We start from the raw sequence: 55795 nt of genomic DNA, 5'->3' as shown, positions 1-55795 counted from the left end.
CCGGGTCGAGTGAAGTGACGACGCCGACCGTGCCGTTGAAGACGCCGTTCTCGCCCTTCTCGTAGTTGTTGCGGATCTGGGTGACCTTGTCGCCGACCCGGAAGACCCGGCCGCCGAACCGCTTCTCCGCCAGGTCGGGGCGGCCGGGCGTGATCGCCTGCTGGAGCAGTCCGTTGAGGTTGCCCGCGCCCGCCGGCCCCCGGTGCATGGGCGCGAGCACCTGGACGTCCCGGCGCGGGTCGAGCCCGAACTTGGCCGGAATCCGCCGTGCCGCCACGTCCACGGTGAGCCGGCCGGCCTCCTCCGTGTCGTCCTCGACGAAGAGGAAGAAGTCCTTCATGCCGTCCGTGAGCGGATGCTTCCCGGAGTTGATCCGGTGCGCGTTGGTCACCACGCCCGACTGCTGGGCCTGGCGGAAGACGCGGGTGAGGCGTACGGCGGGGATCGGTCCGCCCTCGGCCAGCAGGTCCCGCAGCACCTCGCCGGCGCCGACGCTGGGGAGCTGGTCCACGTCTCCGACGAAGAGGAGGTGGGCTCCCGGGGGCACGGCCTTCACCAGCTTGTTGGCGAGGAGGAGGTCGAGCATGGAGGCCTCGTCGACCACGACCAGGTCCGCGTCCAGGGGGCGGTCCTTGTCGTAGGCCGCGTCGCCGCCGGGCTTGAGTTCCAGCAGGCGGTGGACGGTCGATGCCTCGGCGCCGGTGAGTTCCGCGAGGCGCTTGGCGGCCCGCCCGGTCGGGGCGGCCAGGACGACCTTGGCCTTACGGGCCTTGGCCAGCTCCACGATGGACCTGACGGTGAACGACTTGCCGCAGCCGGGGCCGCCGGTGAGCACGGCGACCTTCTTCGTCAGCGCGAGCCGGACGGCGGCCTCCTGCTCGGGGGCCAGCTCCACGCCCGTACGCCCCTTCAACCAGCCCAGCGCCTTGTCCCAGGCCACGTCGTGGAAGGCGGGCATCCGGTCCGCGTCCGTGCGCAGCAGGCGGCGGAGTTGGGCGGCGAGGGAGAGTTCGGCGCGGTGGAAGGGGACGAGGTAGACGGCGGTGACGGGCTCCGCGTCGCCGTCGGGGCCGGGGACCTTCTCCCGTACGACACCGGGGTCGCCCGACTCCTCGTCCGGCAGGGCGAGTTCGGCGAGGCACTCGATGACAAGACCGGTGTCGACCTGGAGCAGCTTCACCGCGTCGGCGATCAGGCGTTCCTCGGGGAGATAGCAGTTGCCCTGGTCGGTGGCCTGCGAAAGGGCGTACTGGAGGCCTGCCTTGACGCGCTCCGGGCTGTCGTGCGGAATGCCGACCGACTGGGCGATCCGGTCGGCGGTGAGGAAGCCGATGCCCCAGACGTCGGAGGCGAGGCGGTACGGCTGGTTCTTGACGACGGAGATGGAGGCGTCGCCGTACTTCTTGTAGATGCGGACCGCGATCGAGGTGGACACCTCCACCGACTGGAGGAAGAGCATGACCTCCTTGATCGCCTTCTGTTCCTCCCAGGCGTCGGCGATCTTCTTGGTGCGCTTGGGGCCGAGCCCCGGGACCTCGATCAGCCGCTTGGGCTCCTCCTCGATGATCCGGAGGGTGTCGACGCCGAAGTGCTGGGTGATGCGGTCGGCGAAGACGGGTCCGATGCCCTTGACGAGGCCCGAGCCGAGATAGCGGCGGATGCCCTGGATGGTGGCGGGGAGGACCGTCGTGTAGTTCTCCACGGTGAACTGCTTGCCGTACTGCGGATGCGAGCCCCAACGGCCCTCCATGCGCAGGGACTCACCGGCCTGGGCACCGAGCAGCGAGCCGACGACCGTGAGGAGGTCACCGCCACCCCGACCGGTGTCGACACGGGCGACCGTGTAGCCGTTCTCCTCGTTGGCGTACGTGATCCGCTCCAGGACCCCTTCGAGGACCGCCAGATTCGACATGGTCCGACGCTACAGCCGGGGTCTGACAGGGGGATTCCGGGTGTGGGCAGCCGCCCGTTTTGCGACTCATTCCGATATGTGCCTTCGCGAACTACCTTCGGGGCTTATTGGCTCCTCACCTGGCCAAAAGGCCGTTCCTGACGGCTTTTTCACAGCTCTTTGCCAACTTGCCTTCGTAACATCGCAATCTGATCCTGGAGTCGGCCGACGGAACCGGGCCGAGCCGGAAGCGACGATCACTCGTCATCGACGAAGGAGCGAGCAGTGGTGGAGAGGCGTACGTTCATCGCCGGGGCCGCGGCGGCCGGAACGCTGGCCGCGGTCGGCTGTGCGGTCTACAGCGCGACGGCCGACGCGGACGAGACCCGGCAGAAGACGAGCCACGTCCGCAGCGCCACCGCGATCACCCAGGTCTTCGGCGACGGTCAGAAGCTCGTCGCGGTGGCGGTCGAGTACGACCGCGTCATCGACACCTCGTCCCTGTCGACCTCGACGTTCGACGTCTCCGACCGCAAGGTCACGAAGGTCTACGCGAACACGAAGGCCGCACTCGCCGAGAAGGGCCGGGACGGCCGCTACGTCATCGTCGAGCTGTCCCCCGACGACAAGGCGGCGGCGCTCTGGGTGACGCAGCAGGGCTCCGGCACCGGCCCGAGCGACTCCGCCAGTGCGTCGAGTTCCAAGAGTTCCACCAGCAGCGCGTCGAGCCCGTCCGCGAGTGCTTCGAGCAGCGGCGGTGACGGGGTCGGCGTGGGCGGGCCGAAGGTCGGCGACAGCACCCCGGGCGGAACCATCGTCGCGGCGAAGGCCACGCTGACCCAGAAGGGCACCGTCACCACCGCCGACAGGACCCGCTACGCGGCCGACAGCACGACGCTGACCACCAGCAAGGTGATCAACCTGATCGTCGACGACTTCAAGCAGTTCTCGTACCACGATCCCGCGACCGGCCAGACCCTGAAGTACAACCTGTTCGTCCCGAAGGGCTACGACCCGGGCAAGCGCTACCCGCTGGTGCTGTTCATGCACGACGCGAGCGTGGTCAACGTCGCGACCGAAGGGCCCCTGGTGCAGGGGCTCGGCGCGGTGTGCTGGGCCAGTGACGCGGACCAGGCCCGGCACGAGTCGTTCGTCCTGGCGCCCGAGTACGGCTCGGTCGTGGTCGACGACACCTACAAGCCGTCGCCCCTGTTCGACGCCACCGCGAACCTCGTCAAGGCGGTGGCGAAGAAGTACAGCATCGACTCCAAGCGGCTCTACGCCACCGGTCAGTCGATGGGCGCGATGATGACGGTGGGCCTGAACATCAAGTACCCGGATCTGTTCGCCGCGTCCTTCGTTGTCGCCGGACAGTGGCCGTCCAGCCAGGCCAAGCCGCTCGCCGAGAAGAAGCTGTGGATCGTCGTCTCCCAGGACGACGACAAGTCCTACTCCGGCGAGAACGCCATCACCAAGGTCATCAAGGCCGAGGGCACGAAGGTCGGCACCGCGGTGTGGGACGGCCAGTCCACCGCCGCGCAGTTCGCCGCGGACGTGCGCGGCCTGGAGAAGCAGAAGGCTCCGGTCAACTACGCCTCCTTCCAGGCCGGTACGACCGTGAAGTCCGGCTCCGGGACGAGCGCGCACATGGGCACCTGGCACATCGCGTACACGATCCCGGGCATCCGCGACTGGATCATGCGCCAGTCCGGCTGAGAGTCCGCCCCCTCGTGCTGTGGGACGGGGCCGGTGCCGCTCAGCGGCGGGCGTGGAAGATGCCCCAGGCGAGGAGGCCGTTCTCGCAGGCGTCGAGCCACAGGGGCAGGTTCGCGCGGAGTCGGGCCAGGTACTCCTCGCCGATGGCGTCGGTGGTGGTGAGTTCGTCGCCGTGGTCGCGTACTTCGGCGGTGAGGCGGGCGTAGTGCGGGATCAGGTGCTCGCTCAGGTCCTCGAAGCCGACGCGTTCCAGGCCGAGTCGGGTCAACTGGGTGCGGACGAAGTCGGGGGTGGCGAGGTCGGTGACGTGGAGCCGTTCGCACACCGGGCGCAGGGCCTCCTGGTGGGTGTCGTCGGCCGCCATCACGTCGGTGAGGACCAGCGCGCCGCCGGGAGCCAGGACGCGGACCGCCTCCGCGAGCATGTGCGCCCGGTCGCCGGCGTGGACGAGGGCCTCCTGGGTCCAGACGACGTCGAACCGGCCGTCCGGCGCGGGGACTTCGTTGAACGATCCGGCGACGACGTCGATGAGTCCGTCGAGGCCCTGAAGGGCGTTGAGTTCGCGGTGCCGCCGGTTCTGTACCTCGCTGATATTGAGCGCGACGACCCGGCAGCCGTAGGTGGCGGCGAGGTGGCGGGCCGCGCCGCCGTAGCCCGAGCCGAGGTCGAGGACCGTACGACCCGGCCCCAGCAGGTCGGCCACCCGGGCCGCCACCTCGGCATCGGTCCGCCGGGTCGCCCGGGCGACCGGTTCGTCCGGGTGCTCGTAGATGCCCGTATGGATGTCCTCGCCCCACACGGAGCGGTAGAAGCCGTCGACGTCGGCGGAGTCGTAGTAGGCGCGGGCCGTGTCCGCCGCGTGCGCGGGCGTTTCGTCGTACATGGCGGGAGTCTCCGCGCGGCCCGGGCGGCGTAAACGCCTTGCGCTTCTCCGCGCGGGGGACGTGACCCCGCCATGCCCCCCGGTCACGATTGGATTTCGGCCACCGCCCACCACTTGCCTCATCCTCATGTAATCGATTCCAATCCTCCGTACACAAGGTCGTGTAATCGATTCCACGAGGAGGTGGACCGGCGATGGCAAGCATCAAGGACGTCGCTGCCCGGGCGGGTGTCTCCGTCGCCACGGTGTCGCGCGTCCTGAACGACCATCCGTCGGTCAGTGACGACGCACGCACGCGCGTGCTGGCCGCCGTCGAGGCGCTGGGCTACCGCCCGAACGCCGTCGCCCGCTCGCTGCGCACCGACCAGACCCGCACCCTCGGGCTGGTCATCAGCGATGTGATGAACCCCTACTTCACCGAGCTGGCCCGCTCCGTCGAGGAGGAGGCCCGCGCGCTCGGCTACAGCGTCATCATCGGGAACGCCGACGAGCGGCCCGAGTTGCAGGACCACCACGTGCGGACGCTGCTGGACCGTCGTATCGACGGACTGCTCGTGTCCCCCACCGACGGCGGCTCCCCCGGGATGCTGGACGCGGCCCGCGCGGGGACGCCGATGGTGTTCGTGGACCGGTGGATCCCGGGCGTGGACGTGCCCGTCGTGCGGGCGGACGGGCGGGCCGCCATCCGGGACCTCGTCGCGCATCTGCACGGGCTCGGGCATCGCAGGCTCGCCATCATCGGGGGCCCCGCCGCCACCACGACCGGCAGCGAGCGCGTCGCCGCCTTCCGGGACGCGCTCGCCGAGTACGGGATCCCGCTCCCCGACGCCTACATCGGGCAGGGCGACTTCCAGGCCGAGAGCGGACGGCGGGTCACCGAGGGCTTCCTCGATCTGCCCGAGCCGCCCGAGGTCGTGTTCGCCGCCGACAACCTGATGGCGCTGGGTGCCCTGGACGCCGTACGCGCGCGTGGGCTGCGGGTTCCCGAGGACCTCGCGCTCGCCGCGTTCGACGACATCCGCTGGTTCGTGCACACCGATCCGCCGATCACCGCGATCGCCCAGCCCACGGGCGAGTTGGGGCGGGCCGCCGTGCGCGCCCTGGTCGACCTGATCGAGGGGCGGGCCCCGCGGTCCGTCACCCTTCCCGCCCGGCTCGTCGTGCGCCGCTCGTGCGGCGAGCCGGTATCCCCTGTGCAAAGGAGCACGTCGTGAGCGACCCGGACGAGTTGCTGCGCATCGAAGGCATACGGAAAACCTTCCCCGGTGTGGTCGCGCTGGACGGCGTCGACTTCGATCTGCGCCGGGGCGAGGTCCATGTGCTGCTCGGTGAGAACGGCGCCGGCAAGAGCACCCTCATCAAGATGCTCTCCGGCGCCTACCGCCCCGACGGCGGCCGCATCCTGGCCGGTGGCGAGGAGGTGCGCATCCACAGTGCGCAGGACTCCGCGCACCTCGGGATCGCCACCATCTACCAGGAGTTCAACCTCGTTCCCGATCTGACGGTCGCCGAGAACATCTTCCTGGGACGGCAGCCGCGCCGCCTCGGGATGATCGACCGGAAGCGGATGGAGGCCGAGGCCGCCGTCCTCCTGGAGCGCGTCGGCGTGAACGTGTCGCCACGCGCGCGTGTCCGTGAACTCGGTATCGCACGCCTCCAGATGGTCGAGATCGCGAAGGCGCTCAGCCTGAACGCACGCGTGCTGATCATGGACGAGCCGACCGCCGTCCTCACCTCCGAGGAGGTCGAGAAGCTCTTCGTCATCGTGCGCCAACTGCGCGCGGACGGCGTCGGGATCGTCTTCATCACCCATCACCTCGACGAGATCGCCGCCCTCGGGGACCGGGTCACCGTCATCCGGGACGGGAAGAGCGTCGGGCAGGTGCCTGCCTCCACGCCCGAGGACGAGCTCGTACGGCTCATGGTGGGGCGGTCCATCGAGCAGCAGTACCCGCGTGAACGGGCCGACGCCGGCGCCGTGTTGCTCACCGTCGAGGGGCTCACCCGGGACGGGGTCTTCCACGACATCAGCTTCGAGGTGCGGGCCGGTGAGGTCGTCGGTATCGCCGGGCTGGTCGGCGCGGGCCGTACCGAGGTCGTACGGGCGGTCTTCGGGGCCGATCCGTACGACAAGGGGGCCGTGAAGGTCGCCGGCTCCGCACTGCGCGGGCATGACGTCAACGCGGCCATGGCGGCCGGGATCGGGCTGGTGCCCGAGGACCGCAAGGGTCAGGGGCTCGTGCTCGACCAGTCGGTGGCGGAGAACCTCGGGCTCGTCACCATGCGGGCCGCCACCCACGGCGGGCTCGTCGACCTCAAGGGGCAGCGCGAGCAAGCCGCCCGGATCGCCCGGCAGTTGGGCGTCCGGATGGCCGGACTCGGCCAGCAGGTACGGACGTTGTCCGGTGGCAACCAGCAGAAGGTCGTCATCGGCAAGTGGCTGCTCGCCGACACCAAGGTGCTGATCCTGGACGAGCCGACCCGTGGGATCGACGTCGGCGCCAAGGTCGAGATCTACCAGCTCGTCAACGAACTCACCGCCGCCGGTGCCGCCGTCCTCATGATCTCCAGCGATCTGCCCGAGGTCCTCGGCATGAGCGACCGGGTGCTGGTCATGGCACAGGGCCGGATCGCGGGCGAGTTGACGGCCGCCGAGGCGACGCAGGACTCCGTGATGGCACTCGCCGTCAGTACACCGAACCAGGCAACTACCGCTGTGGAGGGCCACCGTGGCCACTGACACGCTCAAGGGCACGACGGGCGCGAGTGGCGCCTCGGGAATCCGCCGACTGCTGCTGGACAACGGGGCGTTGACCGCGCTCATCGTCCTGGTCGTCGCCATGTCGGCGTTGTCCGGCGACTTCCTGACCACCGACAACCTCCTCAACGTCGGCGTCCAGGCGGCCGTGACCGCCATCCTCGCCTTCGGCGTCACCTTCGTGATCGTCTCGGCGGGCATCGACCTGTCGGTCGGTTCGGTGGCGGCCCTCTCGGCCACCGTGCTGGCCTGGAGCGCCACCCAGCACGGCGTCCCGGTCGTCCTCGCCGTGGTCCTCGCGATCGCCACGGGCATCGCGGCCGGCCTGGTCAACGGCTTCCTCATCGCCTACGGCAAACTGCCGCCGTTCATCGCGACGTTGGCGATGCTGTCGGTGGCGCGCGGGCTGTCGCTGGTGATCTCGCAGGGCTCCCCGATCGCCTTCCCCGACTCGGTCTCGCACCTCGGCGACACGCTCGGCGGCTGGCTGCCGGTGCCGGTCCTGGTGATGATCGTGATGGGGCTGATCGCGGCCTTCGTGCTCGGCCGGACCTACATCGGCCGTTCGATGTATGCGATCGGCGGCAACGAAGAGGCCGCGCGCCTCTCGGGGTTGCGCGTCTCCAAGCAGAAGCTCGCGATCTACGCCCTGTCCGGTGTCTTCGCCGCCGCCGCGGGGATCGTCCTCGCCTCCCGGCTCTCCTCGGCGCAGCCGCAGGCCGCCGACGGCTACGAGCTGGACGCGATCGCCGCGGTCGTCATCGGCGGCGCCTCCCTCGCGGGCGGCACCGGCAAGGCGTCCGGCACCCTGATCGGCGCGCTGATCCTGGCGGTGCTGCGCAACGGCCTCAACCTCCTTTCGGTGTCGGCCTTCTGGCAGCAGGTCGTCATCGGTGTCGTCATCGCGCTGGCCGTCCTGCTGGACACCGTGCGGCGCAAGGCGGGCGCGACTCCCGTCTCCGGCGCCTCCGGTGGCGGCAGGGGCAAGCAGGCGACGACGTACGCGCTGGCGGCCGTGGTCACCGTGGCGATCGTGGGCGCGACCTCCTTCCTGCACAACGACTCCTCTACGGCCGGCAAGCCCAAGGTCGGGCTGTCCCTCTCCACGCTCAACAACCCGTTCTTCGTGCAGATCCGGTCGGGCGCGCAGGCCGAGGCGAAGAAGCTGGGCCTGGACCTGACGGTCACCGACGCCCAGAACGACGCCTCCCAACAGGCCAACCAGCTCCAGAACTTCACCAGTTCCGGCTACGGCGCGATCATCGTCAACCCGGTGGACTCGGACGCGGCGAGCAACTCCGTGAAGGCCGCCGACAAGGCGAAGATCCCGGTGATCGCCGTGGACCGGGGCGTCAACAAGGCGGCCGTGGACACGCTGGTCGCCTCCGACAACATCGCCGGTGGTGAACTCGCCGCCAAGACGATCGCCGAGAAACTCGGCGGCACCGGCAAGATCGTCATCCTCCAGGGCCAGGCGGGTACTTCGGCCGCGCGGGAGCGGGCGGAGGGCTTCGCCAAGGGGCTGAAGGCCTACCCCGGCATCCAGGTCCTCGCCCAGCAGCCCGCCGACTTCGACCGCACCAAGGGCCTCGACGTGATGTCGAACCTGCTCCAGGCCCACCCCGACGTGCAAGGCGTCATCGCCGCGAACGACGAGATGGCCCTCGGCGCGATCAAGGCGCTCGGCTCCAAGGCCGGCAAGTCGGTCTCGGTCGTCGGTTTCGACGGCACTCCCGACGGCCTGACCGCCGTGAAGCAGGGCACCTTGTACGCGTCCGTGGCACAGCAGCCGAGCCAGTTGGGCAAAATCGCCGTGGACAACGCGTTGCGCGCGGCTCAGGGCAAGAAGGTGGAGTCGACGGTGAAGGTGCCGGTGAAGGTGGTCACGAAGGAGAACGTGGCCGGGTTCACCGGCTGACAGCGGCCAAGTCACCACTGTGGGGAGTCAATTGATGTACGACTACGACCTCCTGGTCGTGGGATCGGCCAACGCCGACCTCGTGATCGGCGTCGAGCGGCGGCCGGGCGCCGGCGAGACGGTGCTCGGTTCCGACCTGGCCGTCCACCCCGGCGGCAAGGGCGCCAACCAGGCGGTCGCCGCCGCCCGGCTCGGCGCCCGTACGGTCCTGCTGGCCCGGGTCGGTGACGACGCGTACGGCCGGCTGCTGCTCGACTCGCAGCGGGCGGCCGGTGTCGACACGGTGGGCGTGCTGGTCGGCGGGGCGCCCACCGGGGTCGCGCTGATCACGGTGGACCCGTCCGGGGACAACAGCATCGTGGTGTCGCCGGGGGCCAACGGAAAGCTGTTCCCCGTCGACATCCAGGCCGCCGCGTGTCTCTTCCACGCCTCCCGGGTGGTCTCCGTGCAATTGGAGATCCCGTTGGAGACGGTCATGGAGGTCGTACGGAGTCTGGCGCCCGGCAGCCGGTTCGTGCTGAACCCGTCGCCGCCCCGGCCGCTGCCGTCCGAAGTCCTGGCGGCCTGCGACCCGTTGATCGTCAACGAGCACGAGGCGAAGGTGATCCTCGGGGACGCGTGTGTGAGCGAGCGGCCCGAGGACTGGGCGCGGATCCTGCTGGCGAAGGGCCCGCGTTCGGTGGTCGTGACGCTCGGCGCGGAGGGCGCGTTGGTGGCCTCGCGGGAGGGGGTGACCCGGGTGCCGTCCGTGGAGGTGGACGCCGTGGACACCACGGGCGCGGGCGACGCGTTCACCGCGGCGCTGGCGTGGAAGCTGGGCGCGGGCTCGTCCCTGGCCGAGGCGGCGGCGTACGCGGCCCGGGTCGGGGCGGCGGCCGTCACCAGGAAGGGCGCCCAGGAGTCCTACCCGACTGCGGACGAGGTAGCCGCGCTGTGAAGAAGGCAGGAATCCTCAACCGTCATCTCTCCGGCGCGCTGGCCGAGTTGGGGCACGGGGACGGGGTGCTGGTGTGCGACGCCGGGATGCCGATCCCGGCCGGGCCCCGGGTCGTGGACCTGGCGTTCCGGGCCGGGGTGCCGTCGTTCGCGGAGGTGCTGGACGGACTGCTGGCCGAGCTGGTGGTGGAGGGGGCGACGGCGGCGAGCGAAGTGCGGGGCACCAACCGGGCCGCCGCCGCCCTGCTCGACGCCCGCTTCCCCGACCTGGACCTCGTCTCCCACGAGCGGCTCAAGGAGCTGTCGGCGGGGGCCCGGCTGATCGTACGGACGGGCGAGGCGCGGCCGTACGCGAATGTGCTGTTGCGGTGTGGGGTGTTCTTCTAGGGCACGACCTGAGGCCTGTCAGGTCGGCACGGGGGCCGGACACATTCGAGGGGGCCCGGTCCGTCGACCAAGCCCCCTCGGCTATTCCCCTCCACATCAGGACCCCTCGCGATCCCCCCAGATCCCCCTCCAAGAGTCCTGATGCCAAGTACGACCCGCGGAGTACGGGGAGGGTTGTACGGCATCCGAAGATTTTTTCCGGCGCTCCCCGAGAACCCTTCCGGGTGCCGGTGAAACGGGGCGGACGTAGCGTTTCAGGCATGAGCGAAGACGCTGCTACGACCTTCCACGACGATGTCCTCGACGAGCTGGGCGACGACCGGGTCCAGGAGATCGCGGGCCTGCTGGGTACGGACGAGGCGGGCGCCGTGGACGTGGTCGGCGCGACCGCGTCGGCGCTGTCCGGCGAGGCGGCGGCCGTCGAGACGCCTCAGGAGGCTCCGCTCCAGGGCGTGGCCACGCTGGGCGGTTTCGCGACCGGCGGGCTCATGGCGGGGGTGCTGGCCAAGGCGGCGAAGCCGGTGGCGAACGCGGTGGCCAAGAAGACGGGTCTGCCGCCGGCGGCCGTCGCACGGGTCGTGGAGATGCTGGTCCCGGTGGTGCTGACCGTGCTGACGAAGCGGGCGGCGAAGAAGTAGGGCGGGCGGGTACGGCATACTCCTGACCTCCTGCCCCACCCCGGATCGGACGGGGTGGGGCAGGAGGTCAGGGTGTGTCAGTGCGGGGCGGCCGACGTCAGCGGACGGTGACCGAGACCGCCTTGGACACGGTGGCGCCGTCCTTGACGCGCAGGACCTCGACGCCCTTCTTCTGGAACTTGTCGGTCAGCTTGTAGGCGCTGTGGTTGACCTTCGCGGTCACCGGCAGGGACTTCCAGGTAGCGCCGGACTTGACCTGCAGCGTGACCTTGCTGCCTTCCTTCAGACCGGTGGTCTTGCCGGTGAAGGTGACCACGTCACCGAGCTTCACGGTGGTGTGGTTGGCCTTGAGGGTGATGCTCGGCGCCGGGGCGGGCGCGGCGAAGGCGGAGGTGGCGCCGACGGCGACGAGCGCGGCGGAGGCCACGGATACGGCGGCGATACGGACGTTCACAGATAACTCCTTGATTTGATTCAGAGAATTACTTCTCTTATGCAGCTCTCAGGCTTCTCTCATACGGGAGAAAGCCCGGCCTACCGCGTTTCCGGGCTTTCTCCCGGCCCCGCGGCGGGCACGATCCTACAGACACGACCTGGGGAGATACGGTTCCGGAAGGCTCCGGAAAAGTTAAATCGACAGGTTGGTCATAGGAATGGTGCCCACCGCACGGACCCTGATCTGCATTTATAAAAAGGAGCTGTGTGAAGGTGACTCTCACATTCCGGCTACCGAATGACGTGCTCCACGAACAGCGCCGCCGTCTCCGCCAGCACCTCGCGTCCGTCCCGGGCCCACAGGCCGTCATTGAAGAGTTCGACCTCGATGGAGCCGGTGTATCCGGCGGCCTCGACGTACGACAGCCACTCCCGCATGTCGATCGCGCCGTCCCCGATCTGACCGCGCCCGTTGAGCACGCCCTCGGGCAGCGGGGTGGTCCAGTCGGCGAGCTGGAAGGTGTGGATACGGCCGCCCGCGCCCGCCCGGGCGATCTGCTCGGGTGCCCGGTCGTCCCACCAGATGTGGTAGGTGTCGACCGTGACGCCGACCTGCTGGGCGGGGAAGCGCTCGGCCAGGTCGAGGGCCTGGGTGAGCGTCGAGACCACACAGCGGTCGGAGGCGTACATCGGGTGCAGCGGCTCGATCGCCAGCCGTACGCCCCGCTCCTCGGCGTAGGGCCCCAACTCACCCAGCGCGTCGGCGATCCGCTCCCGCGCGCCGTGCAGGTCCTTGGAACCGGCCGGCAGACCGCCCGACACCAGGACGAGGGTGTCCGTGCCGAGGGTGGCCGCCTCGTCGACGGCCCGCCGGTTGTCGTCCAGGGCGCGGGCGCGCTCGGCCGGGTCGATCGCCGTGAAGAAACCGCCCCTGCACAACGTTGTCACGGCGAGCCCCGCGTCACCGACCAGCTTCGCGGTCTCCGCCACCCCGTACGCCTGGACGGGCTCCCGCCACAGGCCGACGCCCGGTACGCCCAACTCCAGGCAGGCGTCGACCAGTTCGGGCATGCTGAGCTGCTTCACCGTCATCTGGTTGATGGAGAAGCGCGCCAACTCGGGATTGCTCACTGGGTCACTCCGTACAGGGCGAGCAGGTTCTTCATCCGTTCCTCGGCGAGCTTCGGGTCGGGGAACAGGCCCAGGCCGTCGGCGAGTTCGTAGGCGCGGGCGAAGTGCGGGAGGGAGCGGGCCGACTGGAGGCCGCCGACCATGGTGAAGTGCGTCTGGTGACCCGCGAGCCAGGCCAGGAACACCACGCCGGTCTTGTAGAAGCGGGTCGGCGTCTGGAAGAGGTGGCGGGACAACTCGACGGTGGGGTCGAGGAGTTCACGGAATCCGGCCGCGTTCCCGGTGTCCAGGACGCGGACCGCCTCCGCCGCCAGCGGGCCCAGCGGGTCGAAGATCCCCAACAGGGCGTGGCTGAAGCCCTGTTCGTCGCCCGCGATCAGCTCGGGGTAGTTGAAGTCGTCGCCGGTGTAGCAGCGGACGCCCTGCGGCAGTCGGCGCCGGATGTCGATCTCCCGCTGAGCCTCCAGGAGCGACACCTTGATGCCGTCCACCTTGTCCGGGTGGGCCGCGATGACGTCGAGGAAGGTGTCCGTGGCCGCGTCCAGGTCGGACGAGCCCCAGTAGCCCTCGAGCGCCGGGTCGAACATGGGGCCCAGCCAGTGCAGGACCACGGGTTCGGCGGCCTGGCGCAGCAGATGGCCGTAGACCTCCAGGTAGTCCTCGGGCCCCTTGGCGACGGCCGCGAGCGCGCGGGACGCCATGAGGATGGCCTGCGCGCCCGACGCCTCGACGAGGGCCAACTGCTCCTCGTACGCGGCCTGTACGTCGGCCAGGGAGGCCGGGCCGGTGATCTGGTCGGTACCGACACCGCACGCGATCCGGCCGCCAACCGCCTTGGCCTCGGCGGAGGAACGGCGGATCAGCTCGGCGGCACCCGCCCAGTCCAGGCCCATCCCGCGCTGGGCGGTGTCCATCGCCTCGGCGACCCCGAGCCCGTGCGACCAGAGGTGGCGGCGGAAGGCGAGGGTGGCGTCCCAGTCGACGGCGGCCGGCGAGTCGGGGCTCGTGTCGGCGAAGGGGTCGGCGACGACGTGCGCCGCCGAGAACACCGTACGGGAGGTGAAGGGGGTGCCGGTGGTGACGGCGAAGGGTTCGGAGCGGGGTTCGTAGGCCCGCAACCCGCCCTTGGAGTCGGGGAGTTGGATGGTCACAGCGTGATCTCCGGTACGTCGAAGCGGCGGCCCTCGGCGGAGGACTTCAGCCCCAGCTCGGCGAGCTGGACGCCACGGGCGCCGGCCAGCAGGTCCCAGTGGTAGGGGGCGTCGGCGTAGACATGGCGGAGGAACAGCTCCCACTGGGCCTTGAAGCCGTTGTCGAAGTCGGTGTTGTCCGGCACTTCCTGCCACTGGTCGCGGAAGACCTCGGTGGCGGGGAGGTCCGGGTTCCAGACCGGCTTGGGGGTGGAACTGCGGTGCTGGGCACGGCAGTTGCGCAGACCGGCGACGGCCGAGCCCTCCGTGCCGTCGACCTGGAACTCGACGAGTTCGTCGCGGTTGACGCGGACGGCCCAGGAGGAGTTGATCTGGGCGATGGCGCCGCTGTCGAGTTCGAAGATGCCGTAGGCGGCGTCGTCGGCGGTGGCGTCGTAGGGCTTGCCGTTCTCGTCCCAGCGCTGCGGGATGTGGGTGGCGGTGATGGCCTGCACGGACTTGACCCGCCCGAACAGCTCGTGCAGGACGTACTCCCAGTGCGGGAACATGTCGACGACGATGCCGCCGCCGTCCTCGGAACGGTAGTTCCACGACGGGCGCTGGGCGGTCTGCCAGTCGCCCTCGAAGACCCAGTAGCCGAACTCGCCGCGGATCGACAGGATCCGGCCGAAGAAGCCGCCGTCGATGAGCCGCTTGAGCTTCAGCAGACCCGGCAGGAACAGCTTGTCCTGGACGACACCGTGCTTGATGCCTGCGGCGTCGGCGAGCCGGGCCAGCTCCAGGGCTCCGTCGAGGCCGGTCGCGGTCGGCTTCTCGGTGTAGATGTGCTTGCCCGCCGCGATCGCCTTCTTGATCGCCTCCTCGCGGGCCGAGGTGACCTGGGCGTCGAAGTAGATCTCGACGGTCGGGTCGGCGAGGACCGCGTCGACGTCCGTGGAGACGTTCTCCGGGTCCAGCCCGTGCTGCTCGGCGAGCGCCTTCAGCGCGTACTCGCGCCGGCCGACGAGGATCGGTTCCGGCCACAGCACCGTGCCGTCACCGAGGTCCAGCCCGCCCTGCTCGCGCAGCGCGAGGATCGAGCGGACGAGGTGCTGGCGGTAGCCCATGCGCCCGGTCACGCCGTTCATGGCGATACGCACCGTCTTGCGTGTCACGTGTTTCCCTTCGTCCGCATGCGTCCCAGCGACGCAGCAAGCGCTTTCTATCTACGCAGAAGCTAGCCTTTGCACACTGGTCTGTACAAGACCGTGATGGGGTCGAGTTGTTCGAGGGGGCGAACGACAGGGGTCGATGGCCTTATCGTCTGCTCGGACGGGGGCTTCCTTTGAGCAGCCAACGGGCTTTTTTTGCGCAGCCTATGCATGGATATACGGATGTACAGACGCATACACGGCGTTCGACAGGACGCGCGACCGGAGGACGAACGACATGACGGTGACCCTGGCGGACGTGGCGGCCCGCGCCCAGGTCTCCCCCGCGACGGTGTCGCGCGTACTGAACGGCAACTACCCGGTCGCGGCGACCACCCGTGAGCGGGTACTGCGGGCGGTCGACGAACTCGACTACGTCCTCAACGGTCCCGCGAGCGCGCTCGCGGCGGCCACCTCCGACCTGGTCGGCATCCTGGTCAACGACATCGCCGACCCCTTCTTCGGGATCATGGCGAGCGCGATCCAGTCCGAGATCGGCGGACCGGGCGGCCGGGCGGGCGGTGAACGGCTCGCGGTGGTCTGCAACACCGGCGGCTCCCCGGAACGCGAACTGACCTACCTCACCCTGCTGCAACGCCAGCGGGCGGCGGCCGTCGTCCTCACCGGCGGCGCGATGGAGAACGCCCCGCACGCGGCGGCGGTCGCGGCGAAGCTGCGGAAACTGGGCGAGGCGGGGACGCGGGTGGTCCTGTGCGGTCGGCCTCCGGCGCCGGACACGGGCGCGTTCGCGCTGACCTTCGACAACCGCGGCGGCGGCCGGGAGCTGACCGAACACCTCATCGGCCTCGGCCACCGCCGCCTCGGCTACATCGCGGGCCCGGAGGAACGCACGACCACCCGGCACCGCCTGGAGGGCCACCGCGAGGCACTGTCCGTGCACGGCATCGACGAGGACCCCCGCTGGACGGTCCACGGACGCTACGACCGGCGCTCGGGCTACGAGGCCACGCTGGAGCTGCTGCGACGGGACCCGTCACTGACGGCCGTGGTCGCGGCGAACGACTCCGTCGCGGTGGGCGCGTGCGCGGCCGTGCGCGAGTCGGGGCTGCGGATCCCGGACGACGTCTCGGTCGCCGGCTTCGACGATCTGCCGTTCAGCGTGGACGCGGTGCCGTCGCTGACGACGGTGAGGTTGCCGTTGTCGGAGGCGGGGGCCCGGGCGGGACGGATCGCGATGGGGCGGGAGGAGCCGCCGCCGGGCGGGATCGCTACGGTTCGGGGGGAGTTGATGGTTCGGGGGTCTTCGGGGGTGCCGCGGAAGTAGTCGGGTGTGGGGGCCGTCTCCCGGTTCATTGAGGCGGCCCGATCCGACAGGCCCCCGGTGTCTGCCCCCCCGTGCGGCTGAACGTGTCGATGAAGGCGCTGGTCGTGGCCCAGCCGCACTGGTGGCCCGTTTCGCTGACCGTCGCTCCCTCCGCGAGGAGCACCATGGCGTGGAAGACGCGGACGTTGGTCCTCCACTGCGGATACGTCATGCCGAACTCGGTTCTGAACAGCCGGGCCAGGGTGCGTTCGCTCACGCCGATGCGGCGGGCCAGCCAGGTGGCGGCGTGCGTGGTCGTCGTCCTCACGGGCGCCCTGCTGATACGACCGTTCTGGCGCTACGACGTCACCAAGGCGCAGCCACCGTCCTCGCAGCCGTAGAGCGGGCCTACACCCGCACCACCCCGTGCCCTGATCCCGTCCAGGAGTCAGCCGTAGTGATAACGGGCCTTGATGACCACCACGGCTTTTTCCTCGACCGCGTAGACCAGGCGGTGTTCGTCGTTGATCCGCCGGGACCAGAACCCGGACAGGTCGCCCTTCAACGGTTCCGGCTTTCCGATGCCGGCGAAGGGATCGCGCCGGCAGTCGTCGATCACCTTCGCCAGACGACGACACATCTTCGGATCAGTCGTCGCCCAGTACATGAAGTCGTCCCATCCATCGGGCGTGAAAAGGACATCCCTCACTCCTCACCGTCCACCGCGTCGTACAGCTCGTCCATAGTTTTGTGGACTGTCTCCGCTCCCGCCTTGTAGTCCGCGATGGCCTTCATCAAGCGGGCGGCATTGGCGGGGGAACGCAGTAGATAGACGGTTTCCTGCCACGACCGGTAGTCATCGGCGGACATCAGCACCGCATCACCGGAGCGGGAGGTGATCTCGATGACGGTGTGGTCGTTGTTGACCTGCTCGATGAGGGGGAACAGGGTCTTCCTCGCCTCGCTGGCACTTATGGACATGACGGACACCCTTCTCCCGAGTGGTACAAGGAAACGGTACCAGTAGTGGTGCCTGTTTTCGGTACGACTCCCGAGGAGTAGCCACGAAGGCGCGGACGCCCTAGGCTCAACCCGGCGATATCTCTGACTGAGTCAACCATCCGGGAACCGACCATGACCGTCCAGGACATCCGCTCCTTCAACCGCTTCTACACGAACGTCATCGGCGCCCTCGACTACAGCCGCCACCTCTACGCCCCGTACACCCTCACCGAGTCCCGCGTGCTGTACGAACTCGCGCACGCCCCGCACACCGACGCGGCCGATCTGCGTTCCGAACTGTCGTTGGACGCCGGGTACTTGAGTCGGATCCTGAACCGGTTCGAGCAGGACGGGCTGATCGAGCGGGGGCCCTCGAAGCGGGATCCGCGGCGGCGGGAGGTCACGCTCACCGTGCGGGGGCGGGAGACCGCCGGGCTGCTGGCCGAGCGGGCGGACGAATCCGTCGGGGCGCTGCTCGCGACCGTGCCGGCCGCCGATCGGCCCCGGCTCTCCGAGGCGCTGCACACCGTACGGGCGATCCTGTCGGACGGGCGCCGGCCGCGGCCCGAGGATGTCGTGCTGCGGGAGCCGGGGCCGGGCGATCTGGGGTGGATCGTGCAGCGGAACGCGGCGCTGTACGCCACCGAGTACGACTGGAACGCCGACTACGAGGGGCTCGTGGCCCGGATCGTCGCCGACTTCGCCGAGGACCACGATCCGCATCTGGAGCGGGTGTGGATCGCCGAGCTGGACGGGCGGGCGGTGGGGTGTGTGATGTGCGTGCGCGACGAGGCGCCCGGTACCGCCCGGCTACGGCTGCTACTCGTCGAGCCCGACGCGCGCGGGCTGCGGATCGGGGACCAACTGGTGTCCGCGGTCGTCGAGTTCGCACGCGGAGTCGGCTATCGGGACCTCGTACTGTGGACCAACGACATCCTCGGCGCCGCCCGCCGTATCTACCAGCGGCACGGTTTCGTCCTGACCGCCGAGAAACCGCACCGCTCCTTCGGCCAGGATCTCGTCGGCCAGGACTGGCGTCTCGACCTGCACACGACGGCCGAGTGACGAGTAGGGTTTTGACCATGAAGTTCGCGTTCTCCACCCTCGGTGTCCCCGGGCTCCCCCTGCCCGCCGTACTGGACCTCGCCGTCACGCACGGCTATCACGGCGTCGAGTTGCGCGCGCATCCGGAGGAGCCCGTGCACCCCGGTATCGACGCCGCCCAACGGGCCGACGTGGTCGCCGGGTTCAAGGCGGCCGGGGTCGAAGTCCTGGGCCTGGCCGGGTATGCGCGGGTGGCCGCGCCGGGGGACGACGACGACGTCCTCGCGGAGGTTCGTGAACTCCTGGAGCTGGCACGGGACTTGGGCGCGCCCTTCGTGCGGGTCTTTCCCGGTGGCGGCACCGAGCAGTCCGAGGCGGAGGCCGATGCCGCGGCCGCGCGGCGGCTCGGTACGGCGGCGGAGTGGGGTGCCGACCTCGGCGTACGGATCCTGCTGGAGACGCACGACTCGCACCGGACCGGCGCGGACGCGCTCCGTGTGCTCGGCCCGGTCGGGCACCGGAATGTGGGCGCCCTGTGGGATGTGATGCACACCTGGCTGGGCGGCGAGCAGCCGTCGGAGACGTTCGCCGCGCTGGGCCCGTATCTCGGGTATGTGCAGGTCAAGGACATCGCGTCGGCCGAGGACACGACCCCGCTGCCGCTCGGGGCGGGTGTGCTGCCGCTCGCCGAGTGCGTGGAGGTGCTGGCCCGGCACGGGTGGGACGGCTGGCTGTGCTGGGAGTACGAGAAGCGGTGGTACGAGGCCGCCGCGCCGCTGGACGGCCTGCTGGCCGCCGGCCACGATCATCTGGCGCGGCTGCTCAACGACTCTGCCTGAATCACATCGTGGGCGGGGGTGGGGTTGCTGGGAACTGGGCTTCGGCTCGGGGATGACCTGCCGCTGCCGGCCGAGTTGCCCGCCGCCGGTGCGCGGGGGCCGCCCGTATGCCTTCGGCGGCCAGGCACTTCAGTGCAGGTTTTCGGGCTCGGTGGCAACCGGCCTGCTGAGGTGTGCCGACGTCACCGCGTCGCCCCCGGACCGCCGCATCTTGGAATGGGCGTTGCGCGTGCGGTGGTGGAAGGTGAGCAGGGCCAGGAGGGTCGCGCCCGTGAACCACACGAGTTCGAGGGCGAGGTGGGCCGGGGTCGGGGTGAGGGAGAAGCCCGCGGCGGTGGCGGCCTGGGAGGTGCCGTAGGTCGGCAGGAAGCGGATGAAGGAGCTGTCGGCCCCGGAGCTCCACATGGGGTTGGGCAGGAGGTCGTCGAGGACGCTGATCATGACCAGGGCGAACATACCCTCGACCTCGCGGTGCAGGACGGATCCGAGGATGACGCCGATCGCCCCGTAGGTCAGGGCGGCGCAGAACAGGGCGGCGGCGAGCTGGAGGGGCTGTTCGGGCGTCCAGAAGAAGCGGGTGACGGCGGTGGCGTAGACGGCGACGAACGCGGAGGTGAGGGTGAGGGAGGTGGCCTTGGCGGTGACGAGGTGGAAACGGGGGTAACCGGCCATCGCCAGGCGGCGGTCGAAGCGATGGCCGGTGAACGTGGCGGCGAACATCATGAAGCCCGTGATCAGGGTGACCGCCATGATGGCGCCGGTGATCTGGGTGAGTTCGTTGCCGGCCGGTGCCAGATGCTCTCCGGTGGAGCGCAGATGGAGTGGCGCGGGCCGGTCCGGAATGGAGACGTAGGCGAGCGAGATCCACAGCGGGATGTAGACGACGATCAGCAGCATGGCGAAACGGTTTCGGCTGTGCTCGACCAGGTCGTAACGGGCGGCGGTCGCGTACAGGGTCAGGTGTCGTCTCATGGAGCTCATGGAGTTCATCGAGTTCATGCCGCTCATGCCGTCGCCGTTTCGTACGGGCGCAGGACGCCGCCCTCCAAGTGCCAGAGCTCATCGAGGCGTTCAATGTCGTAGGCCAGGTGGGAGACGACCAGGACGGAGCGGCCGGCGTCGCGAAGGCGGGCGGCCAGGTCCCAGAAGCGCTGGTAGGTGTCCCAGTCGAAACCCTGGTAGGGCTCGTCGAGCAGCAGGACCTGGGGATCGTGCATGAGCGCCAGGGTCAGGTTCAGCTTCTGCCGGGTGCCGCCGCTGAGCACTGCGGCGCGTTCGTCGGCGTACTGGGAGAAGTGAAGGACGTCCATCACCTCCTCCGCGCGCTTCAGGTCGGGCAGTTGGAAGGCCGCCTTGAAGTACCGCAGGTGCTGGCGGACGGTGAGGGCGTCGTTGAGGACCACGTCCTGCGGGCAGTAGCCGAAGCGGCCCGGGTAGTGGACGGTTCCGGCCCGTGCCCGCAGTTCACCGGCAAGGATCTTCAGCAGCGTCGACTTGCCGGCGCCGTTCTCGCCGACGATCCCGGACAGCCGGCCCGGCCGCAGGTCCAGGTCGATGCCGCGCAGGACGTCGCGCCGGCCGTAGGCGTGCCGTAGGCCCCGTACTTCCAACGTCCGTCCTCCTTGGTCCACTTCCTTTGATCCGCCGCGTCTTCAACGCTCGGCGGTCAAGGGCGGACACGGGGGCTACCGGGTCCTTCGGGTGTTCCACGCGGGCAGTTGCTCGAAGACGGCGACGGCGTCCTCGCGCCAGTGCCGGCGCCAGGTCGCGGCCTCGGCGGAGGCGGCCTCGGCATGCCGGTCGATGGCCGACTGCAGGCGGGTGTGCACCTCGTGGCGGTAGGCGATGTCGCGGATACGGTCGATCGTCCGCTCGGTGCGGTCGGGGTTCCCGAGAGCGGACCTGACGGTGGCGTGGTCGTCCCCGTCCGTGGCGGCGAGCAGGTCACGGACCAGGTGGGTGACGCGGCCGGCCCGCAGGTCGGCGCCGAGGGGCTTGCCGGTGATGTCCGGGTCGCCGAAGAGGTCGAGGTAGTCGTCACGCAGTTGGCCGCCGAGGCCGGCCAGGCCGGCGTAGCGGCGCAGGCTCTCCTCGTGCTCGGCCGGCTCCTCGCCCGCGGCCAGCAGGCCCAGGCGCAGGGGGGCGAGGATGGAGTAGCGGGTGGTCTTGTATTCGTACACCGTCTCCAGCAGTGCCTCGTGGGCGGACGGGGTGACGTCGCGTTCGAGGTCGAGGATCTGGCCGATGACGGTGTCCGTCGTCACGCCGAGTTGTACGTCGATCATGGCCTGTCTGCGATCGGCGGGGAGGTCGGCCCGGAACAGCTCGCGCAGGGCCAGGAAACCGGCGAGATCACCGGTCATCATGGCCAGTCCCAGCGCGGTCTGCGGGTTCTGAGGAAGGTCCTCGCGCAGCGCGTAGTACGTCGAGGGGCCGCCACGGCGCAAGGGCGAGTCATCGATGATGTCGTCAAGGATGAGCGCGTGGCTGTGGAGGAGTTCGAGACTCAGCGCGGCCTCCAGCAGCCCCGGGACCTCGGCCTCCGGCTCCTCCGCCGCCGTGACGAGGCGGGCCGCCTCGTAGAGCAGGGCGACCCGGATCCGCTTCCCGCCGCGCAGCGACAACTCCGCCAGCAGGTGCAGACACCGGGGCGTGAAGCGACCCAGCCGCGAGCCGCCCATGTCGTCGGCGAGCTCGGCGAAGTACTTCTCGAAGGCCGCGTCGAATCGCCGCTGGTGACCGGCGGCACGCTGCAAGGCGGTGTGAGCACTGCTGTTCATCTGCGATCAGGCCGTCTTTCCGTCATCTCGTGTTCCTCGGGGAGGTCGGTGGCCAGACTGCCATCGCCGTGGAACATGCCGCGGCCTACGCTTCCGCGCGCCCCCGCGCGCCCCTCGTACGGGGCGGGCGCGTCGCGGTTGATCACTGATCGCCGCTCCTACGATGACGCTCCATGACGACTGGTTCCAGCCGCCGGAGCACACCACGGCCCGGCGACCGCAGCGGCCCGGTGCCCGGGCACATCGCCGTCATCCTGGACGGGAACCGCCGCTGGGCCAGAGCCGAGGGCCGCGACTGCGCCTGGGGATACCTGCGGGGAGGCGACCGGGCCCGGCAGTTCCTCGGCTGGTGCGACGCCGCGGGAATCGACGTCGTGACGCTGTACGCGGTGTCCCTGGACAACCTTCGGCGCGAGGACGACTCCGTCGCCGCCAGCCTGCGGGCGGTGGCCGTGACGCTGCGGCAGCTCGCCCGGGAGACCCGCTGGCGAATCCGGCTGATCGGCCGGATCGATCTGCTCGACGACCGGATCGTGCGGCAGCTACGGGACACGGTGGACCCCACTCACGCGGTGAGCGGGCCGACGGTGAACATCGCCCTCGCGTACAGCGGACGCGAGGAGATCCTCCAGTCCCTGCGAGTGCTGCTGTCCACCCCGGAGGGCATCACGCAGGCGCAGGCCGGGCTCACTCAGGACATGCTCGCCCGGCATCTCTACACCGGCGGGCTTCCCGACCCGGACCTCATCATCCGGCCCTCCGGCGAACAACGTCTGTCCGACTTCATGACCTGGCAGTCCATCTACAGCGAGCTGTACTTCTGCGAGACGGGCTGGCCGGGGTTCGACGAGTACCATTTCGAGCGGGCGCTCGCCCACTTCGCGTCCCGCAGCCGCCGCTACGGGCAGTGACAGCCCCGGATTCCGACGGTCCAGGATCCCGGGCCGCTCACCACCGGGTGGCCGCCGCCCCCCGCACCGTCCTCGGCCACGACCGGGCCCCCACCTGGAAGGCGAACGAGGCGAGCCCTCGCGTACCCAGAGCCGTCGGGCGGGTGAAGACGTCGTAACCCTGCCGTTCGACCTGGGTCAGCATGACACGGTAGTGCTCGACGACCGCCCACACGAACGGTTCGCAACGGGGATGAACCAGCTCGGCGACCTCCACCCCGCGGGCGAACAACTCACGGGCGCGCTGCACCTCGAAGCGGATCAGACCGCGCAGTCGAGGCGTGGGCCGGGCCGCGCGCAGCTCGTCATGGGTCACGCCGAAACGCCGGAGGTCCTCGGCCGGCAGGTAGATCCAACCCCGGCGGAGGTCCTCCGCGACATCCCGCACGATGTTGGCGAGCTGCAGGGCCACGCCAAGCTCGTCCATGGCCTGGTCGGCTCGGGCGTGGGTCGGCTCCATCACCCGCAGAACCATGCGTCCGAACGACCCGCAGATCCCCTCGGCGTACTCGCGAAGCTCCTGCCAGGTGGCGTACTCGCGCACCTCCAGATCCGCGAGCCACCCGTCCAGCATCGTCTCGACGTCATCGAGATCGAACGCGTACACCTCCGCTGTGTGGGCGAACGCCTGCCCCAGGGGATCGGTGCACTGGCCGCGACGCAGATCCGTGAGCATCCGCTGACGCCACACCTCGTACCGGTCGGCGCGCGCTTGGGGGTCCCCGCTGTCCAGCAACTGATCCGCCCACCGGGCAACCGCGTAAACGGCCCAGATGTGCGGTCGCTTGTCCGGGGGCAGCAGCAACGTACCCGCCCAGTCAGCACGCCCGTCGAAGGCCAGCAGCAACCGGCCGCACAACCGGTACGCCTCCCGCAGCACCGGATCAGTGATCCCGGCCCGGTCCAGAGCACTCCGGTCACCCAGCATTCGGTATCCGCCCTTCGGTCAGCAACGCCTGCCTCATGGCAACGCCGCTGCCCGACCCGGGTCACTCCCCTCTCTTATAAGGTGCTCCGATGCCCCCGCGCCCCGCTCTCCGCCGCCCCGTCGTGCCCCCGTCCCGATCATGAGCCTCACCCGCACGTTGATCGACATCCGGCCGCTGCGGACCTCGCCGGTGTTCCGGCGTCTGCTGATCGGGCGGACCGTGTCCGTGCTCGGCTCGTTCATGACCATGGTGACCGTCATGTACCAGGTCTGGGACATGACCCGCAGCACGGTCTGGACCGGTGGGGTCGGGCTGGCGAGCGCGGTGCCCTTGGTGGTCGTCGGTCTGTTCGCCGGTTCGTGGGTGGACCGCGGGGACCGGCGGCGCATCTTCCTCTTCAACACGGTGGCGCAGGCGGTCTGTTCGCTGCTGCTGGCCGTCCAGGGGTTCACCGGTCATGTCCCGGTGCTCGGTGTGCTCGCGCTGATCGCCGCGCAGTCCGGGTTCGGCGCGGTGGGCGGCCCGGCGTCGGGTGTGTTCATACCCCGGCTGCTGCCGAAGGACCAGGTCGCGGCGGGCCTCGCGCTCAACACGATGTCCTTCACCACGATGATGCTCGTCGGCCCCGCGTTCGGCGGCCTGCTGATCGGCTGGGCGGGCATCGGCGCCTGCTATCTCGTCGACGCGCTCACCTTCCTGATCGCCTTCTACGGTGCCTTCGGCCTGCCCGCGCTGCCGCCCGAGGGCGAGCCTTCGCGGGCCGGACTGCACGGCATCCTGGACGGCCTGCGCTTCCTGGCCGGCCATCGGGTGGTGCGCGGCGCACTGCTCACCGACCTGGCGGCCACCGTGCTGGCGATGCCGGTCAGCCTCTTCCCGCTGATCAACTCCGAGCGTTTCGGCGGCAGTCCACGCACCCTGGGTCTGTTCCTCTCGGCGATCTCGGTGGGCGGCATCACCGCGTCCGCGTTCTCCGGCGCGGTCACCCGGCTCGGCCGCCCCGGCCTGGTGATGCTGCTCGGCGCGAGCACCTGGGGCGCCGCGTTGGCGGCCTTCGGCCTGATGACGAACCCGTGGGCGGGCCTCGGCTGCCTCGCCCTCGCCGGTGGGGCCGACGCCTGCTCGGTGGTCTCCCGCAGCACGATCGTCCAGACCCACACCCCGGACGCCCTGCTGGGCCGGGTCTCCGCCGCCGAACAGATCGTCGGCCAGGCGGGCCCCAACCTCGGCAATCTGCGCGGCGGTTTGGTCGCGGGCGCGAGCTCCGGGGCGACGGCCATGGTCAGCGGCGGGTTGTTGTGCGTGCTGGCGATACTGACCGTGGGCGCGAGCACACCCGAGCTGCGGGCGGCCGAACCCGCTACGCCGACGGTCGAGCCGTGAGCTTCGTCGTCTCGTCCAGGCACCACTCCAGTACGGCGGGCCAGGGACCGTACCCCGCGTCCAGGTCGAGGTGCCCCGCGCCCGGGATGATCTCGGTGGGGATGCCGTACGGGTCGCCGTACACGGTCCCGGCGCCTTCCGGGCAGTACGGGTCGTCGTCGCCGGCAACCAGCCGGGTCACCCCGGGGAGCGTCAACACTCCCTCGGGCAGGGCGAATTCGGCGATCTCGGGATGCCCTACGACGACGGAGGCGGACGGCGGTGCGACCAGCAGCACCCGGTCGACGTCGCCGTCCCCGACCACCCCGCGCGCGACGGCGTGCAGCCACAGCAGGACGGAGGCGCTGTGCGCGACGACGACCGACGGCCCGGCAAGGTCGAGCCGGCGGCGCAGTTCGGCGAGCCACATCTCCAGGTCGGGGTCGTCGGCATCGGGCAGTTGCGGATAGTCGACGTCGTGGCCGAGAGCTCGGAGCCGGTCGGTGAGCCAGTGCTGCCAGTGGTCCTTCGGGCGGTGGTTCTGCCAGCCGTGGAGGATGAGGTAGGCGGTCATGTGCCGATCCTCGCCGCGTCCCACCCTGTCGATCAAGTTAATCTTTTGGGGTGGAACAGGTAAGCGGAACCTTCACGATCGACCTACGGCGCCTGGCCGTCCTGCGGGAACTCCAGCGCCGGGGCAGCCTGGCGAGGACGGCGGAGGCCCTGCGGCTGACCCCCTCGGCGGTTTCGCAGCAACTGGCGGCCCTGGCCCGGGAGGCGGGGGTTCCGCTCACCGAACGCGAGGGGCGGGGCGTACGGCTGACCGGTCAGGCCCGGGTGCTGCTGGCGCACGCCGATGCCATCGCCGCCCAACTGGAGCAGGCGCGCGCCGACTTGGCGGCGTACGGGGAGGGCGGGCGCGGGTCGGTGACCGTGGGCTGTTTCTCCAGCGGGATTCTCGGGCTTCTGCCCGCGGTGCTGCGAGGTCTGGGGGAACGGCTGCCGCAGGTGCGGGTGGACGTGGTGGAGGCCGAGCCGCCGGACCTGTTCACCGCGCTCGACTCCGGGCAGGTCGATGTGGCGGTGGCGGTGGACTTCGCGAAGGCGCCGCCGCACACGGACGACCGGTACAGCAGGGAGGACCTGTTCACCGATGTGCTGGATCTCGTCGTACCCGCCGGCCATCGGCTCGTCGGCCAAGGGCCGGTGTGGCTGCGGGAGTTGGCGCGGGACGCGTGGATCATCGGGGCTGCGGAGAGTTGTTGCGGTGCCGTGGCCCGGTCGGTGTGCGCGGCGGCCGGGTTCACGCCGGACGTACGGCACGCGGTGAGCGACTGGGGTGCGCTGGCCGCGCTGGTCGAAGCGGGGCAGGGGGTGGCGTTGATTCCGCGCCTGGTGCGGGAGTTGTACGTGCGCCGCCGGGTGGTGGTGCTGGAGACAGAGGGGGAACCGGCGGTACGGAACGTGTTCGCGGCGGTACGGGCGGGGTCGGAGGGGGATGCGGTGCTGGAGGTGGTGCGGGATCAGCTGCTGGCCTCAGGGGAGGCACTGCTCGGCTGAGGACACGGGCAGCCGGACTGACGTGCCGCGCCCGGGGCCCCGGACGTCGAAGTCGCGGTGACCGCCGGTGCGGTGAACCCGGCCACCCTCACCCTCACCCGTACCAGCACGGTCGCCGCAGAGGGCTACGCCCCGGGCGGGCTGGGCGAGTTGACGCAAGTCATCCCTTACGAACCGGTCGACGCCGTGCTGGGAGGAGACCGGCCGGGTCCGGCAGCGCCCGCGGGACCTTCCCTCACGCGTCGCGGGAGCGAGAAGTCAGGCGGGCGGACACCACCTGGCGGGCCCGGACTACGAAGTGCCGTCTGCCCTCCGGTTGCCCGCTGAGAGGCCGTCGAAGAGCAGGGTGAGCGTGGACTGGAGTTCCCCGCCGAGCGATGGTGATACATCGGCGCCGGTGTCCCCGCTCCAGCGGTACAGGGCGCCGAGGTAGACGTCCCGCAGGACGTATCCGGCGTGGCGGGCGGACACCTCGCTGGACAGGCTTCCCTCTTCTTGTCCGGCCTCGATGATGCTGGTGAAGATCTGCGCGACGTACGGCGTCTCCGACAGCGGGCGCCCGGCCTTGACCCAGGCGTTGAGCAGGGGTACGGCCACGTGGCGCTCGTCCATGTTCATTTTGGCCAGGATGGCCATGCAACGCCTGAGCCGACTTACCGTGTCCGTGCCCCAAAGCGGATCATGTTCCGTCATGGCCTCTTCGAGTGTGCGGCGCCGGTATTCACCCCAGGCACTGATCAGGTCTTCCTTGCGCTGGAAGTAGTTGAAGAAAGTGCCGCGAGCGACGTCGGCACGCTCGGCGATCTCGTCGATCGTGGTGTTGTCGTAGCCCTGCTCGGCGAACAGCGTCAGGGCATTGGTGTAGAGGCGCTCCCTTACTTTCTGTTTGTTCCGCTCGCGACGGCTCAGTGACGTCGTTGTCTCTGGCGGGTGCGTCGACATAGAGGTCTCCTGGTGTTTCCTCAGGAAGAGTTAAACCGGCGTACATGTATGACCTGAAGTCTAGTATGTGGCAGCGGGATTCCCACTGTTGGTCGGCAGGGCGCCGAGCGCCAGGCTCGCCTCCATCGCTTCGAGGGTGTCGTTTCCGAGCAGCCACCCCGCAGAGACGTCGATGCCGCATTCGAGGCGCAACTGTTGCGACAACCGCACCGCCATCAGGGAATCAAGCCCGAAATCCCGCAGACACCGCCGTCCGTCGAGGTGGGCGGACTCCATGCCGAGGAGCGCCGCCGCTCGTGTGCGTAGCGCGCCGTGCCCGGTCCGTCCCGCCTGTTCCGTCTGCTCACCCGGGCCTTTCCGCCCGCCCTGCCGCAAGGCATCGTCCGCCGCCGACGGCATTCGGCCCATGACTGACCCCTGTGGCCGGGGCGCGGACGACAGTTCCGGCGCTGTTGTCGGCCTCGTCCGCCGCACGATGCGTACGACGCGCTGCGAGGCGTGCGTCAGCCAGCGGTGGGCGGGCGTCGCCGCGGGGCTTGAGAAGGTACCGCTGACCGGGCGGAGACGCAGCCGTCTGAGCCGGATGTCCGAGAACCGGGCCAGCGTGCTCCCGTCGCGGGAGACCACGGTGACCTCGCCCCGTGCCTGGTCCGTGCCGGGAACAGGGGTGAGCGAGCACATGGTCCAGAACTCGTCGGTCAGGTCGGCGTACAGCTCCACACTCCCGAAGCCCGCGGGCACGTAGACGTCCCGGCCGGGCAGCCCCCGGGCGGCGGGCCGGGCCGCCAGCAGTGGCTGCAGTACGCTCTCCCAGGCGGCGGGCAGAGGCACTTTGGGGGCCCTCATCCGGGCTACCGCTTCACCGTCGCGCCGCCAGAGCTGTTCCACCGCCTCGAACGCCGGGCTGATCTCGATGCCCAACCGGGCGGCACCTGCCCGGAACGCTGCCCCCGGGACATACTGCCGGCAGCGCGCGAGTGCGTCGTCCGCGGCCTGTGGAGCCGCAGGAGCGCACTCACCGGTGCCGAGCTGCTTCAGCCGCGCCGTCAGGCATGTCACCCGTTCCCCCGTACGCCTGTTGTGGGCGGTCACCATGGCGAACCGTGTGCCGTCCGCGTCGGCGCTGTGCACTGTCGTGCACAGCGTCAGATCGTCGGCGTCGGCCAGGTCGACCAGGTGATCGCCGAGCGACGCGTCACGCAGGGCAACCATTCGCCCCGGTTCAATCTCGTCGGCGAACCGGAGCAGCGCGGCGGCGTACACGACCGGCGGCACCGGTGCCACACCCCGCAGGCGCACCGCCCCGCTCCAGTCGGACAGCCCCAGTGCGGACAGCGGGACCTCGTCGGCCCGGGTCGGGGCTGGAACGGACGGAGCCGACTCCGTGGGGTGGCGGCGGAAGACGGTGCCGTCCCACGGGTAGGCGGGCAGGGCCACGAGCCGGTGTCCGCCGCGGTACCAGCGGTCCCAGTGCACGACGCCGCCTGCCGCGAAGAACCGCCCCACCGCACAGGCCAGTTCCGGCCCCTCCGGGCAGTGTCGGCGCAGCGAGGACACCACGGCCCCGCCGTCCGCTGCGGTCAGCGTCTCCTCGACGGCCGCCAGCAGCACCGGATGCGGGCTGATCTCGACGAACACACTGTCCTCGGCCCGGGCCAGGACGTCGACCGTGCTGGTGAACAGCACCGGTTGGCGCAGGTTGTCCGCCCAGTAGGACGCGGTGAGTTCCGGGCCCGCCACCGCGGTGCCGTTCACCGTGGAGACCAGCGGGACCGTGGTGGCTCCTGGAGACAGGTCGGCGAGCTCAGCGAGCAGGTCGTCGCGCAACTCGTCCATGAACGGCGAGTGCGAGGCGACGTTGACCTTCACCGGGCGGCAGAGCACGCCGCGCTCCTGGAGTTCCTGGGCGATGCCGGCCAGGACGTCCGGCGCGCCCGCGAGTACCGTCGCCGTCGGGGAGTTCTCCGCCGCCACGCAGACGGCGTCGCCGTGCTGCGCGACGATGTGGCGCGCGTCGGACCCGGAGAGTTCGGTGGCCAGCATGGCACCTCGGCCCGCGGTACGCCGCATCAGTCGACTGCGGCGGGAGATCACCGCCGCCGCGTCCGTGAGTGACAGAGCCCCCGCTGTGTGGGCGGCGGCCACTTCTCCCATGCTGTGGCCGATACAGACGTCGGGGTCGATCCCGCGCTCACGCCAGGCGGCGGCCAGCGCCACCTGCACGGCCCAGAGCACGGGCTGCACGCGCTCCACATCGGTGGGGAACTCCGTCTCCACGGTGTGCAGGAACTCCACCGCCGACCAACCGAGTTCGGCCCTCAGCGCACGGTCGCACGCGTCCAATGCGGTACGGAAGGCGGGGGAGCGTTCGTAGAGTCCGCGCCCCATGCCGACCCACTGCGAGCCCTGCCCGGGGAAGACGAAGACCGCCCGGCGCGGCCCCCCGTAGCCTGCCTCTCCGATACCGCCCTGGGCGACGGGACGGTTCTCGGCCAACGCGCGCAACTTGCTGGCCAGGTCGTCGTGGTCGGTCCCCACGACCCACATCCGGTACGGGTGTGCCGCACGGCGCAACGCCGCGGTGGCGCACAGATCACGCAGCTCTCTGTCGTGGCCCGCGCCGCCGGGAGAGAGGTGCTCGGCGTAGGCACCGGCGAGCCGGAGCAGGGCCGTGCGGGATCTGGCGCTGATCACCAGCAGGTGGGGTGCATCGGTCGAGCCGGTGCTGGTCTGCGCTGCGGTGGTCTGCGCCGGCACGGCCTTCGGCGTGGGGGTGTGTCGGTCACTGTCGCGGCTCGCGGACCGGCCGCCGGTGGCCTGGGCTTCCTCGGGGACGTACTCGGACACCACCACGTGCGCGTTGGTCCCGGAGAGGCCGAAGCAGCTCACACCCACATGCGCCCGGTGACCGCCCCGGGTGAGGGGGCGGTTCTCCCGCACCAGCTCCACGGGCAACGTGCCGTTCCTGAGCAGCCGGTGGGGCTCCGTCTGGTGGAGGGAGGCGGGGATCACGCCGTGGTGCGTGACGAGGACCGACTTGATCAGGCCCGCGATGCCGGCGGCGGCCTCCGCGTGACCGATGTTGGATTTGACCGACCCGATGGGCAGCGGTCGGCCGGGGCCGCGCTCCTGGGCGACGGCGACGGCCAGCGCTTCGAGTTCCACGCTGTCCCCGACCGGCGTTCCCGTGCCGTGCGCCTCCACGTAGTCGAGCCGGCCCGGGGTGATGCCCGCGCTGCGACAGGCCTCCGCGAGCATCTGGACCTGCCCCTCCACCGAGGGCTTCAGGAGCAGACCGCTGCCTCGGCCATCGTTGGTGACCGCACTGCCCGGCAGCAGGGCGAGCACCGGGTTGCCCTGGCGCAGCGCGTCGGACAACCGCTGCAGGACGACGACGCCGACGCCCTCGCTGCGCACGAAGCCGTCGCCGTCGGCGGAGCCGAAGCGGCACCGTCCGGTCGGGGAGAGCATCGCTCCCTGCGAGTAGGCGATGGCGTCGTGAGGGGAGAGGATCACGTTCACACCGCCCGCGATGGCGAGGTCGCTCTCCCCGCAGAGCAGGCTCTGACGCGCGGCGTGCACCGCGACCAGTGACGACGAGCAGGCGGTGTCGAGGACGACGCTGGGGCCGCGCAGGTCGAACGCGTACGACACCCGTCCCGCCGTCACCGCGCGCAGCCGGCTGCCGGTCGCCTCGCGGATGTCGCGTTCATGGGCCGACGGCCCGCTCTCTCCGTACTCAGCAGTTGCCTGGCCGATGAAGACTCCGGTCCGGCTGCCGGCCAGGCTGGACGGCAGGATGTGGGCCGCCTCGAAAGCCTCCCAGACGACCTGGAGCAGGATCCGCTGCTGCGGGTCCATCCCCTGCGCCTCAACCGGCGCGATCCCGAAGAAGGCCGCGTCGAACCGGAACACATCGTCAAGGAAGCCGCCGTGCCGGGAGACCGTACGACCGGGGGTGCCCGACTCGGGTGCGTAGTACGGCGTGATGTCGAACCGGTCCGCAGGGATCTCGGTGACCGCATCGGTTCCGCTGGTGAGCGACGTCCAGAACTCCTCGACGCCCACGGCGCCGGCAAACCGGCATCCCATGCCCACCACCGCTATCGCGGTGTCCTGCGCGCAGACCGCGTGGTTCATCCGAGGTTCCCCCTACTCCCGGTTAAGTTCAAAAATATACCCGAGAACAAGTTTGTGTTCCCAGTCACACTTAGATTGAAGTCAGGATGGTCAAGCACGTGCCAGATATTGACCAAGAAATGGCAATGGAATATTCATTGAATCGTCAAGTTTGCCGAGTGAATCGGGCAAGTGGGTGCTTCTCATGGCGGATCGGCCCCAGTATCGCCTTGCGAGCAAGTATGTACTTGCAACTATTCTTGGATTGCAATGCATGAATGGGGCTGGGTTTATTGAAGGCCACGAACGAGCGGCCAAGGGGGATGACCGTATGGATTCCGTGGATTCCTGGGTGAACGCGAAGATCCGATTCATAGCCGTGGGAGGGCACGCACTGCTGCGCGGTGCGCTGTGCACCCTGCTGGCGCACGAGGAGGACCTGGTGGTCATCGGCCAGGTGCCCGACGGAGAGGCCGCCTTGGAACTCGTCGGCCGCAGTCGGCCCGATGCCGTGCTGTTGGACGTGGAGCGGACCGGGCCCGAGACGGTGCGCACCGTGATGCGGATGAGGGACTCGAGCCCGAGCACCCGTCTCATCGCCATGACTCGCTGCGCCGAACCTTCGTTCCTCAGGGCGTTGACCCGGGCGGGGGCGTACCGGTGTCTGACGAAGGAGACCACGTACAGCGTTCTGGTGGGTGCCCTGCGGGGGGAGGCGCAGGAGAGCGCGAGCGTGTCGGGACCGCTCGCGGGCCTTACCCAGCGCGAGGCCGAGATCATGGGCTTCGTCGCACAGGCGCTCAGCAACCGCCAGATCAGCCGGAAGCTCGCAATCACCGAGGACACCGTGAAGCGGCACCTGCACAACGCCTTCAAGAAGCTCGGTGCCCGGTCACGCCTGGAGGCGGTGCAGCGGCTTTACGGAGGCCTGACGCAGTCCAGCCGGCCCACGGTCCCGCACGCCGGACGGACCCCCGTCGGGGCCGGATCCGGCCCCGACGGGGTGCGCTGCTGAGGCGGCCGTCAGGGTCCGATTTCCCCGGCCGCCTCTTCGGCGGCGGCCGGGGGCAGCACACGCTTGGCGGTGTTCAGCGCGTTCATCACGCGTGGCACGCCCGCGTAGGCCGCCACGTGCGTCAGCAGCGCGATGATTTCGGTCCTGTCGGCACCGGCCCGCAGTGTCGCCTTCAGGTGCAGCTCCAGCTGCGGCTCGCAGCCACCGAGCGTGACCAGCACCGCGAGCGTTGCCAACTGACGCGTACGCAGGTCCAGTTCCGGACGTCCCACGATCTCGCCGAAGACGTACTCCACGATGGTGTGGCCGAACCGCTCGTCGAGCGGGGCGACACCCGCGACGACGGCTTCGGGATCGATGCCCAGAGACCGCATCACCTCCGCGCCGTGTCGCTCGCGGGAGCTGACGCCCGGCGAGGCGGCACCGACGGTGGGCGGGACGTCCTGGCGGACGGCGGACTCGGTCATCGTCTTCCCCTCTCCTGTGGTCCGAAGCTCGCTTCGCTGCCCTGCGTCACCGGGTGACCGGCATGATCGGCGCGGGGTAACGCTCGCCCGTCACGGCGTCCGGGGCGAAGACGCGGTCGAGGGCGGCCAGGTCCTCCGCGGTCAGTTCGAGTCGTGCCGCCGCGATGTTCTGCTCCAGGTACGGCAGCCGGCGGGTGCCGGGAATCGGCACGATGTCCTCGCCTTGGGCAAGCACCCAGGCCAGGGCGACCTGACCCGCCGTGACGCCGTGGGCGGCGGCGGCCTTCTCCAGCGTGGGCAGCAGAGCGAGGTTGGCCTCCAGCCCGCCCTCCGCGAACCGCGGGTTGCCCAGCCGGAAATCGGTCTCGTGCAGGGTGTCCGTGCTGCGCACCGTACCGGTGAGAAAGCCACGGCCGAGCGGCGAGTAGGCGACCAGTGCGATGCCCAACTCACGGCAGGCGGCCAGCACGCCGTCGTCGACGACGTTCCGGGTCCACAGCGAGAACTCACTCTGGACGGCGGCGATCGGGTGCACAGCATGGGCGCGGCGCAGGTTGAGCGCGCTGACCTCGCTGAGCCCGATGTGGCGCACCTTCCCCTCCTGCACGAGCCGGGCCAGCTCGCCGACGGTCTCCTCGACCGGGGTCACCGTGTCGAGGCGGTGCACGTAGTACAGGTCGATCGCCTCCACCCCGAGGCGCCGCAGAGACGCCTCGCAGGCTGCGCGGGCGTAGGCCGGGCTGCTGTCGTTCCAGCGACGGCCGTCGGCCCGCCGGATGCCGAACTTGGTAGCGATGACGGCCTCGTCCCGACGACCGCGCAGGGCCCGGCCGACCAGCTCCTCGTTGCGGCCGCTGCCGTACATGTCCGCGGTGTCGAGGAGAGTGACCCCGGAGTCGAGCGCCGAGTGGATCACCCGCACCGACTGGGCGTCGTCGGCGGGTCCGTAGAACTCGCCGCTCATTCCCATGCAGCCGAGACCGATCGGTCCGACGGCCGGACCGTCGGCCCCGAGCCGGCGGGCGGGGCCGACGAGCCGCCCCGGGGAAGTCGTTTCGGGTGCCATGAACGAACTTGTCCTTCCTGGTGGGTATGTAGGAGGCGGGACAGGGGCGGTGACGCGGATCACCGCTCCCGTGCCCGACGGGTTCAGCGCGCGGTGGTGACGAACTCCTGGAAACTCGCCTCCTGCAGCTTGAGCTGGGCGTGGATGTCGCCGCCGAGACCGAAGAAGCCGATGGCGCCGCCGTAGTTCTGCTGGTAACTCATCCAGAGCAGGACGATGTTCACGATGCGTCGCGGGCCGGGGGCACCGGGAGCCGGGAACGGGTTCGGCAGGGTCGCCCGATAGTGGCCCTTACCGGCCGAGTCGGCCAGGAAGACGTTGGGGATGCCGAGCGGTCCGGGCCGGAACGGTCCGGCGGGGGCGGGGGCCAGGTCGTTCTCCCGCAGGGACATCACGGTGTACATGCTGTCGGGGATGAGACCGGAGAACTCGAAGCGGAATTCCGCGTCGTGCTCGCCGTTCACCGTGGCTACCTCCAGCCAGCCCTGCGCCTGCGCCCACTGCCCCAGCGTGACCGGCTCGGTGACCCGGCGGCCGTCCTCCGGGCGCAGATCGGGGATCGGCACCTCGTGGAAGGGGTAGCTGGGCCGCCGCACCAGGTGCGCCTGCGGGCACTGGTCGGGAGCGAACAGCATCGGGTAGTTGTTGCACGGCAGTGGCAAGGGCAGCGTGTACAGGACCATGTCCCGGTCCGCCGGGGAGAGTTCGGCCGACAGCTCGCGCACGATCCGGTATGGCGCGTTCTGGCCGTGCGGCGGCAGTTCGCTCTCGGGGGAGACGATCGCCGACCCCCACTCGGAGCGGACCGAGCCGTCCGGCCCCGGCCGGTTGACCCGGCCGACGACGACGAAGTCACCGTCCGCGTTCATGACCTCGCTGGGCGGGTAGGTCGGCCCCTGGGTGGTCAGGCTGAGCTCGTACGTCCTGGTCGTCATGGTCTCAGGCCTCGACCCGGGCGTACGTCTTGGTGTACAGGCCGCCCTCGCCGCCCTGCGGGATGATGTACTTTTCGCGCACCTCGGTGAGGATCGCCTCGTACGCCGGCGTCCTGAAGACGCCGTTGTGCCGGACCGGGTCCACCGAGAAGCCGGCTACGAACAGCACGCCGGGCTCGGTGCTCAGCAGCGAGTGGTAGGCGAGGAACACCTCGGACTCCTCGGAGTTCCGCACGGTCTCGAAGATGGTGCGGTTCCGCCACTCCCGGTACTCCTCCAGGACCGGCGGCTTCACTTCCACCCGGCGAAGCTGGACGTACGGGGTTTCGGGCAGCGCGCCCGCGCAGTCCTTGGGCGCCTCCACGAACTCGTGGACGTGCCGGCGGAAGTCACCCGCCACGAAGGGCGAGACGGCCTCCCACTGTTCCCGCGCGTCCCGCTGAAACCGACTGAGGTCCTCGTCTCCGGACAGCGGCCGCAGTTCCAGCAGCGCGTCGTCCTCCAGCGAGCGGTAGAGCGTGCGCCCGTCCTGGTACCGGGCATGCAGCTCCAGCCAGTTCTTGACGGCGCTGTCCGACTCAGCTTCCTGAACCGGGACTTCGGTGACGAGCAGCAGACGTGTGGACATGGTGAGGCTCACTCCTCAGGAACGAAAGGATGGCAGGGAGAGATGGCAGGGAGAAGGGGGAAGAAGGGGATGTGGAAGTGGTGCGCTGGCCGCAGCGGGGCGCGGCGTCCGGGGACGCTCAGCGGTCCTGGGGTGCGGCCACCTCCATGCGCAGCGGCGAGCGCTCCGACGGGCTGAAGCGGTCGATACGGACCCGCTCCCACACCCCGCCCGTGCGAAACGGGTCGGCGGCGAAGTGCCGCTCGACGGTCTCTCGGTCCGGGGCCTCGACGACGATGAGGCTGCCGACCGCGTCCTCGGTGCCGTCCGCGGTCAGCGGGCCGTAGAGGAGCGGCCGCACGAGGCCGCCCTCGCGCAGCCGGCGCGAGTGCTGCGGCCGCAGCTCCTGGCGCAGCGCCGCTGTCCCTGGGCCGTCCACGCAGTGGACGACCCAGATCGACGCGGTCACGATGCGGCGGCCGGGGCGGGCACCGCGGCCTCGGACAGGGCGGCGCGCACGGCCTGCCGGGCAGCCATCGACTCCTGCTTCACCGCCACGGCCTCCGGAATGACCCGGATGGTCGTCTCGAACTCCGCTGCGGTTCTGCTGTCCTGACGGACAGTCAGCACGCAGTCGACCGAGGAGCCGACCGGGGAGGCGTCTTGGCGCACCAGACGGAACTCGATCGTGGCGGGCAGTGGGAAGACGAAGCTGTGGAAGGCCGAGCGGATGGAGCCGATGACGAACCGGGTCGGCTCCTCGGTCGACGGCAGGAACTGCTCGATGACGACCGTCCAAGTCTGCCGCGCGGCCTCGAGCAGGGTCACCGCGGGGATGTGCTGGCCCGTCAGGTGGTCCTCCAGCACCTCCACCCGCTGGTCCAGCAGCAGGGGCGCGGTGTAGAGGTCCGGGCCGGCCAATCGCACGGGCCCGATGAGGACGTTCTTGTCCTCGTGCTTGTGGGTCAGCTCGCGCCCCACCGGCAGGGGAACGTCGGCCCCGGTGCGCTCCCGCAGCTCGCGCAGTTGGTCCGCGCTGAGACCTTGGCCGACGACGATCGGCGGCGCTGCCGTGAGGTCTCCGGAACGCAGCGCGTCCAGCAGGTCGGTCACGGGCACGGTCCCCGCGTTCCCGAGGAACTCCTTGAAGCGATCGCCCACCACCGCGCGAGCGTCGGCGTTCTGCCGCATTTCTGACTCTCCTTGGTAATTCGGTGTCCGGTGGACCGATCAGACGGCGATGGACCGGGACAGGGCGGAGTGGTAGGCGTCGACGAACTCGTCGAAGGTGCGGACATCGGATATCAACAGGTCCTCGGCGAACGGATCCACGCCGATCTCCATCTCCAGCTGGATGATCAACCGTGCGATCAGCAGTGAACTCAGGCCGAGGTCGGTCAGCGACAGGTCGCCGCGTATGTCTCCGTGCTCGACTCCGGCCTCCTCCAGAAGGGCCGCGACAGCCTCGAGGACGATGGACCGGGTGGTGTCATGGCTCAACATGTGATTCCTCCGTCGACGACGATGGACTGTCCGGTGATGAACGACGCCTGTGGTGAGACGACGAACGAGACGGCGTCGGCGATCTCGTCGATCGAAGCGCTCCGGCCGAGCGGGGTGCGCCTTTGGATGCGTTCACGGTTGGTGTCGGTGACGTCGGTGGTCAGATCGCTCTCGAAGAACCCCGGTACGACGGAGTTCACCCGGATCTTCATGGGCCCCAGTTCACGGGCCAGCGCGCGGGTCATGCCGTCCAGGCCGGCCTTCGCCGCGGCGTACACCGCGACGCCGCGGTAGCCGCGGATCGCGTTGATCGAGGAGACGCTGACGATCTGACCGTGTCCCCCGAGGCTCATCACCCGGGCGCAGGCCTGAGTGAGCACGAGGGGGCCGGTGAGGTTGGCGGTGATGCCGGCGGCGATGCGTTCGGGCCGCTCCGTGAGGAAGAGTCGCTGGCCGTCCAGCACCGCCGCGTTGTTGACCAACAGGTCGATCCGGCCGAACCGGCGGGCGACGTCCGTGACGAACTGGCGCAGCGCCTTGACGTCCGTGAGATCGACCCGGTCCCACAGGAAATGCTCCGGCGCGGTCTCGGCGGTCTTCTCCACGAACTCGCTCACGGAACGGCTGAAGGTCGCCACGGTCCAGCCGTCGGCCAGCAGCCGGTCCACAAGCAGCGCCCCGAGCCCACGGCTGCCACCGCTGACCACCGCGACCCGCCGGCCCGCCGAGCGGTCGTCGGCGCCAGCGGCATCGGTGCTGCCGGTCACGCCACGCTCCTGACCTTCTTGAAACGGTCGGAGTGCTGGGCCCGAGTGGACACCTCCACGACAGCGGGCACCTTGAACGGCTCCAGCTTCGCCGCGCAGTGGCTGCGGATGCGGCGGGCCACCGACCGCTCGTCCTCCGCCTCGGCAAGCAGCACGGTCGCCTTGACCACCATCCCGGTGACATGGCTGGGACGGCCGCTCACGGTGACCTCGGCCACGTTGTCGACATCGAGGATCACGCTCTCGACCTCGCTGGGATACACCTTCTCCCCGCCCACGTTGATGATCTCCGATCGGCGTCCGAGGATGCGGATCCAGTCGCCGTCCGTCTCCACCATGTCCTGGGTGTTGAAGTAGCCTTCGGCGTCGAACGGGGCGGGCGCGTTGAGGTAGCCGAGCATCGCCATCTCGGAGCGGATCCACAGCACTCCGTCGACGATCTTGTGGTCGAAGCCGGAGTTGCCGAGCTTGACCCAGAGGGTGTCGTCGCTACGGGACTTGGTCGGCAGGATGCCGAGCTCGGAGAGTCCGTACGTCTGCTTGAAGCGCACGGTCGGGAGCAGTTCCTTCAGCCGCTGGAGGGTGCGCAGCGGCATCGGCTCCGTGCCGTACGTGATCAGCTCCAGGGAATCGGTGGCGAACCGCTCGGCGACCCCGGCGATCAGCACCATGTTGAGGAACGTGGGTGTGGTCGGCAGCACGTCCACCCGGTGATCCCGGATGGCCGCGAACACGGTGTCCGGTGTGCGCTCGGGCACCGTGACCACGGTGCCGCCCTGGCACAGGGTGTGCAGCAGGGTGTTGATTCCGCCGATGTGGTCGAGGCTCAGGAAGGACAGGATGCGGCGGGGTCTGCCGCCCGTCCGGTAGCGGCCGAGGACCTTCACGAAGTCCAGCACCGAGGCCTTGCTGCGCCCAGTCGTGCCGGAGCTGAACAGCACCAGGCCGGGCCGTCCGGCGGTGCGCAGCTGCGCGTAGAGCTCATGGTCGGCCCGGCGGCCGGTCCGCAGCAGGCTGCGCTGCCCGTCCGGGGCCAGCACGATCGTGGTCTCGACCTCGGCCACGTCCAGGAACTCGTCGCGCTTGGCGTCAGGCAGGACGGTGAGCGGCACGATGACGGCCCCGCGCTCGATCAGCGCGAGCAGCCCGGCACAGGACGCGGGCGAGTACGGGCCCTCCAGTGTCACTACCTCGCCGGCCTGCACCTGGTGCCCGTCCAGGAAGACCCGCCAGTCGGCCACCAGATCCAGGAGCTGTGCATAACTGAGGGCTGTGCCGTTGAAAACGATGGCGTCGGCGCTGCCGAATTTCTCCAGTTCGGTCAGTGGGGAACTGTCCACGGGTTTCCTCCGACGGTTGGTTTCTGAAAGGAAATCTACGAGGCAGAATCCGATGGAACAACGGTCATTTAGAGCGCCGCAATTCCTATGCGCGCTTGGGTACCCCAATGAAGGAGGGAAATAAAAAGGGCTGTTCCTCCGTGGTTGTGGAGGAACAGCCCGGAAGAGCCTCGGACCTTGTCGGAGGCCTCTCGGATATCAGGTGGCCGGCTGCTCGTCGGGGTCTGGCGCCTCGACGGGCACCGACGCCGCCACGGTCCGCGGTGCGGGTATCTCGCGGGACGACACGAAGACGCCCAGGGTGACCACGATGCCGGCGCCGATCTGCAGCAGGGTCACCGGCTGGCCCAGGGCGAACGAGGCGAGGACGGTGAAGACCGGCACCAGGTGGAAGAAGACCGCGGTGTCGGCCACGCCGATGTGGCTCACTCCGTAGTTCCAGAAGACGTACGCCAGCACGGTCGCGAGCAACCCGACGAAGGTCAGGGCCGCGTACACACCGGCCGGAAGATGGGCGAGGACGTGCGGGGTCGGCCGCGGGCTGACCAGCAGCGCGGCCACCCAGAGGCCGGCGCAGCCCATGATCGTGGTGAGGCCGGTGGTGACGACGGGGCTGCTGTTCTTGATGTACCGGCCACTCAGGATGGAGTAGAGCGCGAGACAGGTGGTGGCGCCCAGACACAGCAGGTCGCCGATGTTCGGCGGCTCCAGTCGCTGCACCGAGCCGCTCAGGATCAGGACCGCGACGCCGGCGAAGCTCACCATCGTGCCGATCTTGTGTCCGCGGCTGATGCGCTCGCCGTAGCAGACGCCTGCGATCAGAGCCGTCACCAGGGGGTTGGTGGCCTGGATGAGCGCGCCGTTGGTGGGCGAGGTGTACTTCATGCCGAAGAAGAACAGGACATTGAAGACCACGACACCGATCAGTGCCATGCCCAGGAGGGGGCGCCAGCTGCTCCGCAGCGCCCGCAGCGCGGTACGGCGGTTGGCCGCCAGGAGGCCGAGCACCACCACGCTCGCGACCGAGTACCGCAGCGCACCCCCGGCCGGTGGCGAGAGATAGCGCACCGAGTAGTTGACCAGGTTGAAGGTGGCACCCCAGAACAGCGCCGACAGGGTCAGCATGAGGTAGATGATCTTCTTGTTCACGGCGTTCTCCAGATCGCGGAACGGTGGGTCAGCCCAGTACGGCCGCTTGGGCGAAGGAACCTGTCTCCGCGGGGAGTACCGGCCAGCCCAGCCGCGCCGCGTGGTCGGCCAGCACAGGATCGTGGCCGCCGACCACGTGCGGGCGGCCGAGCAGGCGGAGCATCCCGAGATCACTGGAGTGGTCGCCGTAGCCGGAGCACTCGGCGGCGTCGGCGCCCAGCCGGGCCAGGGTCTCGGCCACCGAGTCGGTCTTGGCGTCGCCGATCATCGGCCGTCGCACCTCGCCGGTCAACCGGCCTTCGGCGTCCGCGAGCGGTTCGGAGCAGAGCACCACGTCAGCGCGGAGTTCCCGGGCCAGCGGGCCGAGGCACCCGGTGAATGAGCCGGAGACCAGCACGACCGTGTCGCCCGCGGTGACATGCCGCCGCAGGGCGTCCACGCTCGCCAGCACGAAGGCATCGGGGCGGCGCCGGTAGTCGTCGTACCAGTCCTGACCGGCGGCCAGGAGTTCCGTCCACGGAGCCCCGGCGAAGCGGCGGTAGTACGCGCGGTTCACCTCCGGCCGCGGGACGCCCTCGGACCACATGGTTCGGAACGTGGCCATCGCATGCTCGTAGTCGCTCTCGTCGCCGCCGTTGCGGAGGATCCAGAACCGCAGGAAGTCGAACATGCTTTTGACGCCGATGAGCGTCTCGTCGACGTCGAAGAAGGCGGCTCGGGGGATGGTGCGCATGACGCGATGTGATCCCTTCGGGAAGTGGCCGGGCCTGCTCGACGGTATTGGCCGGCCCGGTCGGGGCGCGCGGAAATGCAACCAAGGTGGTAGAAGCAACCGGCGAGGCACCGCCCGGCGGCGCGGCAACGGCGCTGATCGGACCGATATTTCTGGTCAGGTATGCCAGTTCGGCCACGCTGAAAGCGTCGTTGACCGGCCGGCGGTGCCGAACCTAATGTCCTGGCGTACCCACTCGTGAAAAAACCTTTCTCACGGAAAGCGAGGGATGTAAATGTCCCAGCGGAATGCCGGCGCCGTCGCCGAGGAGTTCTGGGCCAAGCTGCAGAGCGGCGACCGTGAGGGCGTGCTGGCCATGCTCCCGGACACGCTGGACTGGTTCGTCCCCGGCAACCCCGAACTCGTGCCGTGGGCCGGCCGGCGTACCAGTAAGCAGGAGATCCGGCAGTTCCTCGAAATGCTGGGCGGAACCATGAAGCCCGAGGTCAACAAGGTGGAGCAGGTGATCTCCGAGGGGCCGCACGCGGTCGTGACCGGCTACTTCGAACACCGCTGCCGCGCCACTGGCAAGCTCTTTGCCTCGCCGTACGCCCTGCGTCTGACGGTCAAGGACGGCCTGATCACCCACTACGACATCTACGAGGACACCCAGGCCCTCGTCGACGCCCTGCGCTGACCGCACCGGCTCGGCTCGCTCCGGGCCGCTCCACCCCCGGCCGTGGGGCGGGGCGGGGACCTACCGCCGCGCCCCACGACAGCTGAACTCCTCTTCTCAGGTGGCCAGTTGAACCTCGCACCCGTTATCGTCCCGCACCCCGAGCCGGCCACTGACGGCCTCCCCGAACGACAGGTGGGCCTCGGGAATCACAGCACCCGTCTCCTCGACCGCCCCGCCGAACGACCGTCGGACAGGGCCCCGCTGGTCCTGGTCCACGCGCTGGGCCTGGATCGCCTGATGTGGGCACCCGTCATCGGGCGCCTGCCCGCAGACCGCCGGATCATCGCCTACGACGTGCGCGGTCACGGCCGTGCGGCGGGCGCGCCCCCCGCGCCGGACCTGCATGCCCTGGCCGACGACCTGGTGCGGCTACTCGACGAACTCGGCGTCGAGCGGATCGGGCTGGTGGGCCTGTCCATGGGCGGGGCCATCGCCCAGACCTTCGCCGTCGACCATCCCAACCGCCTCACGGACCTGTACCTGGTGGCCACCGCCGCCGACCCGCAGGACGCCTATCTCCAGCGCGCGGCCGAGGCCGAGACGCACGGCGTCGGCGCCCAGCTGCCGGCCGCCCTCGAGCGCTGGTTCAGTCCGGCCTACCTGGCCGCGGAGCCCGCACCCGTGCGCTACGCACGGCAGTCCGTACGCCGGACCGATGTCGCCGACTGGTGCGCGAGTTGGCGGGCGCTCGCTCGTCTCGACACCCGGGCCGCCCTGTCCGGGATCAAGGTGCCCACCCGGGTGATCGCAGGCGGGGACGACCCAGCGACACCGCCCGCGATGATGCGGGACATCGCCCGCGACATCCCGGGCGCCGACTTCGCGGTGATTCCCGGTGTACGGCACCTGATCAGCCTTGAGGCTCCGGACCGCCTGGCCCGGTTGCTGACCCCGGATTACTGATCCAACGCGCTACCACTTCGGTGGCAGAAGCCATGGCCGGACCCGATCGCCTGGCTAGTTTTAGCGTCAGCTGAACCAGCCGAAAGGGAAATGCCTTGCCCAGTCGCGTAGATTCGCTTTCCACTCAGCATTCGGTTGATCATTCGGTTGATATATCACTCGCGATCAGAAGCGACCGAAGACGGCTTGAAATTGCCCTGCTCCTCGAAGAGTTGGGGCAGAGCGAAGCCGTCGGCGTCGTCCGGGTGTCCGACGACCCCGTGACGGCGGTCGCTCAGGCGGCGTCGGACCCCGGCCGGATCGCCCTCGTCGCGCTCGCCGATCTGGTCGGATCGCCGTCCTTCCCACGGGAGTTCGCAGACCTGGCGCGGCTCGACGCGCTGATGCTCATCACCAAGGACGACGTGGCCTCGCTGCGGCGACTCCCGGAACTGCCGGGCATCGGCTACTTGGGTCCCGACGAACTGACCCCGGACGGACTGCGCGAGGCGCTCTCCCGGATGGCGGCGGGCAAACCGCCGGTCCCCGCCTGGCTGGCGCATGACCTGCTCACCGCCTGGCGGGCGGCACCAGAGGCCCGAGCGGCCACCCGGCTGACCCGGCGGGAGCAGCAGACCCTCGTCCTCCTGGTCGACGGGCTGAGCAACAAACAGATCGGACGACGCCTCGGCATCTCCGATCATGGCGCCAAGCGTCTGGTCGGCAACATCCTCGCCAAGCTCGACTGCCCGAACCGCACCGCGGTCGCCACACTGGCAGTCCGGGACGGCCTGTACGACCAGTGCGCACGCAACGCTCTGCCCGTCTGACCCAGCGAGCGCCCACGGCACAGCGCCTAAGGCGAAACACCGAGGGCGAGACACCGCAAGGCGGAACATCGGAGTACCTCAGAGGGCCAAACGCTGCCCCACGGCCGCTCCCCCGGACCATCATCCCTCTCCCTCACCACTCACTCACCGTCCAGGAAAGAGGCATCCCATGCCCATCATCACGATCCAGCAGGGTCCGCAGCCCGTCGAGCGCAAGCGCGAACTCGTCCGACGTGTCACCGAGGCCATGGTCGAGGCTTATGGGCTGCCGCCCGAGTCGGTACAGGTCTGGATCCACGAAGTTCCCGCGGACAGCTGGGGAAAGGCCGGCCGGCTCACCTTCGACAAGTGAACGAACGAGAGCGTGGTTCGAGGGCTCATGCCCGTTTCCGTCTTGAGGGTGGGTAAGGCCGGCTGGTCGTGGGCCACCCGGGCAACTGTCCCCTCAGCTCCCCGAACGCCTCGTGGAAGCCCGGGAAAGTCTTCCGTACGCACCCCGGGTCGTCGAACGAAATACCCGGCACGCGGAGCCCGGTCACCGCGAAGGACATGACCATGCGGTGGTCGCCGTAGGACGTGATCTCCGTAGGCGTGACAGGGTGCGCGCCCGGCCTGATCTCGATCCAGTCGGGGCCCGTCGCCACCTCGACGCCCAGTCGCCGGAGGTTCTCCGCGCAGGCCTCCAGGCGGTCGCACTCCTTCACCCTGGTGTTGCCCACGTCCTCGATCCGGACCGGGCCGGAGGCGAAGGGGGCGATCGCGGCCAGGGTCGGCATGGTGTCCGAGATGTCCCGCATGGTGGTCGTGAGGCCGCGCAGCTCGCCGGTGCCGCGGACGCGGGTGCCGGTCGCGTCGACCGACACCTCCGCGCCCATCCGCCGCAGTACGTCGACGAAGGCCAGGTCGCCCTGGAGCGCGCCCGTGCCGAGCCCCCGTACCGTCACCTCGGCTCCCGGTGTCACCGCCGCCGCGGCGAAGAAGTAGCTCGCCGTGGACGCGTCCGGCTCGATGTCGTAGGTCGTCGCCCTGTAGCCGCCCGGCGGGACCACGTAGACCGTGCCCTCTCTGCGGACCTCCACGCCGAACGCCCGCATCATCGCGATGGTGATCTCGACATAGGGGGCGGACACCAGGTCCGTGACCCGGATGCGGAGGCCCTTGCGGGTCAGGGGGCCGAGCAGGAGGAGCGCGGTCAGGTACTGGGAGGACTGGCCCGCGTCCAGGACCACTTCGCCGCCCTCCACGCCCGACGCCCTTACGGTCAGCGGGTGGTGGCCCTCCGCCTCCTCGTGGCGCAGGTCCACACCGAGGTCGCGCAGGGCGCGGGTCAGGGGGAGCAGCGGCCTGCGGCGCATCTGCGGGGAGGCGTCGAAGCGGTACGTTCCCCGCCCCGCCGCCGCCAGGGTCGGCAGGAAGCGGGCCGTCGTCGCGCCGTCCCGGCAGTACACGTCCGCCTCGGTGACCGCCGGGCCCTGCGGGCGGCCGTCGATCTGCCAGGCGTCCGGGGTCCGGCCCACCCGGTAGCCGAGCCGGGTCAGGCCCTCGGCGAAGCCCTCGGTGTCGTCCGAGCGGAGCGGGCGCCGGAGAGTGGTGACTCCATCGGCGGCGGCCGCGAGGAAGAGCGCGCGGGCGGTGACGGACTTGGAACCGGGGATGTCGACTGCGGGCATGGCCTCATGATCGGGCGAGCGCGGGGCCGGGTGCCGCCGCGTCCACGGGATGGACCGCTGCCCGTCGCCCGCGCGTCACCCGGAACCGCCCCCGATCCCGCCTAGGCCCTGTCGTCAAATTCCCGTCTGCCCGGCGACGCCATGCACGCACTCTCGCCGCACCGGGCCCAGACCCAAGTACGTCCAGTACGAGGGTCAGGGCCCGGCACGCCGAGAGCACGCACCTGACGCCGCCGGGCCGCCCTCCGGGCGACGACGAGAATTTGACGACAGGACCTACGCCTTCGTCCTGGTCGCGATGAGATGTTCGACGAGGGCGAGCAGCAGGTCGCGGCCGACCGACTTCTCCCTCATGTCGCCCATCACCAGCGGGACTTCGGCGTCGAGGGTCAGCGCGTCCCGGATCTCCCGCTCGTCCCGGTCCATCCGGCCGTAGAAGCAGTTGACGCCGATGACGAAGGGGATGCCCCGGCTCTCGAAGAAGTCGATGGAGGCGAAGCTGTTCTCCAGGCGCCGGGTGTCGGCCAGCACGACCGCGCCGAGGGCGCCGCGCACCAGGTCGTTCCACATGAACCAGAAGCGTTCCTGCCCCGGTGTCCCGAAGAGGTAGACGACCAGGTGGGGGTTGACCGTGATGCGGCCGAAGTCCATCGCGACCGTGGTGGTCGTCTTGTCCTCCACCCCGCCGACGTCGTCGACGCCCTCGCTGGCGACCGTCAGGTACTCCTCGGTGCGCAGCGGCGCCACCTCGCTGACCGCGCCGACCAGGGTCGTCTTGCCCACGCCGAAGCCGCCGGCCACCAGGATCTTGGCCGCCGTGGGCGCCGGGGTCGCCGGGGTCGCCGTCATCGGGCGCACGCCGTCGATCGGTTCAGAGTCTGCGTAGACCATCTCTCACCGCCCGCAGAAGAGTCATGTCCGTGTCGCTTCCGACCGCCACGGCGAGCGGCGGCCTCGCCGTCACCTGGCCGAGCGCCACGAGGTCGTCGATGAGGATCTTCGTGACCGACACCGGCAGGTTCAGCTCGGCGGCCACCTCCGCCACCGCCACCGAGGTGCGGCACTGCCGCAGGATCGAGCGGTGCTCGGGCTGCAGCCCACGCTGGGAGGAACGGCCCGCCGCCGACTCCACGGTGGTCACCATGGTGACCAGGGTGAGGTCGTCCCGCGCGGGAGCCGTCCGGCCCTGCGTGATCGTGTAGGGCCGGACGGAGAGTTCCTCCGGGTCGCCCGCGCCTGCCTCCAGGTCGTCCATCCAGTGGCTCACTCACGTACACCGCCCTCGACGGACGCCGTCGCGATACCGCGTACCTCGGTGCCCAGCCGCCGGCCCACCTGCTGCATGAGGGTGTGCATGGCCACCGCCATCACCTCGGCGTCCACCTCCTGGGAGGCCACCACCGCCAGGTGGGTGCCCTCGCCCGCGGCCGTGATGAACAGCCACAGCTCGGCCATCTCGACGATCACCTGCTGCACCGGGCCACCCCCGAACAGCTTGCCCGCACCCCGGGCCAGACTCTGCTGGCCGGTGGCCACGGCGGCCAGGCGCTCGGCGTCCCGGCGGGCGATGGAACGGGACTGGCTCACCACCAGCCCGTCGTCCGACAGCACGATCGCGTGCTGGGTGCCGGGCACCTGTTCGACCAGGCCGTCCAGCAACCAGTCGAGATCCTGATGCGTGGCGGTCGTTCGCTCTGTCATGGTCAGTCTTCCGTCGGGATCCGTCTGCGGTACGGCAGGACCTCGGGGTGGTCCTGCTCTCCGGCACTGTCGTCCGCCGTGCCGGCGCGGTTGATGGGGCCACCGCTCGTGGTGGCCGGGTGGGTGGCGCGGGTTCCCTGCCGGGCCATCCGGGACTGGCGCTGGAAGGCGCCGATCGTCGCGCCCGAACGCCCCGGCCCGGTCTTCCGGGCGGGTGACCGGTCCTCGGCCGGAGGGGACGGGCGGACGTCCGTGTCCGGATCCCGCAGCTCGTCGACGAGGCTGGCCATGCGCACCCGCTTGGGCAGCGGCATCGTGGACGGCAGACCGCCGGACTCCGGCGGGCCGGTGCGGCGAGGGACCGTCGCGGTCCGGGTACGACCGCCGTGCTGGACACCGGGCCTGGAGGGACCGGGGCGGGACGGGGCGTCGAAGCCCGGGTCCGCGGCGGAGGCGAACACATCGGTCCGCGGGCCCGGTACGGGAGCCGGGCCGGGCGCGGACGCCGGCATGTGGTCCGGCAGCGGGGGCCACGCGCCCGCGCCGACCGGCTCGGGCACCTGGTCGAGCAGCTCGTCGAAGACGGGATCGGGCACCGCCTGGGGTCGGCGGGCGTCCTCGTCGGTGACGAGTTCCTCGGGAATGAGGACGACCACCCGGGTGCCGCCGAACGACGAGGGCCGCAACTCCACCTGGATTCCCAGGCCGTGGGCCAGCCGCGCCACCACGTACAGGCCCAGCCGGATGTCCTCGGCCCGCGACATGACGTCCATCCGGGGCGGCTCGGCCATCAGCCGGTTCGCCTCGTCGTACTCCTCGGTCGTCATGCCCATCCCGCGGTCCTCGATCTCGACCGCGAGACCGCGCCCGACACGGGACGCGTACACCTCCACCGGGGTCGGCGGCTTGGAGAACGACACCGCGTTCTCCATCAGCTCGGCCAGCACGTGCACGACCAGGCCGACCGCGCGCTCCGACAGCCAGACCCGGCCGTCCACCTCGATCTGGACCCGCCGGTAGTCCTGCACCTCGCTCTGCGCCGAACGCAGCACGTCCACCATCAACACGGGCTTGCGCCACCGTCGTTGGGGCTGGCCGCCGCCCAGGATCACCAGGTTCTCCTCGTACCGCCGCAGCCGGGCGGTCAGGTGGTCGAGGTCGAACAGGCCCTCCAGGACCTCCGGGTCCTCGTGCCGGCGCTCCAGTTCGCTGAGCTTCTTCATCTGGAGGCCGATCAGCAACTGCGTGCGGCGGGCGATGCGTTGGAGCAGTTTCTCGAAGCCGCGGAACTGGCTCACCTGGGTCATCGTGGTGTCCAGCGCGCTGTGCCGGGCGAGGTTGAGGGCCTCACCGAGTTGTCCCAGCTCGTCCTGCGCGTGCTGGATCGGGGGCAGTTCGGCGTCCGGGTCGACCGGCTCGCCGCGCCGCATCCGCTCCACCACGTCCGGCATCCGGGTCTGGAGGTCGAGGGCCGCCTGCCGCAGCGCGAAGATCCGCCGCCGCAGGGTCCTCGTGAGCAGCGTGCTGACCACGATGACCAGGATCACCGCGCCCGCGCCGAGCAGGCTGGTGAGGAGCAACCTCGTCTCCAGCGAGCCCAGTTCGGCGTCGATGGAGACGATCAGACCGGTCCAGAAGTCCGCGTTGACCTGCTGGAGCGGAGCCGCGACCTGCCCGAGGGCGGTGCCCCACTTCTTGGCGAGCGCGGGGGAGAACGTGGTGGTGCCGGAGGAGGAGCCGTGCAGGACGCTCTGCTCGACCGCGGTCTTCTGCTGCCACGCGCTGCCGGCCAGCAGCTTGCGGTAGCGGGCCGCCAGGTCGGCGGACATCGCGGGGACGACCTTGTTGTCGTAGATGAACGCCTGGGCGCCCACGAGTTCGGACAACTGGCCGCGTTCGTCGGCGGTCAGCTTCCCGGTCGCGCCCGCGCGGGTGACGATCGCGCTCTCACGCGAGATCATCTCCATGCCCCAGAGCGAGTCGTTGGCCGGCCGGATCCGGTAGTCGATGTCGTCCATGCCCAGTTTGCTCATGGAGGTGAACAACTGGAGGTCGGTGGCGACCAGTCCGGTGTACGCGTCGTAGGTCTCCTGCTGGGAGGCGGTCTTGTGGTCGACAGCCTCCCGATAGGCCGTCAGTTTCTGCTGCTCGGCGATGACCTGGGTGACCCCGTGCTTGATGTCGGACGGGGCGCTGAACCCGCCGGCATCGAGGTCCTCGATCTTCTTCATCGCCGCGTCGGTGAAGTCGCGCTGCTTCTTCAACTGCGTGCGGTAGGTCCCGGGGTCGGCCAGGTCGGAGGCGCTGAGCCGCCGCTCCTCCTGGAGGCCGTAGAACGCGACCGCGACCAGGACCGAGGCCTGGTGGGAGGAGTCGCTGCGCGCCTTCTGCTGGCGCCAGTCGGTGAACAGTTGCAGGGAGGTCGTCGCCCACAGGGCGGCGAGGGTCACGCACGGCACCAGGGCCAGGACCAACAGGACCGTGCGCAGGGAGAGTTGCCTACCGCCTCCCCTCTCGGTACGACCTGGTCTTTTCGGCGCTCGTGCATGCACTGCCACGGATGTCCCCAGCGCGCTCGGAGTGACGGGTGCGATACAGCCCGTTCGATCTCGCGAGATGCTACCGCCCGTCAGACGATAGGAATATCAAAGAACACAAACGATTTAGCGAACACGAGAGCGATCGTCACGACAACCCGAGGTCACAGCACTTCCGCACCCTCCACCCCACCCTCACCAACTTCCCGAATTGACCGGCGACTCGGGAACCCAGCCCGCCCGCGGTCCGTCCAACCAGCATGCTGCCGGACGAGTCTCCGCGGTACGGCGTCGGCCCTCGCTGCTGGCTGCGATCGCTGACCAACCCTCTCCTCCGTACCGCGGCCGGCGGCAGGCCGTCATCGGCGCGCCCCCCTCCAACTGCGCCGATGGCGGCCCCCCTACGAGGTACGGTGCGGTCCCCCTCCGGCATCCGTAAGGAGCGCACATGCCCTCCAGACGTACCGTTCTCGCCGCGACCGTGGGCGTCACCGCGTCCCTCGCGGTCGGCGTCACCGCCCACGCCGACGACCAGACCCTCCGCGCGCTGATCTCCCGCATGTCCCTGCCGGAGAAGGTCGGCCAGCTCTTCGTGATGCGGGTCTACGGCCACTCCGCCACCGCCCCCGACCAGGCCGACATCGACGCCAACCTGAGCGAAATCGGCGTCCGCACGGCCGCCGAGCTGATCGCCAAGTACCGGGTCGGCGGCATCATCTACTTCACCTGGGCGCACAACACCCGCGACCCGCACCAGATCGCCGCGCTGTCCAACGGCATCCAGAAGGCCTCGCTGGGCCGGCCGCGCGGGCTGCCCGTGCTCATCGCCACCGACCAGGAGCACGGCATCGTCTGCCGCGTCGGCGCGCCCGCCACCCTCTTCCCGGGCGCGATGGCGATCGGCGCCGGCGGCTCCCTGACCGACGCCCGCGCCCTCGGCCGGATCTCCGGCGCCGAGCTGCGCGCGATGGGCGTCAACCAGGACTACTCCCCCGACGCCGACGTGAACGTCAACCCGGCCAACCCGGTCATCGGCGTACGGTCCTTCGGCGCCGACCCGGACGCGGTGGCCGGCCTGGTCGCCGCCGAGGTGAAGGGGTATCAGGGCAGCCGGGTGGCGGCGACCGCCAAGCACTTCCCGGGGCACGGCGACACCGCCGTGGACAGCCACTTCGGGTTCCCCGTCATCACGCACAGCCGCGAGGTGTGGGGGAAGCTGGACGCCGTCCCCTTCCGTGCGGCCATCGGCTCGGGCATCGACTCGATCATGACCGCGCACATCATGGTCCCGGCCCTCGACGACTCCGGCGACCCGGCCACCCTCTCCCACCCGATCCTCACCGGCATCCTGCGCGGCGAACTCGGCTACGACGGAGTCGTGATCACCGACTCGCTGGGCATGGAGGGGGTGCGGCAGAAGTACGGCGACGACCGGGTGCCGGTGCTCGCCCTGAAGGCCGGGGTCGACCAGCTCCTCAACCCGCCCTCCCTGGACATCGCCTGGAACGCCGTCCTCAAGGCCGTACAGGACGGGGAGTTGACCGAGGCACGGCTCGACGAGTCGATCCTGCGGGTGCTGCGGCTGAAGGCACGGCTGGGGCTGTTCAAGGATCCGTACGCCACCGAGGCGGGCGTGGACCGCACCGTCGGCACCCCGGCGCACCTCGCCGCCGCCGACCGCATCGCCGAGCGGACGACCACCCTGCTGGTCAACAGCGCGGGCCTGCTGCCGCTGTCCCGTCGTACGCACGAGAAGGTCCTGGTGGTCGGCGCCGACCCGGCCTCGCCGACCGGTACGACGGGACCGCCCACCGGTGTACTCGCCGCCGCCCTGGGCGAGTTGGGCTTCACGGCGACCGCCCGGTCCACCGGCACGGACCCCTCCGCCGCGACGATCACGGCGGCCGTGGCCGCGGCGCGGGAGGTGGACGCGGTGGTGGTGGCGACCTACAACGTCACGGCGGGCAGCTCGCAGAAGACGCTGGTCGAGCAACTCCTCACCACCGGGAAGCCGGTCGTGGCCATCGCGGTCCGCAACCCCTACGATGTGGCTCAACTCCCCTCGGTTCCCGCCTACTTGGCGTCCTACTCCTGGACCGACGTCGAACTGCGGGCGGCGGCACGGGTGATCGCGGGCCGGGTCGGGCCGCGCGGGAAGCTTCCGGTGGCGGTCCAGCGCGCGGACGATCCGGCGCAGGTGCTGTATCCGATCGGGCACGGACTGTCGTACTAGGGGTACGTTCCGCCCCCGCCGCGCCCCCGCCAACTGACCCAAAGCCCCCCGCACATCTGGCGGGCGCCCGCCGCGGGGGGTCACGCTGGGCGGGGGCAGTCGGGGGGATCGATGCGTGGGAGACGGAGCGTGGGGGTGGGGTGCGCGCTGCTCGCCGCCCTGGTGGCCGGGTGCTCGTCCGCGAGCGGCTCCGACGCGGGCGACGGCCGGCTCGGCGGGAAGGCGTCCGCCGCGTCGGCGACCACCCAACCCTCCGGGTACGGCGCGGTGTTCCTCGCCCTCGACGAGTGCAGTTCCTTCGGCACGACCAGTTTCACCGAGGTGCCCTGCACCAGTGAGCGGGCCGCGGCCCGGGTCGTCGCCCGCTACGACGGCGAGGTGGGCAAGGGTCCCCCGTGCCCGGCGACCACCGACTTCGTCCTGCACATCAGTGCCCAGGGTTCCTCGGGCCCGAACGGCGACAGCGCCGTACCGAGGGGCTACGCCTGTATGCGCAACCTGGAACCGCCGCACCCCGGCGACCCGGGCGGCGGGGGCGGGCCCCGCACGATCGTCGGCGACTGCGTCTACGGCTCCGGCAGCGGCCAGGTCCGGGAGACGGCGTGCGACGGCTCGGGGGCGAGGAAACCGCAGTACAAAGTGGTCAAGGCGGTGCTCCGGCGGGCGAGTTGCCCCGCCTCGACCGACCTCTACGTCCAACTCGGCGGCATACGGCCGGTGGGCTGCGCCCGGCCTCTGTGAACGCCGCATGTCGGGCTCCGCCCGGGCCGCCGGAAACCGGCCGCGCCGCCATAGGGTGGCCCGATGCGTGCGCGGATCGGACGGATCGGGCTCAGGGACGTGGCGGAGCGCGCCGGGGTGTCCATGCGGACCGTGTCCAACGTGGTCCGGGGCACCGGGCGCTTCTCCGAGGACACCCGGGGCCGGGTGCTGCACGCGGTCGAGGAGCTGGGCTACCGCCCCAACACCGCCGCGCGCAGGCTGCGTACCGGCCGCAGCGGGGTCCTGCTGCTCGCCGTGCCCGAGTTGTCCATGCCGTACTTCGCGGAACTGGCCGGGCATCTGCTCCGCGAGGCGGCGGCACACGGCTGCACGCTCCTCGTCGAGGCGACCGGCGGCCATCCGGAGGCCGAGCTGGAGATCGCCCTGGGCCGCACCGACCCCCTCGTGGACGGCGTGATCCTGAGCCCGCTCACCCTGGACGACCGGGCCGCCGCGCGGGCGGAGGTGCCGCTGGTGCTGCTCGGGGAGCGGCTGCACGACCTGCCCTGCCCGCACGTCACCATCGACAACACGGGGGCGGCGCGCGAGGCGACGGCCCATCTGCTGGCCCGGGGGCGGCGCCGGATCGCGGTCATCGGTCGGCAGACCGTGCCGTACGCGGCGACCTCCGCGACGCGGCTCGCCGGGTACCGGGAGGCGCTCGCCGAGGCGGGGGTGCCCTACGACGAGACGCTCGCACCGGCGGTCGACGCGTACCACCGCGCCGACGGAGCCACCGCGATGCGGACCCTGCTCGATCTGGCCGAACCGCCGGACGCGGTGTTCTGTTTCGCGGACGCGATGGCGGAGGGGGCGCTGCACTCCGTGCGCGAGCGGGGGTTGAGTGTGCCGGGGGATGTCGCGGTGGTCGGTTTCGACGATGTGGAGGCGGCTCGGTACACGGCTCCGCCGCTGACGACGGTCGTGCCGGACAAGGGCGAGTTGGCCCGGCTGGCGGTGAAGGCGTTGCTGGAGCGGATAGACGGGGTGGAGGACGAGGAGGCGACGGTGCTGGTGGCGGGCCATCGTCTTGTCGTACGGGAGAGTTCCTAGCCGCGCACCGCTCCCGCCGTCAGTCCCGAGACGAACTGCTTCTGCAGCAGGACGTAGACGATCACCACCGGCGCCGAGGCTATGACAACTCCCGCGAACAGCAGGGGGTACTGGGTCAGGAACTCGCCCTGGAAGTTCAACAGGGCCAGGGGGAGCGTGCGGTGGTCGTCGGAGCGGATGAACAGGAGCGGGTAGAGCAGGTCGTTCCAGTCCATGACGAAGAGGAAGATGGCGGTCGTCGCCAGCGCCGGGCGGGTCAGGGGCATCGCGATCGAGTGGAACGCCCGCAGGGGGCCCGCGCCGTCCAACTCGGCTGCCTCGTACAGCTCTTCGGGGATCGAGCGGAGGAAGCCGCCGAGGATGAACACGGCCGTCGGGAGGGTCATCGTCGTGTCCACGATGACCAGGCCGAGCAGGCTGTCGGTGAGACCGAGGCGGTCGAAGAGGACGTACTGCGGGACGATCGCCGCCTGGGCGGGCACCGCGAGGCCCGCGACCAAAACGCCGAACACGATCCAGCTCACCCGGCCCGGCACCCGCGCGCAGAAGAACGCGGCGAGGCTCGCGACCACCAGGGTGAGCAGCACCGCGCCCGCCGTGACGACGGCGCTGTTGACGAACGCGGCGCCGAGGCCGCCCTCGTTCACCGCCCGCCGGTAGTTGTCCAGCCCGAGTGAACTCGGGGGCGAGAGGGGCGAGTCGAAGAGCTGCGGCAGGGTCTTGAAGGTGCCGAACAGGACGACCAGGAGCGGGAGTACGACGACGGCTGCGCCGAGTGTGAGGACGATCGGCCGTAGGGTCTTCGGCATCAGGTCACCCTCCGTATCGCCCGCCGCTGCACCCAGGTGAGGAGCGCGATGAGCGCCATGAACACCAGGGACTGGGCGGCCGCGTAGCCGAACTGGTTGTTGGAGAAGGTCGTGTAGACCCGGGTGGAGAGGATGTCGAGGGCGGGGGACGGCGGGTTGCCGCCGAGGCCCAGGACCAGGTCGAACGCCTTGAAGGACTGGACGGTGGTGTAGGCGACGACGATCCCGGTCGCCGGGGCCACGAGCGGCCAGGTGACATAGCGGAAGCGGGTCCAGGGGCCGGCGCCGTCCAGTTCGGCCGCCTCGTACAACTCCCTTGGTATCGCCTGGAGTCCGGCGATGAAGACGACCATCATCTGGCCCGCGTGGAACCACACCTGGGTGAGCGCCAGCCAGAACACGGCCGAACCCGGATTGCCGAGGTAGATGGACTGCCAGCCGCCCAACCCCACTGTTCTGAGTGCGGAGTTGAGCAGGCCGCCGTCCGGGTCGTAGACGAATCGCCACACGAACGCGACCGAGACCGAGGACAGGACCGTGGGGAGGAAGAAGACGGCCCTCAGGAGTGTGGAGGCTCGGGTGGTGCGGACCAGGTAGAGGGCGAGCAACAGGGCCAGGAGCGTCTGGGCGAGGACGACCGTGACCGTGAGCTTCAGGTTGTTCTCGGCCGCGTTCCTGAACGTGTCGTCGGCGGTGGCGAGTTGGGTGAAGTTGTGCAGGCCGACGCTGTGGTAGGTGGCGCTGTAGCCGTCCCAGTCGGTCAGGGCGTACTGGACGGCCTGGATCGTCGGGTAGGCGAAGAAGAACAGGTAGAGGGCGAGCGCGGGCACCGGGAAGAGCCACAGTGCCCGCGCCGTGCGCCTCCCCCGCCGGCTACGACCGCTTCTGGTCGATGACACGCTGGGCCTCCTCGGCCGCCTGCGCCGGCTTCTTGCCTCCTACGACGGCGACGGCCGCGTTCTCAACTGCCGTACGGATGTCCAGGTTGAGGAACTGGAAGCGCGGGGCGAGCAGGGTCTTCTTCGTCAGCCAGGGGGCTACGGCCTTGAGGTCCTTGTTGGTGTAGTCGACGCCCTGGACGGTGACGTGCTGGCCGGTGCCGTTGGCGTACGTGCCCGCGTTCGCCGGGTCGCTGAGGAACTCCAGAAAGGCGTAGGCGGCGGGCTGGACCTTGGAGGCGCTGTTCACGCCGA

The 55795-nt window shown here is 70.1% G+C and carries 56 protein-coding genes (2 of these 56 only partly in view); 21 read left to right on the top strand and 35 right to left on the bottom strand.

Annotation, left to right across the window (positions count from 1 at the left end; translation table 11 throughout):
* Positions 1-1912: the 5' portion of an ATP-dependent RecD-like DNA helicase gene (locus ABZT04_RS19870; protein WP_356057975.1), read on the bottom strand. Its footprint begins 335 nt before the window's first position; 1912 of the gene's 2247 nt are visible here — the first part of the coding sequence; its start codon is at positions 1910-1912; its stop codon lies beyond the left edge, outside the window.
* Between the two features lie 267 nt (positions 1913-2179).
* On the opposite strand from ABZT04_RS19870, the gene ABZT04_RS19865 reads away from it, so the two are divergent.
* Positions 2180-3607 (top strand): PHB depolymerase family esterase, encoded by a 1428-nt coding sequence (locus ABZT04_RS19865; protein ID WP_356057974.1) that lies wholly within the window; start codon positions 2180-2182, stop codon positions 3605-3607.
* A gap of 40 nt (positions 3608-3647) precedes the next feature.
* On the opposite strand, the gene ABZT04_RS19860 is transcribed toward ABZT04_RS19865, so the two are convergent.
* Positions 3648-4490, bottom strand: a complete 843-nt coding sequence (locus tag ABZT04_RS19860; RefSeq protein WP_356057972.1) for a methyltransferase domain-containing protein — start codon at positions 4488-4490, stop codon at positions 3648-3650.
* Between the two features lie 194 nt (positions 4491-4684).
* Here ABZT04_RS19860 and ABZT04_RS19855 point away from each other — a divergent pair, with 194 nt between their 5' ends.
* The 6 genes from ABZT04_RS19855 to ABZT04_RS19830 all read left to right on the top strand — a co-directional run bounded on the left by ABZT04_RS19855 (position 4685) and on the right by ABZT04_RS19830 (position 11127).
* Positions 4685-5704: a LacI family DNA-binding transcriptional regulator gene (locus ABZT04_RS19855; RefSeq protein ID WP_356057971.1), complete on the top strand. Its 1020-nt coding sequence runs from the start codon at positions 4685-4687 to the stop codon at positions 5702-5704.
* Positions 5701-7230, top strand: coding sequence for a sugar ABC transporter ATP-binding protein (locus ABZT04_RS19850; protein WP_356057970.1), 1530 nt, complete (start codon positions 5701-5703; stop codon positions 7228-7230). Before ABZT04_RS19855 ends, ABZT04_RS19850 begins: the two co-directional genes overlap by 4 nt.
* Positions 7220-9166, top strand: coding sequence for a substrate-binding domain-containing protein (locus tag ABZT04_RS19845; RefSeq protein WP_356057968.1), 1947 nt, complete (start codon positions 7220-7222; stop codon positions 9164-9166). Before ABZT04_RS19850 ends, ABZT04_RS19845 begins: the two co-directional genes overlap by 11 nt.
* A 34-nt stretch (positions 9167-9200) precedes the next feature.
* Complete coding sequence (locus ABZT04_RS19840; protein ID WP_356057967.1) at positions 9201-10103, top strand: ribokinase; 903 nt, start codon at positions 9201-9203, stop codon at positions 10101-10103.
* On the top strand, positions 10100-10489 hold the full coding sequence (rbsD, locus tag ABZT04_RS19835; RefSeq protein ID WP_356057966.1) for a D-ribose pyranase: 390 nt from the start codon (positions 10100-10102) through the stop codon (positions 10487-10489). The genes ABZT04_RS19840 and rbsD overlap by 4 nt, the downstream gene beginning before the upstream one ends.
* 260 nt (positions 10490-10749) lie before the next feature.
* On the top strand, positions 10750-11127 hold the full coding sequence (locus ABZT04_RS19830) for a DUF937 domain-containing protein (protein ID WP_356057965.1): 378 nt from the start codon (positions 10750-10752) through the stop codon (positions 11125-11127).
* Positions 11128-11224: 97 nt separating this feature from the next.
* On the opposite strand, the gene ABZT04_RS19825 is transcribed toward ABZT04_RS19830, so the two are convergent.
* The 4 genes from ABZT04_RS19825 to ABZT04_RS19810 form a co-directional block, all read right to left on the bottom strand.
* Positions 11225-11581: a hypothetical protein gene (locus tag ABZT04_RS19825; RefSeq protein WP_356057963.1), complete on the bottom strand. Its 357-nt coding sequence runs from the start codon at positions 11579-11581 to the stop codon at positions 11225-11227.
* 272 nt (positions 11582-11853) lie between these two features.
* Entirely contained in the window at positions 11854-12654 is an 801-nt protein-coding gene (locus ABZT04_RS19820) for a sugar phosphate isomerase/epimerase family protein (protein WP_356058083.1), read from the bottom strand.
* A 35-nt stretch (positions 12655-12689) separates the two neighbouring features.
* Complete coding sequence (locus ABZT04_RS19815; RefSeq protein WP_356057962.1) at positions 12690-13844, bottom strand: dihydrodipicolinate synthase family protein; 1155 nt, start codon at positions 13842-13844, stop codon at positions 12690-12692.
* Positions 13841-14998 carry a Gfo/Idh/MocA family oxidoreductase gene (locus ABZT04_RS19810; protein ID WP_356057960.1) on the bottom strand — a complete coding sequence of 386 codons (1158 nt, stop codon included), beginning with the start codon at positions 14996-14998 and terminating at the stop codon, positions 13841-13843. The genes ABZT04_RS19815 and ABZT04_RS19810 overlap by 4 nt, the downstream gene beginning before the upstream one ends.
* A gap of 274 nt (positions 14999-15272) precedes the next feature.
* Between ABZT04_RS19810 and ABZT04_RS19805 the strand changes: the two genes are divergently transcribed.
* A complete protein-coding gene (locus tag ABZT04_RS19805; protein ID WP_356057959.1) occupies positions 15273-16319 on the top strand; it encodes a LacI family DNA-binding transcriptional regulator in 1047 nt (348 codons plus the stop codon).
* A gap of 25 nt (positions 16320-16344) precedes the next feature.
* Here ABZT04_RS19805 and ABZT04_RS19800 read toward each other — a convergent pair whose 3' ends face one another.
* The 3 genes from ABZT04_RS19800 to ABZT04_RS19790 form a co-directional block, all read right to left on the bottom strand.
* Positions 16345-16575, bottom strand: a complete 231-nt coding sequence (locus ABZT04_RS19800) for a helix-turn-helix transcriptional regulator (RefSeq protein ID WP_356058082.1) — start codon at positions 16573-16575, stop codon at positions 16345-16347.
* Positions 16576-16746: 171 nt separating this feature from the next.
* Complete coding sequence (locus ABZT04_RS19795) at positions 16747-17007, bottom strand: Txe/YoeB family addiction module toxin (RefSeq protein WP_356057958.1); 261 nt, start codon at positions 17005-17007, stop codon at positions 16747-16749.
* Positions 17004-17279: a type II toxin-antitoxin system prevent-host-death family antitoxin gene (locus tag ABZT04_RS19790; protein ID WP_356057957.1), complete on the bottom strand. Its 276-nt coding sequence runs from the start codon at positions 17277-17279 to the stop codon at positions 17004-17006. The genes ABZT04_RS19795 and ABZT04_RS19790 overlap by 4 nt, the downstream gene beginning before the upstream one ends.
* Positions 17280-17432: 153 nt before the next feature.
* Between ABZT04_RS19790 and ABZT04_RS19785 the strand changes: the two genes are divergently transcribed.
* Both ABZT04_RS19785 and ABZT04_RS19780 read left to right on the top strand, forming a co-directional pair.
* On the top strand, positions 17433-18365 hold the full coding sequence (locus ABZT04_RS19785) for a bifunctional helix-turn-helix transcriptional regulator/GNAT family N-acetyltransferase (RefSeq protein ID WP_356057955.1): 933 nt from the start codon (positions 17433-17435) through the stop codon (positions 18363-18365).
* Between the two features lie 17 nt (positions 18366-18382).
* Positions 18383-19183, top strand: a complete 801-nt coding sequence (locus tag ABZT04_RS19780; RefSeq protein WP_356057954.1) for a sugar phosphate isomerase/epimerase family protein — start codon at positions 18383-18385, stop codon at positions 19181-19183.
* Positions 19184-19312: 129 nt separating this feature from the next.
* On the opposite strand, the gene ABZT04_RS19775 is transcribed toward ABZT04_RS19780, so the two are convergent.
* From ABZT04_RS19775 to ABZT04_RS19765, 3 genes are all read right to left on the bottom strand, one after another.
* A complete protein-coding gene (locus tag ABZT04_RS19775; RefSeq protein ID WP_356057953.1) occupies positions 19313-20155 on the bottom strand; it encodes an ABC transporter permease in 843 nt (280 codons plus the stop codon).
* A 32-nt stretch (positions 20156-20187) separates the two neighbouring features.
* A complete protein-coding gene (locus ABZT04_RS19770; protein WP_356057951.1) occupies positions 20188-20793 on the bottom strand; it encodes an ABC transporter ATP-binding protein in 606 nt (201 codons plus the stop codon).
* Positions 20794-20868: 75 nt separating this feature from the next.
* A complete protein-coding gene (locus ABZT04_RS19765) occupies positions 20869-21963 on the bottom strand; it encodes a polyprenyl synthetase family protein (protein ID WP_356057950.1) in 1095 nt (364 codons plus the stop codon).
* A 173-nt stretch (positions 21964-22136) separates the two neighbouring features.
* Here ABZT04_RS19765 and uppS point away from each other — a divergent pair, with 173 nt between their 5' ends.
* Entirely contained in the window at positions 22137-22874 is a 738-nt protein-coding gene (gene uppS, locus ABZT04_RS19760) for a polyprenyl diphosphate synthase (protein ID WP_356057948.1), read from the top strand.
* Positions 22875-22911: 37 nt separating this feature from the next.
* Here the strand turns inward: uppS and ABZT04_RS19755 are convergent, their stop codons facing one another.
* A complete protein-coding gene (locus ABZT04_RS19755; RefSeq protein WP_356057947.1) occupies positions 22912-23841 on the bottom strand; it encodes a phytoene/squalene synthase family protein in 930 nt (309 codons plus the stop codon).
* 139 nt (positions 23842-23980) lie between these two features.
* Between ABZT04_RS19755 and ABZT04_RS19750 the strand changes: the two genes are divergently transcribed.
* Positions 23981-25225: an MFS transporter gene (locus ABZT04_RS19750; protein ID WP_356057946.1), complete on the top strand. Its 1245-nt coding sequence runs from the start codon at positions 23981-23983 to the stop codon at positions 25223-25225.
* Here ABZT04_RS19750 and ABZT04_RS19745 read toward each other — a convergent pair.
* On the bottom strand, positions 25203-25778 hold the full coding sequence (locus ABZT04_RS19745) for an alpha/beta hydrolase (protein ID WP_356057944.1): 576 nt from the start codon (positions 25776-25778) through the stop codon (positions 25203-25205). The two genes, ABZT04_RS19750 and ABZT04_RS19745, sit on opposite strands and share 23 nt — an antisense overlap.
* Before the next feature lie 50 nt (positions 25779-25828).
* Between ABZT04_RS19745 and ABZT04_RS19740 the strand changes: the two genes are divergently transcribed.
* Positions 25829-26764: a LysR substrate-binding domain-containing protein gene (locus ABZT04_RS19740; protein ID WP_356057943.1), complete on the top strand. Its 936-nt coding sequence runs from the start codon at positions 25829-25831 to the stop codon at positions 26762-26764.
* A gap of 291 nt (positions 26765-27055) precedes the next feature.
* Here the strand turns inward: ABZT04_RS19740 and ABZT04_RS19735 are convergent, their stop codons facing one another.
* Positions 27056-27706 carry a TetR/AcrR family transcriptional regulator gene (locus ABZT04_RS19735; RefSeq protein WP_356057942.1) on the bottom strand — a complete coding sequence of 217 codons (651 nt, stop codon included), beginning with the start codon at positions 27704-27706 and terminating at the stop codon, positions 27056-27058.
* Positions 27707-27766: 60 nt separating this feature from the next.
* Positions 27767-31846 (bottom strand): beta-ketoacyl synthase N-terminal-like domain-containing protein, encoded by a 4080-nt coding sequence (locus ABZT04_RS19730; RefSeq protein WP_356057940.1) that lies wholly within the window; start codon positions 31844-31846, stop codon positions 27767-27769.
* Between the two features lie 310 nt (positions 31847-32156).
* Between ABZT04_RS19730 and ABZT04_RS19725 the strand changes: the two genes are divergently transcribed.
* On the top strand, positions 32157-32840 hold the full coding sequence (locus ABZT04_RS19725; protein ID WP_356057939.1) for a response regulator transcription factor: 684 nt from the start codon (positions 32157-32159) through the stop codon (positions 32838-32840).
* A gap of 8 nt (positions 32841-32848) precedes the next feature.
* Here the strand turns inward: ABZT04_RS19725 and ABZT04_RS19720 are convergent, their stop codons facing one another.
* From ABZT04_RS19720 to ABZT04_RS19670, 11 genes are all read right to left on the bottom strand, one after another.
* Complete coding sequence (locus ABZT04_RS19720; protein ID WP_356057938.1) at positions 32849-33307, bottom strand: carboxymuconolactone decarboxylase family protein; 459 nt, start codon at positions 33305-33307, stop codon at positions 32849-32851.
* Positions 33308-33353: 46 nt separating this feature from the next.
* Positions 33354-34373: an aldo/keto reductase gene (locus tag ABZT04_RS19715; protein WP_356057937.1), complete on the bottom strand. Its 1020-nt coding sequence runs from the start codon at positions 34371-34373 to the stop codon at positions 33354-33356.
* Positions 34374-34456: 83 nt separating this feature from the next.
* Positions 34457-35308 carry a hypothetical protein gene (locus ABZT04_RS19710; RefSeq protein ID WP_356057936.1) on the bottom strand — a complete coding sequence of 284 codons (852 nt, stop codon included), beginning with the start codon at positions 35306-35308 and terminating at the stop codon, positions 34457-34459.
* Between the two features lie 4 nt (positions 35309-35312).
* On the bottom strand, positions 35313-35936 hold the full coding sequence (locus tag ABZT04_RS19705; protein WP_356057934.1) for a hypothetical protein: 624 nt from the start codon (positions 35934-35936) through the stop codon (positions 35313-35315).
* A gap of 118 nt (positions 35937-36054) precedes the next feature.
* Entirely contained in the window at positions 36055-36384 is a 330-nt protein-coding gene (locus ABZT04_RS19700) for a YciI family protein (protein WP_356057933.1), read from the bottom strand.
* Positions 36381-37106 carry an AfsA-related hotdog domain-containing protein gene (locus tag ABZT04_RS19695; RefSeq protein WP_356057931.1) on the bottom strand — a complete coding sequence of 242 codons (726 nt, stop codon included), beginning with the start codon at positions 37104-37106 and terminating at the stop codon, positions 36381-36383. The genes ABZT04_RS19700 and ABZT04_RS19695 overlap by 4 nt, the downstream gene beginning before the upstream one ends.
* A 39-nt stretch (positions 37107-37145) precedes the next feature.
* On the bottom strand, positions 37146-37418 hold the full coding sequence (locus ABZT04_RS19690) for an acyl carrier protein (protein ID WP_356057929.1): 273 nt from the start codon (positions 37416-37418) through the stop codon (positions 37146-37148).
* A complete protein-coding gene (locus ABZT04_RS19685) occupies positions 37412-38185 on the bottom strand; it encodes an SDR family oxidoreductase (protein ID WP_356057928.1) in 774 nt (257 codons plus the stop codon). The genes ABZT04_RS19690 and ABZT04_RS19685 overlap by 7 nt, the downstream gene beginning before the upstream one ends.
* Positions 38182-39525: a fatty acid--CoA ligase family protein gene (locus ABZT04_RS19680; protein ID WP_356057927.1), complete on the bottom strand. Its 1344-nt coding sequence runs from the start codon at positions 39523-39525 to the stop codon at positions 38182-38184. The genes ABZT04_RS19685 and ABZT04_RS19680 overlap by 4 nt, the downstream gene beginning before the upstream one ends.
* A 198-nt stretch (positions 39526-39723) precedes the next feature.
* On the bottom strand, positions 39724-40674 hold the full coding sequence (locus tag ABZT04_RS19675; RefSeq protein ID WP_356057925.1) for a DMT family transporter: 951 nt from the start codon (positions 40672-40674) through the stop codon (positions 39724-39726).
* Between the two features lie 28 nt (positions 40675-40702).
* Positions 40703-41407 carry an HAD-IB family hydrolase gene (locus ABZT04_RS19670; RefSeq protein ID WP_356057924.1) on the bottom strand — a complete coding sequence of 235 codons (705 nt, stop codon included), beginning with the start codon at positions 41405-41407 and terminating at the stop codon, positions 40703-40705.
* Between the two features lie 274 nt (positions 41408-41681).
* On the opposite strand from ABZT04_RS19670, the gene ABZT04_RS19665 reads away from it, so the two are divergent.
* The 4 genes from ABZT04_RS19665 to dmpI all read left to right on the top strand — a co-directional run bounded on the left by ABZT04_RS19665 (position 41682) and on the right by dmpI (position 44189).
* Complete coding sequence (locus tag ABZT04_RS19665; protein WP_356057923.1) at positions 41682-42083, top strand: nuclear transport factor 2 family protein; 402 nt, start codon at positions 41682-41684, stop codon at positions 42081-42083.
* Between the two features lie 108 nt (positions 42084-42191).
* Positions 42192-43028: an alpha/beta fold hydrolase gene (locus ABZT04_RS19660; protein ID WP_356057922.1), complete on the top strand. Its 837-nt coding sequence runs from the start codon at positions 42192-42194 to the stop codon at positions 43026-43028.
* A gap of 212 nt (positions 43029-43240) precedes the next feature.
* A complete protein-coding gene (locus ABZT04_RS19655; RefSeq protein WP_356057921.1) occupies positions 43241-43837 on the top strand; it encodes a LuxR C-terminal-related transcriptional regulator in 597 nt (198 codons plus the stop codon).
* 169 nt (positions 43838-44006) lie between these two features.
* Positions 44007-44189 carry a 4-oxalocrotonate tautomerase DmpI gene (gene dmpI / locus ABZT04_RS19650; protein ID WP_356057920.1) on the top strand — a complete coding sequence of 61 codons (183 nt, stop codon included), beginning with the start codon at positions 44007-44009 and terminating at the stop codon, positions 44187-44189.
* A gap of 25 nt (positions 44190-44214) precedes the next feature.
* On the opposite strand, the gene aroA is transcribed toward dmpI, so the two are convergent.
* The 5 genes from aroA to ABZT04_RS19625 all read right to left on the bottom strand — a co-directional run bounded on the left by aroA (position 44215) and on the right by ABZT04_RS19625 (position 49658).
* Positions 44215-45507 (bottom strand): 3-phosphoshikimate 1-carboxyvinyltransferase, encoded by a 1293-nt coding sequence (gene aroA / locus ABZT04_RS19645; RefSeq protein WP_356057918.1) that lies wholly within the window; start codon positions 45505-45507, stop codon positions 44215-44217.
* Positions 45508-45783: 276 nt separating this feature from the next.
* A complete protein-coding gene (locus ABZT04_RS19640; protein WP_356057917.1) occupies positions 45784-46356 on the bottom strand; it encodes an ATP/GTP-binding protein in 573 nt (190 codons plus the stop codon).
* 22 nt (positions 46357-46378) lie between these two features.
* A complete protein-coding gene (locus ABZT04_RS19635; protein ID WP_355921058.1) occupies positions 46379-46762 on the bottom strand; it encodes a DUF742 domain-containing protein in 384 nt (127 codons plus the stop codon).
* Positions 46763-46770: 8 nt separating this feature from the next.
* The gene (locus tag ABZT04_RS19630) at positions 46771-47208 is read right to left on the bottom strand and encodes a roadblock/LC7 domain-containing protein (protein ID WP_355921061.1); all 438 of its coding nucleotides are present in this window, start codon (positions 47206-47208) and stop codon (positions 46771-46773) included.
* A 2-nt stretch (positions 47209-47210) separates the two neighbouring features.
* Positions 47211-49658 (bottom strand): nitrate- and nitrite sensing domain-containing protein, encoded by a 2448-nt coding sequence (locus ABZT04_RS19625; RefSeq protein ID WP_356057916.1) that lies wholly within the window; start codon positions 49656-49658, stop codon positions 47211-47213.
* A 535-nt stretch (positions 49659-50193) separates the two neighbouring features.
* On the opposite strand from ABZT04_RS19625, the gene ABZT04_RS19620 reads away from it, so the two are divergent.
* From ABZT04_RS19620 to ABZT04_RS19610, 3 genes are all read left to right on the top strand, one after another.
* Positions 50194-51978, top strand: coding sequence for a glycoside hydrolase family 3 protein (locus ABZT04_RS19620; RefSeq protein WP_356057915.1), 1785 nt, complete (start codon positions 50194-50196; stop codon positions 51976-51978).
* Between the two features lie 111 nt (positions 51979-52089).
* Positions 52090-52719 (top strand): hypothetical protein, encoded by a 630-nt coding sequence (locus ABZT04_RS19615; RefSeq protein ID WP_356057914.1) that lies wholly within the window; start codon positions 52090-52092, stop codon positions 52717-52719.
* Positions 52720-52782: 63 nt separating this feature from the next.
* Positions 52783-53793 (top strand): LacI family DNA-binding transcriptional regulator, encoded by a 1011-nt coding sequence (locus ABZT04_RS19610; RefSeq protein ID WP_356057912.1) that lies wholly within the window; start codon positions 52783-52785, stop codon positions 53791-53793.
* Here ABZT04_RS19610 and ABZT04_RS19605 read toward each other — a convergent pair.
* The 3 genes in view from ABZT04_RS19605 to ABZT04_RS19595 are tightly spaced (each overlapping or abutting the next) and all read right to left on the bottom strand, a layout consistent with a single transcriptional unit that may run on beyond the window.
* The gene (locus ABZT04_RS19605) at positions 53790-54602 is read right to left on the bottom strand and encodes a carbohydrate ABC transporter permease (RefSeq protein ID WP_356057911.1); all 813 of its coding nucleotides are present in this window, start codon (positions 54600-54602) and stop codon (positions 53790-53792) included. The genes ABZT04_RS19610 and ABZT04_RS19605 overlap by 4 nt on opposite strands.
* A complete protein-coding gene (locus ABZT04_RS19600) occupies positions 54602-55501 on the bottom strand; it encodes a sugar ABC transporter permease (RefSeq protein WP_356057910.1) in 900 nt (299 codons plus the stop codon). Before ABZT04_RS19600 ends, ABZT04_RS19605 begins: the two co-directional genes overlap by 1 nt.
* On the bottom strand, positions 55476-55795 hold the final stretch of the coding sequence (locus ABZT04_RS19595) for an extracellular solute-binding protein (protein ID WP_356057909.1). Its footprint extends 982 nt past the window's final position; the window shows 320 of its 1302 coding nt (coding positions 983-1302); its start codon lies beyond the right edge, outside the window; the stop codon is at positions 55476-55478. The genes ABZT04_RS19600 and ABZT04_RS19595 overlap by 26 nt, the downstream gene beginning before the upstream one ends.

Origin of the sequence: Streptomyces sp. NPDC005492 (assembly GCF_040605995.1) — a bacterium.
Lineage (GTDB): Bacteria > Actinomycetota > Actinomycetes > Streptomycetales > Streptomycetaceae > Streptomyces.
Note: the sequence above shows the minus strand (reverse complement) of the source record. Positions and strands in the feature narration are given on the sequence as shown.

Excerpts from the sequence above, each read along its gene's own strand:
- aroA (WP_356057918.1), bottom strand. The coding sequence starts at position 45,507 with ATGCCCGCAGTCGACATCCCCGGTTCCAAGTCCGTCACCGCCCGCGCG.
- ABZT04_RS19755 (WP_356057947.1), bottom strand. The coding sequence starts at position 23,841 with ATGCTGGGTGACCGGAGTGCTCTGGACCGGGCCGGGATCACTGATCCG.
- ABZT04_RS19710 (WP_356057936.1), bottom strand. The coding sequence starts at position 35,308 with ATGACGACCAGGACGTACGAGCTCAGCCTGACCACCCAGGGGCCGACC.
- ABZT04_RS19790 (WP_356057957.1), bottom strand. The coding sequence starts at position 17,279 with ATGTCCATAAGTGCCAGCGAGGCGAGGAAGACCCTGTTCCCCCTCATC.
- ABZT04_RS19840 (WP_356057967.1), top strand. The coding sequence starts at position 9,201 with ATGTACGACTACGACCTCCTGGTCGTGGGATCGGCCAACGCCGACCTC.
- ABZT04_RS19715 (WP_356057937.1), bottom strand. The coding sequence starts at position 34,373 with ATGGCACCCGAAACGACTTCCCCGGGGCGGCTCGTCGGCCCCGCCCGC.
- ABZT04_RS19695 (WP_356057931.1), bottom strand. The coding sequence starts at position 37,106 with ATGCGGCAGAACGCCGACGCTCGCGCGGTGGTGGGCGATCGCTTCAAG.
- ABZT04_RS19750 (WP_356057946.1), top strand. The coding sequence starts at position 23,981 with ATGAGCCTCACCCGCACGTTGATCGACATCCGGCCGCTGCGGACCTCG.
- ABZT04_RS19615 (WP_356057914.1), top strand. The coding sequence starts at position 52,090 with ATGCGTGGGAGACGGAGCGTGGGGGTGGGGTGCGCGCTGCTCGCCGCC.
- ABZT04_RS19735 (WP_356057942.1), bottom strand. The coding sequence starts at position 27,706 with ATGTCGACGCACCCGCCAGAGACAACGACGTCACTGAGCCGTCGCGAG.
- ABZT04_RS19730 (WP_356057940.1), bottom strand. The coding sequence starts at position 31,846 with ATGAACCACGCGGTCTGCGCGCAGGACACCGCGATAGCGGTGGTGGGC.
- ABZT04_RS19860 (WP_356057972.1), bottom strand. The coding sequence starts at position 4,490 with ATGTACGACGAAACGCCCGCGCACGCGGCGGACACGGCCCGCGCCTAC.
- ABZT04_RS19605 (WP_356057911.1), bottom strand. The coding sequence starts at position 54,602 with ATGCCGAAGACCCTACGGCCGATCGTCCTCACACTCGGCGCAGCCGTC.
- ABZT04_RS19855 (WP_356057971.1), top strand. The coding sequence starts at position 4,685 with ATGGCAAGCATCAAGGACGTCGCTGCCCGGGCGGGTGTCTCCGTCGCC.
- ABZT04_RS19670 (WP_356057924.1), bottom strand. The coding sequence starts at position 41,407 with ATGCGCACCATCCCCCGAGCCGCCTTCTTCGACGTCGACGAGACGCTC.
- ABZT04_RS19705 (WP_356057934.1), bottom strand. The coding sequence starts at position 35,936 with ATGTCCACACGTCTGCTGCTCGTCACCGAAGTCCCGGTTCAGGAAGCT.
- ABZT04_RS19780 (WP_356057954.1), top strand. The coding sequence starts at position 18,383 with ATGAAGTTCGCGTTCTCCACCCTCGGTGTCCCCGGGCTCCCCCTGCCC.
- ABZT04_RS19805 (WP_356057959.1), top strand. The coding sequence starts at position 15,273 with ATGACGGTGACCCTGGCGGACGTGGCGGCCCGCGCCCAGGTCTCCCCC.
- ABZT04_RS19725 (WP_356057939.1), top strand. The coding sequence starts at position 32,157 with ATGGATTCCGTGGATTCCTGGGTGAACGCGAAGATCCGATTCATAGCC.
- ABZT04_RS19690 (WP_356057929.1), bottom strand. The coding sequence starts at position 37,418 with ATGTTGAGCCATGACACCACCCGGTCCATCGTCCTCGAGGCTGTCGCG.
- ABZT04_RS19630 (WP_355921061.1), bottom strand. The coding sequence starts at position 47,208 with ATGACAGAGCGAACGACCGCCACGCATCAGGATCTCGACTGGTTGCTG.
- ABZT04_RS19640 (WP_356057917.1), bottom strand. The coding sequence starts at position 46,356 with ATGACGGCGACCCCGGCGACCCCGGCGCCCACGGCGGCCAAGATCCTG.
- ABZT04_RS19610 (WP_356057912.1), top strand. The coding sequence starts at position 52,783 with ATGCGTGCGCGGATCGGACGGATCGGGCTCAGGGACGTGGCGGAGCGC.
- ABZT04_RS19745 (WP_356057944.1), bottom strand. The coding sequence starts at position 25,778 with ATGACCGCCTACCTCATCCTCCACGGCTGGCAGAACCACCGCCCGAAG.
- ABZT04_RS19635 (WP_355921058.1), bottom strand. The coding sequence starts at position 46,762 with ATGGACGACCTGGAGGCAGGCGCGGGCGACCCGGAGGAACTCTCCGTC.
- ABZT04_RS19785 (WP_356057955.1), top strand. The coding sequence starts at position 17,433 with ATGACCGTCCAGGACATCCGCTCCTTCAACCGCTTCTACACGAACGTC.
- dmpI (WP_356057920.1), top strand. The coding sequence starts at position 44,007 with ATGCCCATCATCACGATCCAGCAGGGTCCGCAGCCCGTCGAGCGCAAG.
- ABZT04_RS19775 (WP_356057953.1), bottom strand. The coding sequence starts at position 20,155 with ATGAGACGACACCTGACCCTGTACGCGACCGCCGCCCGTTACGACCTG.
- ABZT04_RS19720 (WP_356057938.1), bottom strand. The coding sequence starts at position 33,307 with ATGACCGAGTCCGCCGTCCGCCAGGACGTCCCGCCCACCGTCGGTGCC.
- ABZT04_RS19620 (WP_356057915.1), top strand. The coding sequence starts at position 50,194 with ATGCCCTCCAGACGTACCGTTCTCGCCGCGACCGTGGGCGTCACCGCG.
- ABZT04_RS19820 (WP_356058083.1), bottom strand. The coding sequence starts at position 12,654 with ATGACGGTGAAGCAGCTCAGCATGCCCGAACTGGTCGACGCCTGCCTG.
- ABZT04_RS19665 (WP_356057923.1), top strand. The coding sequence starts at position 41,682 with ATGTCCCAGCGGAATGCCGGCGCCGTCGCCGAGGAGTTCTGGGCCAAG.
- ABZT04_RS19830 (WP_356057965.1), top strand. The coding sequence starts at position 10,750 with ATGAGCGAAGACGCTGCTACGACCTTCCACGACGATGTCCTCGACGAG.
- ABZT04_RS19765 (WP_356057950.1), bottom strand. The coding sequence starts at position 21,963 with ATGAACAGCAGTGCTCACACCGCCTTGCAGCGTGCCGCCGGTCACCAG.
- uppS (WP_356057948.1), top strand. The coding sequence starts at position 22,137 with ATGACGACTGGTTCCAGCCGCCGGAGCACACCACGGCCCGGCGACCGC.